This is a genomic window from Streptomyces sp. NPDC001157, assembly GCF_053598255.1.
In genome coordinates this window covers 56,051-112,141 of the sequence record NZ_JBSFJW010000015.1, presented here as the reverse complement: position 1 = coordinate 112,141, position 56,091 = coordinate 56,051, and the positions used below count along the sequence as shown (strand labels likewise).

The 56,091-nt window shown below is 71.4% G+C and carries 50 protein-coding genes and 1 riboswitch (2 of these 51 only partly in view); of the genes, 30 read left to right on the top strand and 20 right to left on the bottom strand.

All coding sequences use genetic code 11. From position 1 onward, the window contains the following. From ACWDAG_RS25500 to sucD, 3 genes are all read left to right on the top strand, one after another. Positions 1-1,978: the 3' portion of a hypothetical protein gene (locus ACWDAG_RS25500; RefSeq protein ID WP_450697878.1), read on the top strand. The gene continues 107 nt to the left of window position 1, outside the view; only the last 1,978 of its 2,085 coding nucleotides appear in the window; its start codon lies off the left edge, out of view; the stop codon is at positions 1,976-1,978. Positions 1,979-2,411: 433 nt separating this feature from the next. Then, entirely contained in the window at positions 2,412-3,590 is a 1,179-nt protein-coding gene (sucC, locus tag ACWDAG_RS25495; RefSeq protein ID WP_351462392.1) for an ADP-forming succinate--CoA ligase subunit beta, read from the top strand. Between the two features lie 21 nt (positions 3,591-3,611). Then, positions 3,612-4,496, top strand: a complete 885-nt coding sequence (gene sucD, locus ACWDAG_RS25490; protein ID WP_126273894.1) for a succinate--CoA ligase subunit alpha — start codon at positions 3,612-3,614, stop codon at positions 4,494-4,496. A 149-nt stretch (positions 4,497-4,645) separates the two neighbouring features. Here the strand turns inward: sucD and ACWDAG_RS25485 are convergent, their stop codons facing one another. Further along, on the bottom strand, positions 4,646-5,605 hold the full coding sequence (locus ACWDAG_RS25485) for an RNA polymerase sigma factor (RefSeq protein ID WP_450697877.1): 960 nt from the start codon (positions 5,603-5,605) through the stop codon (positions 4,646-4,648). Between ACWDAG_RS25485 and ACWDAG_RS25480 the strand changes: the two genes are divergently transcribed. Then, on the top strand, positions 5,573-7,372 hold the full coding sequence (locus tag ACWDAG_RS25480) for a cell division protein PerM (RefSeq protein WP_450697876.1): 1,800 nt from the start codon (positions 5,573-5,575) through the stop codon (positions 7,370-7,372). The two genes, ACWDAG_RS25485 and ACWDAG_RS25480, sit on opposite strands and share 33 nt — an antisense overlap. Before the next feature lie 30 nt (positions 7,373-7,402). Here ACWDAG_RS25480 and ACWDAG_RS25475 read toward each other — a convergent pair whose 3' ends face one another. Beyond that, complete coding sequence (locus ACWDAG_RS25475) at positions 7,403-8,167, bottom strand: hypothetical protein (protein ID WP_450697875.1); 765 nt, start codon at positions 8,165-8,167, stop codon at positions 7,403-7,405. Positions 8,168-8,484: 317 nt separating this feature from the next. Here ACWDAG_RS25475 and purN point away from each other — a divergent pair, with 317 nt between their 5' ends. From purN to ACWDAG_RS25455, 4 genes are all read left to right on the top strand, one after another. Beyond that, complete coding sequence (gene purN / locus ACWDAG_RS25470; protein ID WP_450697874.1) at positions 8,485-9,114, top strand: phosphoribosylglycinamide formyltransferase; 630 nt, start codon at positions 8,485-8,487, stop codon at positions 9,112-9,114. Next, positions 9,111-10,676, top strand: a complete 1,566-nt coding sequence (gene purH, locus ACWDAG_RS25465; RefSeq protein ID WP_450697873.1) for a bifunctional phosphoribosylaminoimidazolecarboxamide formyltransferase/IMP cyclohydrolase — start codon at positions 9,111-9,113, stop codon at positions 10,674-10,676. Before purN ends, purH begins: the two co-directional genes overlap by 4 nt. A gap of 98 nt (positions 10,677-10,774) precedes the next feature. Beyond that, a complete protein-coding gene (locus ACWDAG_RS25460) occupies positions 10,775-11,278 on the top strand; it encodes a hypothetical protein (RefSeq protein WP_450697872.1) in 504 nt (167 codons plus the stop codon). Positions 11,279-11,913: 635 nt separating this feature from the next. Continuing rightward, positions 11,914-12,639 (top strand): glycoside hydrolase family 16 protein, encoded by a 726-nt coding sequence (locus ACWDAG_RS25455; RefSeq protein WP_450697871.1) that lies wholly within the window; start codon positions 11,914-11,916, stop codon positions 12,637-12,639. A 20-nt stretch (positions 12,640-12,659) separates the two neighbouring features. On the opposite strand, the gene ACWDAG_RS25450 is transcribed toward ACWDAG_RS25455, so the two are convergent. The 6 genes from ACWDAG_RS25450 to ACWDAG_RS25425 form a co-directional block, all read right to left on the bottom strand. Then, positions 12,660-14,366 (bottom strand): protein kinase domain-containing protein, encoded by a 1,707-nt coding sequence (locus ACWDAG_RS25450; protein WP_450697870.1) that lies wholly within the window; start codon positions 14,364-14,366, stop codon positions 12,660-12,662. Positions 14,367-14,582: 216 nt separating this feature from the next. Next, the gene (locus tag ACWDAG_RS25445; protein WP_450697869.1) at positions 14,583-15,083 is read right to left on the bottom strand and encodes a hypothetical protein; all 501 of its coding nucleotides are present in this window, start codon (positions 15,081-15,083) and stop codon (positions 14,583-14,585) included. A gap of 98 nt (positions 15,084-15,181) precedes the next feature. Continuing rightward, positions 15,182-16,762 carry a protein kinase domain-containing protein gene (locus ACWDAG_RS25440; protein ID WP_450697868.1) on the bottom strand — a complete coding sequence of 527 codons (1,581 nt, stop codon included), beginning with the start codon at positions 16,760-16,762 and terminating at the stop codon, positions 15,182-15,184. Beyond that, positions 16,759-17,505 carry an FHA domain-containing protein gene (locus ACWDAG_RS25435; protein WP_450697867.1) on the bottom strand — a complete coding sequence of 249 codons (747 nt, stop codon included), beginning with the start codon at positions 17,503-17,505 and terminating at the stop codon, positions 16,759-16,761. The genes ACWDAG_RS25440 and ACWDAG_RS25435 overlap by 4 nt, the downstream gene beginning before the upstream one ends. 132 nt (positions 17,506-17,637) lie before the next feature. Next, complete coding sequence (locus tag ACWDAG_RS25430; protein ID WP_450697866.1) at positions 17,638-18,168, bottom strand: hypothetical protein; 531 nt, start codon at positions 18,166-18,168, stop codon at positions 17,638-17,640. A 37-nt stretch (positions 18,169-18,205) separates the two neighbouring features. Next, positions 18,206-18,817, bottom strand: a complete 612-nt coding sequence (locus tag ACWDAG_RS25425; protein WP_450697865.1) for an RDD family protein — start codon at positions 18,815-18,817, stop codon at positions 18,206-18,208. A 245-nt stretch (positions 18,818-19,062) separates the two neighbouring features. On the opposite strand from ACWDAG_RS25425, the gene ACWDAG_RS25420 reads away from it, so the two are divergent. From ACWDAG_RS25420 to ACWDAG_RS25395, 6 genes are all read left to right on the top strand, one after another. Continuing rightward, on the top strand, positions 19,063-19,917 hold the full coding sequence (locus ACWDAG_RS25420; RefSeq protein WP_450697864.1) for a bifunctional methylenetetrahydrofolate dehydrogenase/methenyltetrahydrofolate cyclohydrolase: 855 nt from the start codon (positions 19,063-19,065) through the stop codon (positions 19,915-19,917). Then, complete coding sequence (locus tag ACWDAG_RS25415) at positions 19,907-20,428, top strand: DUF3017 domain-containing protein (RefSeq protein ID WP_450697863.1); 522 nt, start codon at positions 19,907-19,909, stop codon at positions 20,426-20,428. Before ACWDAG_RS25420 ends, ACWDAG_RS25415 begins: the two co-directional genes overlap by 11 nt. A gap of 170 nt (positions 20,429-20,598) precedes the next feature. After that, the gene (locus tag ACWDAG_RS25410; protein ID WP_450697862.1) at positions 20,599-21,084 is read left to right on the top strand and encodes a helix-turn-helix domain-containing protein; all 486 of its coding nucleotides are present in this window, start codon (positions 20,599-20,601) and stop codon (positions 21,082-21,084) included. Positions 21,085-21,449: 365 nt separating this feature from the next. Beyond that, positions 21,450-22,691 carry a DUF2690 domain-containing protein gene (locus ACWDAG_RS25405; RefSeq protein WP_450697861.1) on the top strand — a complete coding sequence of 414 codons (1,242 nt, stop codon included), beginning with the start codon at positions 21,450-21,452 and terminating at the stop codon, positions 22,689-22,691. Positions 22,692-23,016: 325 nt separating this feature from the next. Further along, positions 23,017-24,006 carry a malate dehydrogenase gene (locus ACWDAG_RS25400; RefSeq protein ID WP_450697860.1) on the top strand — a complete coding sequence of 330 codons (990 nt, stop codon included), beginning with the start codon at positions 23,017-23,019 and terminating at the stop codon, positions 24,004-24,006. Between the two features lie 137 nt (positions 24,007-24,143). Beyond that, positions 24,144-25,040, top strand: coding sequence for a hypothetical protein (locus tag ACWDAG_RS25395; protein ID WP_450697859.1), 897 nt, complete (start codon positions 24,144-24,146; stop codon positions 25,038-25,040). 46 nt (positions 25,041-25,086) lie between these two features. On the opposite strand, the gene ACWDAG_RS25390 is transcribed toward ACWDAG_RS25395, so the two are convergent. Then, complete coding sequence (locus ACWDAG_RS25390) at positions 25,087-26,484, bottom strand: MFS transporter (RefSeq protein WP_450697858.1); 1,398 nt, start codon at positions 26,482-26,484, stop codon at positions 25,087-25,089. A 97-nt stretch (positions 26,485-26,581) separates the two neighbouring features. Here ACWDAG_RS25390 and ACWDAG_RS25385 point away from each other — a divergent pair, with 97 nt between their 5' ends. Beyond that, positions 26,582-27,511 carry a LysR family transcriptional regulator gene (locus tag ACWDAG_RS25385; protein WP_450697857.1) on the top strand — a complete coding sequence of 310 codons (930 nt, stop codon included), beginning with the start codon at positions 26,582-26,584 and terminating at the stop codon, positions 27,509-27,511. Here the strand turns inward: ACWDAG_RS25385 and ACWDAG_RS25380 are convergent. Beyond that, positions 27,491-28,411 (bottom strand): GNAT family N-acetyltransferase, encoded by a 921-nt coding sequence (locus ACWDAG_RS25380; RefSeq protein WP_450697856.1) that lies wholly within the window; start codon positions 28,409-28,411, stop codon positions 27,491-27,493. The two genes, ACWDAG_RS25385 and ACWDAG_RS25380, sit on opposite strands and share 21 nt — an antisense overlap. A 157-nt stretch (positions 28,412-28,568) precedes the next feature. On the opposite strand from ACWDAG_RS25380, the gene ACWDAG_RS25375 reads away from it, so the two are divergent. The 8 genes from ACWDAG_RS25375 to ACWDAG_RS25340 all read left to right on the top strand — a co-directional run bounded on the left by ACWDAG_RS25375 (position 28,569) and on the right by ACWDAG_RS25340 (position 39,351). Further along, positions 28,569-30,344 carry a hypothetical protein gene (locus ACWDAG_RS25375; RefSeq protein ID WP_450697855.1) on the top strand — a complete coding sequence of 592 codons (1,776 nt, stop codon included), beginning with the start codon at positions 28,569-28,571 and terminating at the stop codon, positions 30,342-30,344. Then, positions 30,334-30,696, top strand: coding sequence for a hypothetical protein (locus ACWDAG_RS25370; RefSeq protein ID WP_450697854.1), 363 nt, complete (start codon positions 30,334-30,336; stop codon positions 30,694-30,696). Before ACWDAG_RS25375 ends, ACWDAG_RS25370 begins: the two co-directional genes overlap by 11 nt. A gap of 10 nt (positions 30,697-30,706) precedes the next feature. Beyond that, positions 30,707-31,747, top strand: a complete 1,041-nt coding sequence (locus ACWDAG_RS25365) for a hypothetical protein (RefSeq protein WP_450697853.1) — start codon at positions 30,707-30,709, stop codon at positions 31,745-31,747. A gap of 181 nt (positions 31,748-31,928) precedes the next feature. Next, positions 31,929-33,458: an aldehyde dehydrogenase family protein gene (locus ACWDAG_RS25360; protein ID WP_450697852.1), complete on the top strand. Its 1,530-nt coding sequence runs from the start codon at positions 31,929-31,931 to the stop codon at positions 33,456-33,458. A gap of 128 nt (positions 33,459-33,586) precedes the next feature. After that, positions 33,587-35,116, top strand: coding sequence for a GMC family oxidoreductase (locus ACWDAG_RS25355; protein ID WP_450697851.1), 1,530 nt, complete (start codon positions 33,587-33,589; stop codon positions 35,114-35,116). Continuing rightward, entirely contained in the window at positions 35,116-36,435 is a 1,320-nt protein-coding gene (locus ACWDAG_RS25350) for a quaternary amine ABC transporter ATP-binding protein (RefSeq protein WP_450697850.1), read from the top strand. The genes ACWDAG_RS25355 and ACWDAG_RS25350 overlap by 1 nt, the downstream gene beginning before the upstream one ends. After that, entirely contained in the window at positions 36,435-38,378 is a 1,944-nt protein-coding gene (locus ACWDAG_RS25345; RefSeq protein WP_450697849.1) for an ABC transporter permease, read from the top strand. Before ACWDAG_RS25350 ends, ACWDAG_RS25345 begins: the two co-directional genes overlap by 1 nt. 19 nt (positions 38,379-38,397) lie before the next feature. Continuing rightward, entirely contained in the window at positions 38,398-39,351 is a 954-nt protein-coding gene (locus ACWDAG_RS25340; protein WP_450697848.1) for an ABC transporter substrate-binding protein, read from the top strand. Here ACWDAG_RS25340 and ACWDAG_RS25335 read toward each other — a convergent pair whose 3' ends face one another. After that, positions 39,352-40,080, bottom strand: coding sequence for an isocitrate lyase/PEP mutase family protein (locus ACWDAG_RS25335; RefSeq protein ID WP_450697847.1), 729 nt, complete (start codon positions 40,078-40,080; stop codon positions 39,352-39,354). Then, entirely contained in the window at positions 40,077-40,574 is a 498-nt protein-coding gene (locus ACWDAG_RS25330) for a carboxymuconolactone decarboxylase family protein (protein ID WP_450697846.1), read from the bottom strand. Before ACWDAG_RS25330 ends, ACWDAG_RS25335 begins: the two co-directional genes overlap by 4 nt. A 47-nt stretch (positions 40,575-40,621) precedes the next feature. On the opposite strand from ACWDAG_RS25330, the gene pdxR reads away from it, so the two are divergent. After that, on the top strand, positions 40,622-42,025 hold the full coding sequence (pdxR, locus tag ACWDAG_RS25325; RefSeq protein ID WP_450697845.1) for a MocR-like pyridoxine biosynthesis transcription factor PdxR: 1,404 nt from the start codon (positions 40,622-40,624) through the stop codon (positions 42,023-42,025). A 210-nt stretch (positions 42,026-42,235) separates the two neighbouring features. Here pdxR and ACWDAG_RS25320 read toward each other — a convergent pair whose 3' ends face one another. Continuing rightward, positions 42,236-43,114 (bottom strand): hypothetical protein, encoded by an 879-nt coding sequence (locus ACWDAG_RS25320; protein ID WP_450697936.1) that lies wholly within the window; start codon positions 43,112-43,114, stop codon positions 42,236-42,238. A 128-nt stretch (positions 43,115-43,242) separates the two neighbouring features. Between ACWDAG_RS25320 and ACWDAG_RS25315 the strand changes: the two genes are divergently transcribed. Together ACWDAG_RS25315 and ACWDAG_RS25310 are read left to right on the top strand one after the other, a co-directional pair. Beyond that, the gene (locus ACWDAG_RS25315) at positions 43,243-43,578 is read left to right on the top strand and encodes a hypothetical protein (protein WP_450697844.1); all 336 of its coding nucleotides are present in this window, start codon (positions 43,243-43,245) and stop codon (positions 43,576-43,578) included. Positions 43,579-43,583: 5 nt separating this feature from the next. Then, positions 43,584-44,768 carry a glutathionylspermidine synthase family protein gene (locus tag ACWDAG_RS25310; protein ID WP_450697843.1) on the top strand — a complete coding sequence of 395 codons (1,185 nt, stop codon included), beginning with the start codon at positions 43,584-43,586 and terminating at the stop codon, positions 44,766-44,768. Positions 44,769-44,781: 13 nt separating this feature from the next. Here ACWDAG_RS25310 and rocD read toward each other — a convergent pair whose 3' ends face one another. After that, positions 44,782-45,987 (bottom strand): ornithine--oxo-acid transaminase, encoded by a 1,206-nt coding sequence (rocD, locus tag ACWDAG_RS25305; protein WP_450697842.1) that lies wholly within the window; start codon positions 45,985-45,987, stop codon positions 44,782-44,784. 103 nt (positions 45,988-46,090) lie between these two features. Beyond that, positions 46,091-46,196, top strand: a riboswitch (ZMP/ZTP riboswitch). Between the two features lie 43 nt (positions 46,197-46,239). Between rocD and ACWDAG_RS25300 the strand changes: the two genes are divergently transcribed. After that, positions 46,240-47,691: a glycine hydroxymethyltransferase gene (locus ACWDAG_RS25300; RefSeq protein ID WP_450697841.1), complete on the top strand. Its 1,452-nt coding sequence runs from the start codon at positions 46,240-46,242 to the stop codon at positions 47,689-47,691. 88 nt (positions 47,692-47,779) lie between these two features. Here ACWDAG_RS25300 and ACWDAG_RS25295 read toward each other — a convergent pair whose 3' ends face one another. The 3 genes from ACWDAG_RS25295 to ACWDAG_RS25285 all read right to left on the bottom strand — a co-directional run bounded on the left by ACWDAG_RS25295 (position 47,780) and on the right by ACWDAG_RS25285 (position 50,168). Further along, a complete protein-coding gene (locus ACWDAG_RS25295; protein WP_450697840.1) occupies positions 47,780-48,523 on the bottom strand; it encodes a hypothetical protein in 744 nt (247 codons plus the stop codon). 96 nt (positions 48,524-48,619) lie between these two features. Then, positions 48,620-49,579, bottom strand: coding sequence for a hypothetical protein (locus ACWDAG_RS25290; RefSeq protein ID WP_450697839.1), 960 nt, complete (start codon positions 49,577-49,579; stop codon positions 48,620-48,622). Then, positions 49,566-50,168: an RNA polymerase sigma factor gene (locus ACWDAG_RS25285; protein WP_450697838.1), complete on the bottom strand. Its 603-nt coding sequence runs from the start codon at positions 50,166-50,168 to the stop codon at positions 49,566-49,568. Before ACWDAG_RS25285 ends, ACWDAG_RS25290 begins: the two co-directional genes overlap by 14 nt. An 89-nt stretch (positions 50,169-50,257) precedes the next feature. On the opposite strand from ACWDAG_RS25285, the gene trpS reads away from it, so the two are divergent. Both trpS and ACWDAG_RS25275 read left to right on the top strand, forming a co-directional pair. Beyond that, on the top strand, positions 50,258-51,271 hold the full coding sequence (gene trpS, locus ACWDAG_RS25280; RefSeq protein ID WP_450697837.1) for a tryptophan--tRNA ligase: 1,014 nt from the start codon (positions 50,258-50,260) through the stop codon (positions 51,269-51,271). Between the two features lie 137 nt (positions 51,272-51,408). Beyond that, complete coding sequence (locus ACWDAG_RS25275) at positions 51,409-51,987, top strand: 2'-5' RNA ligase family protein (protein ID WP_450697836.1); 579 nt, start codon at positions 51,409-51,411, stop codon at positions 51,985-51,987. Between the two features lie 173 nt (positions 51,988-52,160). Here ACWDAG_RS25275 and ACWDAG_RS25270 read toward each other — a convergent pair whose 3' ends face one another. Both ACWDAG_RS25270 and ACWDAG_RS25265 read right to left on the bottom strand, forming a co-directional pair. Next, positions 52,161-52,916 carry a decaprenylphospho-beta-D-erythro-pentofuranosid-2-ulose 2-reductase gene (locus ACWDAG_RS25270; RefSeq protein WP_450697835.1) on the bottom strand — a complete coding sequence of 252 codons (756 nt, stop codon included), beginning with the start codon at positions 52,914-52,916 and terminating at the stop codon, positions 52,161-52,163. Positions 52,917-53,197: 281 nt separating this feature from the next. After that, on the bottom strand, positions 53,198-54,553 hold the full coding sequence (locus ACWDAG_RS25265) for an FAD-binding protein (protein WP_450697834.1): 1,356 nt from the start codon (positions 54,551-54,553) through the stop codon (positions 53,198-53,200). Positions 54,554-54,752: 199 nt separating this feature from the next. Here ACWDAG_RS25265 and ACWDAG_RS25260 point away from each other — a divergent pair, with 199 nt between their 5' ends. Beyond that, the gene (locus tag ACWDAG_RS25260) at positions 54,753-55,709 is read left to right on the top strand and encodes a YihY/virulence factor BrkB family protein (protein WP_450697833.1); all 957 of its coding nucleotides are present in this window, start codon (positions 54,753-54,755) and stop codon (positions 55,707-55,709) included. Here ACWDAG_RS25260 and ACWDAG_RS25255 read toward each other — a convergent pair. Beyond that, positions 55,654-56,091: the final stretch of a D-alanyl-D-alanine carboxypeptidase family protein gene (locus ACWDAG_RS25255; protein WP_450697832.1), read on the bottom strand. The gene runs 843 nt beyond the window's last position; the window shows 438 of its 1,281 coding nt (coding positions 844-1,281); the start codon falls outside the window, past its right edge — the gene reads right to left on this strand; the stop codon is at positions 55,654-55,656. The genes ACWDAG_RS25260 and ACWDAG_RS25255 overlap by 56 nt on opposite strands.

Below are 56,091 nucleotides of genomic sequence, written 5' to 3'. Positions count from 1 at the left end.
GTCCGTGTCCGACACGACATCCGATCCGACCACCGATCCGACCACCGACGCGACGGTCGACTCCGGCAGCGCCCTCGGCGCGCTGACCGACACCGTCACCGGCACGGTCGACGGCGTCGTCACCGGCGTCCAGGGCACCGTCTCCGGCGTCACCGGGACGGCCGGCTCCACCGCGGCCAAGGCGACCTCCACGGTCACCGGTGTCGCGAAGACGACCCCCGGCGGCACCGCCGAGCAGGCCCGTAAGTACGTCGACGCCAAGGTGTCCGCCGCGCAGGCGGTCAAGAAGGCGTCCAAGGTCAAGGGTGCCGCCGCCATCCAGGGAGCCAAGGCCGCCCGCGCCGTGCAGGCCGAGGCGAAGGCCGCAGCCGGCCAGGGCGCCACCACCGTCACCGACACGACCTCCTCCCCGCAGGGCGAGGTCGACTACCTGTTCGGCCCCCTCGCCGCCTTCGCGCCGGAGCTGGAGCAGGCGCTGGCCGCCGCCCAGACGAAGCTCCAGGGCGTCCAGTCGGCGGCCCGCACCCGGGCGCAGGGCGTCGACGGTGTCGTACGGACGAAGGCGCAGCAGACCGTCGCGGGCGCGGGCCGCACCGCGGCGGGCGTCACGCAGACCGCGGCGACCGGTGCCCAGGGCCGGGCCGCCGCCGCGGCTGCCCTCGCGCAGACCGAGGCCGGCACCGTCGCCTCCGCCGCCCAGGCCTCCGTGGCGGCCGTCCCGAGCCATGTCACGGGCACGGTCGGCGGGGTCGCACAGCAGGTCGTCGGCACGGTCCGGAGCGTCCCCGGCACGGTCACCCCGATCGTCGAGGAGACGGCCGCGGCAGCGGTCCCGCCGGTCGCGACCTCGGCCGTGCACGGCGTGACGCCGGTCGCGGGCCAGGCGGTGGCGGGTGCCGTCCCGGTCGTCGGCCAGACGGTGGCCGGGGTCGCGCCCACCGCCACCCACGCCGTGGACGGAGTGGCGCCGGTGGCCACCGGCGCCGCGAGCGGCGTGCTGCCGGTCGCCACCGACACGGTGGAGGGGGTGGCACCGGTCGCCACCGGCGCGGTGCACGGCGTGCTGCCCGTCGCGGGCGGCGCCGTGACCGGGGTCGGGCAGATCGCCGGCCACACGGTCGGTGCCGCGACGGCGCTGGCGTACGGCGTGGTGGCCGACGTCCAGCCGGTCGTGGTCGGGGTCGTCGAGGGCGTGCAGCCGGTGGTCTCCCACACGGTGCGGGGCGTCAAGCCGGTCGCCGTGGGCGGCGCCGTGGACGGCGTGCAGCCGGTGGCGGGCGGCGTGGTCCAGGGCGTGACTCCCGTCGCCGGTGGCGCGGTGGCCGACGTGCGGTCGGCGGCCGGCGGTGCCGTGTACGGCGTGGCGCCGGTCGTCGGCGGTGCCGTCGCGGACGTGCCGTCGTACGCCACCGGCCTGGTCGGTCAGGTCACCGAGGACGCGACGGGCTCCGTGCTGCCACCGGTCGCGCACACCGCCGTGGACGGCGTGCTGCCGGTCGCCGGGCAGGCCGTGGCGGACGCGGACGGGCTGGCGTACGGCGTCGCGAGCGATGTCCGGCCGTTCGTGGGTGGGGTCGCCGATGACGTGGCGCCGCTGGCGTACGGCGTGGCCGGTCATGCGACGGGCTTCGCGTATGGGGTTGGCGGGCAGGTGCCGCAGTTTGCGCAGGGGGTCAGTGAGGCGGCCCGGCCTGTCGTCGATCTCGTGGAGCCGGTGGCTCAGGGTGTCGGTGGCAGCGCTGCGACGCTCGCGTACGGCGCCGCGGGTGATGTCACCCCCTTCGCGTACGGAGCCGTCGGTGATGTCGACCCCTTCGCCCACGGCGTCGTGGGTCAGGTCGCGCCCTTCGCCGGGGAGCTGACCGACACCGTCCGGTCCACCGGCGGACCGCTCGCCGGACATGCCGTCACCGGCGTCCAGGGCGTCACCGAGTCGATCACGCCGGGTTACGTGCAGCACGTGCAGTACGGCGTCTGACGCTCGACCGACTCCGCGGACCCAGGGACCCGGACGGCCGAAAGCCGTCGGACCGGCCGGCCCGAACCCCGCGGGTGGAGCGAGGTGATCGCCATTGGGGTGGGGATCACCGGCTCCGAGCCCCTCAAGAGGGGTTGTACAAAGGGCCTCACCGGGTCAACCCCAACCCGGTGAGGCCCTTCCCCATACCTTCCGCGCGCCTCACATCCGGCACGCCGTGCCAGTGAGCGCGGCATCATGTGACAGGTATCACCGCTCAGGTGTGACCCTCGATTTAGGGGCCCTCCGCAAGCAGCGATAACCTGCGAGACGGACATGCCGCGCGCTCGGACACCGTGTGCGCCTCCCCTGTGACTAGCGGACGTCACGTTGCCCTTCGCGGCACGCCCACGCATCCAACGAACCGCGAGATCACTGATAGGGACGGAAGCGCGTGGACCTGTTCGAGTACCAGGCGAGGGACCTCTTCGCCAAGCACGATGTACCGGTGCTGGCCGGTGAAGTCATCGACACGCCTGAGGCGGCCCGCGCAGCCACCGAGCGTCTCGGTGGCAAGTCTGTCGTCAAGGCCCAGGTGAAGGTCGGCGGCCGTGGCAAGGCCGGTGGCGTGAAGCTCGCCGCCACCCCGGACGAGGCGGTCGAGCACGCGACCAACATCCTCGGCATGGACATCAAGGGCCACACGGTCCACAAGGTGATGATCGCCGAGACGGCGCCCGAGATCGTGGAGGAGTACTACGTCTCCTTCCTCCTCGACCGTGCCAATCGCACCTTCCTCTCCATCGCCTCCGTCGAGGGCGGCATGGAGATCGAGGAGGTGGCGGCCACCCGCCCCGAGGCCGTCGCCAAGACGCCGATCGACGCCAACGAGGGTGTGACCGAGGAGAAGGCCCGCGAGATCGTCGCGGCCGCGAAGTTCCCGGCCGAGGTCGCCGACAAGGTCGTGAACGTCCTCGTCAAGCTGTGGGACACCTTCATCAAGGAGGACGCCCTCCTGGTCGAGGTCAACCCGCTGGCGAAGGTCGCCTCCGGTGACGTCATCGCCCTGGACGGCAAGGTCTCGCTGGACGAGAACGCCGAGTTCCGTCAGCCGGAGCACGAGGCACTCCAGGACAAGGACGCGGCCAACCCGCTGGAGGCCGCCGCCAAGGAGAAGAACCTCAACTACGTCAAGCTCGACGGCGAGGTCGGCATCATCGGCAACGGCGCGGGTCTCGTCATGAGCACCCTGGACGTCGTCGCGTACGCCGGTGAGAACCACGGCGGCGTCAAGCCCGCCAACTTCCTCGACATCGGCGGCGGCGCCTCCGCGGCCGTCATGGCGAACGGCCTGGAGATCATCCTCGGCGACCCGGACGTCAAGTCCGTCTTCGTCAACGTCTTCGGCGGCATCACCGCGTGCGACGAGGTCGCCAACGGCATCGTCCAGGCGCTGAAGCTCCTGGAGGACCGCGGCGAGGACGTCACCAAGCCGCTGGTCGTGCGTCTGGACGGCAACAACGCCGAGCTGGGTCGTCAGATCCTCTCCGACGCCAACCACCCGCTGGTGCAGCGCGTGGACACCATGGACGGCGCGGCCGACAAGGCCGCCGAGCTCGCGGCTGCGAAGTAAGGGACGAGGGACAGAACAGCCATGGCTATCTTCCTCAACAAGGACAGCAAGGTCATCGTCCAGGGCATGACCGGCTCCACGGGCATGAAGCACACCAAGCTCATGCTCGCCGACGGCACCAACATCGTCGGTGGCGTCAACCCGCGCAAGGCGGGCACGACCGTTGACGTCGACGGCACCGAGATCCCGGTCTTCGGCACCGTCGCCGAGGCGATCGAGAAGACGGGCGCGAACGTATCCGTCCTCTTCGTACCGCCGGCCTTCGCCAAGGCCGCCGTCGTCGAGGCCATCGACGCCGAGATCCCGCTCGCGGTCGTCATCACCGAGGGCATCGCCGTCCACGACTCCGCCGCCTTCTACGCCTACGCGGTCAGCAAGGGCAACAAGACGCGGATCATCGGCCCCAACTGCCCGGGTCTCATCACCCCCGGCCAGTCCAACGCCGGCATCATCCCGGGCGACATCACCAAGCCGGGCCGCATCGGTCTGGTCTCGAAGTCCGGCACGCTGACGTACCAGATGATGTACGAGCTGCGTGACATCGGCTTCTCCTCCGCCGTCGGCATCGGTGGCGACCCGATCATCGGTACGACGCACATCGACGCGCTCGCCGCGTTCGAGGCCGACCCCGACACCGACCTGATCGTGATGATCGGTGAGATCGGTGGCGACGCCGAGGAGCGCGCGGCTGCGTTCATCAAGGAGAACGTGACCAAGCCGGTCGTCGGCTATGTCGCGGGCTTCACCGCGCCCGAGGGCAAGACCATGGGCCACGCCGGTGCCATCGTCTCCGGGTCCTCCGGTACGGCTGCCGCCAAGAAGGAGGCCCTTGAGGCCGCCGGCGTCAAGGTCGGCAAGACGCCGACCGAGACGGCGAAGCTGGCGCGGGAGATCCTCGCCGGCTGAACGGCTTTTTAGCTGAGCGTTGGTGGGCCCGTTCCCTGGGTGGGGGTGGGCCCACCGGCGTTTTCGCTTGCCCGCGCCGGCGGGGTGCCGCCTCTCTTTGGGACGGGTGCCGCCCCAGCGGCACGACTGCCCGCAGGCTACGGGGCCGGCTATGACGTCAGCGGTACGAGTCTCTCCGGGCCGTGGGCCGTCCCCGAGCGTAGTTTCGCGCGGAGTTGGGCCTGGGGGGCCGACAGGGCTCCGCGGGCCACCCGGGGTGGGAGTCCTTGCACGGCTGCGCCCGGCGGCACCGGGGCCTCGTAGTGTGTGGGTGCCGTTTGCAGGGCGAGGGCTGTCGTGCCGATCAGAGCCGCGGTGAAGGCGATGGCCGCCCGCGTCCAGAAGCGGGCGCTGCGTTCGCCGCGTCTGCGTACCGCCGGTGGTTTCGGGGCGGGCTGCCGCTCCGTGGAGGCCAGCTCGACCAGGCGGCGGTTCAGTACGGACGGGTCCGCAAGCTCCGGCAGACGGGCGGCGATCGCCTCGCGTGCGTGCAGCAGACGGTGGGCCGCCGCCGGAGTGCTCGCCTCCGCCTCGGCCGCGGTCTCCGGCAGGTCGAGGCCGACACCGTCGTAGAGCAGCAGCGCCCGGCGGTACGACGGCGGGAGTTCCATGAGTACGTTCATCAGCTCGCGGTCGCGCCGGTCGACGAGCGGCGGCTCGGGGCGCCGCAGGGACGGGCGGAACCGGTGCCAGGGCGAGAGCGCGTACTCGTACGCCGTCGCCCGCACCCACCCCGCCGGATCCCGGTCGACGGCCACGTCGGGCCAGCGCTGCCAGGCGAGTTGGAAGGCCCGCTCGACCGACTCGCGCGCCAGCTCGCGCCGCCCGGTGAGCAGGAACGTCTGCCGTACGAGGGCGGGGGCGCAGAACGCGTACAGCGCGTCGAAGGCCTGAGCGGGCGTCAGCTCGGGCGCCAGCGGGCTCGCAGGGTTCGGCGTCACGGGGCGCCCTTTCGTACGAAAAAGTACATAAACGTATATTGGGCGACACTTCGGCGGTTTGCCTATTACGACGAGAAAGCGCGTGTCGTTGGGAGCATGGCGGTCGTGATCCAGACGACCGCTCGCCAAGCTCCGTTGCCGTACCTGCGTGCCCGGATCCGGGCCAGGCTGCGCGACCGATCGCCCGGCCTCGGCGCCGGTGTGGCGGGCGGTGCGGTGGCCGCCGGGCTGGGGCTCGGGGCGATCACCGTGCTGGTGATGGTGTTCTGGATCAGTTCGCCGTACCCCGACAGCGGGCCCGGCGGTGCGCTGCATGTCGCCGCCGCGCTGTGGCTGCTGGCGCACGGAACCGAACTGCTCCGCACCGACACGCTCTCCGGTGTCCCCGCCCCGGTGGGTGTCACGCCGCTGCTGCTGTTCGCGCTGCCGGTGCTGCTGGTGCACCGGGCGGCGCGGGACGTGGTGTACGGCGGCGAGGAGGACGGGCCGCTGCTGTCCGCCCGTACCGCCTGGGCGGGTGTGGTCCTCGGCTACCTCGGCGTAGGCGCCGCCGCGGCGCTGTATGCCTCGGGCGGAGAGCTGCGGCCCTCGTGGGGGCGGGCCATGCTGTGCCTGCCGTTGCTCGTCATGGTGATGGCGGGGGCGGGGGTGTGGACGGCCTACGGGCATCCGCGCCGGGCGTTCGACGGTGTGCTGAAGTTGCTGCCGTCCGGTCTGCGGAGCTTCGTCCGCGGTCCGGGCCCCCATGCCCGCCTGGGCATCGCGGCGCGGTCCGCGGGGGCCGGGGCGGCGGTGCTCGTCGGGGGCGGGGCGGCGCTGGTGGCGGTGTCACTGGTGTGGCACGGCGGGGTGGCGCGGGTCTCCTTCCTGCAGCTGACGGAGGGCTGGTCGGGCCGTTTCGCCGTGCTGTTCCTGTGCCTGGTGCTGGTGCCGAACGCTGCGGTATGGGGGGCGGCGTACGCCCTCGGGCCCGGGTTCGTGCTGGGCACGGGGCATGTGGTGGACCCGCTGTCCTCGGCGCCGGCCCCGCTGCTGCCGCCGTTTCCGCTGCTGGCCGCGGTGCCGGACGCGGGGGCCGGGGGGTGGCCGAACTGGGTCGCGGGAGCGGTGCCGCTGGCGGCCGGACTCGTGGTGGGCTGGTTCGTGGGCGGGGCGGAGGCGCGCGGTGCATCCCCCTCCGCCGACGCCGGAACATCCCGTGCCAGGCAGACCGCCGGCACCGCCCTGCTGGCGGCACTGCTGTGCGGGGCCGGGATGGCCGTACTCGCGACGATGGCGGGCGGGCGGCTCGGGGTCGCGCAGCTTGCCAGGTTCGGGCCGGTGTGGTGGGAGGCGGGGGGCGCGGCGTTCGTGTGGACGGCGGTTGCGGCGATTCCGACGGCGGTCGGCGTGCGGGCCTGGCGGTGCCGGGCCCGCCGGGGGCGTGGGGCGGGCGCAGACCCGGTGTCGAACACGCTCGCTCTTAGGCCGAAGATCGGAGAGCCGAACGCGAAGATCGTCGAGCCGAGGCCGGAGGCGGCGGACTCGAAGCAAGCGAAGGCGGAGCAGGCGGAGAAGGCGGGGAATCCGAAGCGGGAGGGGAAGGCGGAAAAGGCGAAGGGCAGGGGTCGGTTCAGGAGGAAGAAGTCGGGTGCGGGTGGGGCGCAGAGTCCGGTGGACGCCAGAACGCCCTCTGCCCCCTCCGCCCCTTACGACCAGGACGACGCGTACGGGGCGCTGCGCGGCCAGGAGGAGGCGGGGTTCGGGCCCTACGACTTCCTGCCCGCCGAACCGTCGCCCCAGCCGCCGGCCTCATGGCCCGGCGACGCCACCCGCGAGTCCCGCTGGGCAGCCCTCAAGGACGCCTCCGACCCGCCTCGGACGCCGGATGAACCGGACGCGCCGGACGGGCCGTGAGCGCCCTCGCGCCGCCGCATCGGCCGTTCGTCAGTCGTTCGTGCCCAGCAGCCCCCGCAGCTCCTTCGGCAGAAGGTGGGTGCAGGACTGCTTCGCCTGGTTCGTGAGGGCGTCGTCGGTGCAGGTGTAGTAGTCGCTGTACACCAGCTGCGCGGTGAAGGTCGCGGCCACCAGCGCGATCGCCAGGGAGGCCGTCACCAGGCCGGTCACCGCCGCCGTCGTCTGCGGCCGGCCGCCCGGGTCACCCGCGGGCTCGGCGGCGCCGGTCCGGGCGCGCAGGGCGCTGATTCCCCAGTACAGGGCAAGCGCGCCCAGCAGCAGGGCCACGTACGGCCAGCTGAAGAGGGCGAAGAAGAAGGCCCACATGCCGCACAGCAGGGCGTAGCGGGCGCGGCGCTGCGAGGGGTCCGTGGGGTCCCAGCGCATGCCCGAGCCCGGAGTGTTGCCGCCCTGGCCCTCGGGACCGGGGGGCGGACCGCCGGGGCGCTCGCCGAAACCGCCGGGGGAGCGGCCCGGCTGGCGGTCGCTCCACTGGCTGCCCCACGGGGAACCGGAGTCGCCGGACCCCTCGCCGTTCTCCCCGTCCGCCGGGCGGCGCGGCCGCCACGGGCGGTCCGGTGTGCCCTCCGGCGGCGGGGCGAAGGGGTTGTCGTCCTCGGGGGAGCCGCCGGTCTTCCGGTCCGAGGGCGCGTCGGGCGGAGAAGCGGGGCGCTCCCGCAGCAGCACGCCGCGGTGCTCCCCTCCCTCCACCGACTGCGGCGGGAGCGTGAGCAGTCGCAGGCTGCGGTCCGGCATCAAGTGAGCGTCTTCCCCTAGGCGATACGGCAGTGAGCAGGCGTCGATCAAGCGTTGATCGGGCGTTCGTACAGCTGTCTTTGCACGAGCTTCCACTTCGGAAACGCACAGCACCACGACCACGTTCCCGACCCGGGCTCTCCCAGACGCTACCTTCCGGCCGCGCCCCCGTCCCGTGGGGGCTGCCCGGAGTGCCGGTATCGTTGCTGACGGTCGGCCGCTTCGTAGACTTCCCCGTATCCCGGGGCGCGAAGCATTCGTACGAACGTACATACGGCCGACCGTACGGAAACGCTCCCCCGAGAAAGGGCCCCACCGTGGCCGCCAAGCCCGTGGCCAAGCGCCTCGTCGTGCTGGTCTCCGGATCCGGCACCAATCTGCAGGCGCTGCTGGACGCCATCGAGACGACCGGCGTCGAGGCCTACGGCGCCGAGATCGTGGCCGTCGGGGCCGACCGCGCCGGCATCGAGGGGCTCGCCCGGGCCGAGCGCGCCGGGCTGCCGACCTTCGTGACGAGGGTCAAGGACTACGAGAGCCGTGAGGAGTGGGACGCGGCGCTCGCCGAGGCCGTCGCCTCGTACGAGCCCGACCTGGTCGTCTCCGCCGGGTTCATGAAGATCGTGGGCAAGGAGTTCCTGGCCCGCTTCGGCGGCCGGTTCGTGAACACGCACCCGGCCCTCCTCCCCAGTTTTCCCGGAGCCCACGGTGTGCGCGACGCACTCGCGTACGGCGCCAGGGTCACCGGCTGCACCGTCCACTTCGTCGACGACGGCGTCGACACCGGACCGATCATCGCTCAGGGCGTGGTGGAGGTCCGGGACGAGGACGACGAGAGCGCGCTGCACGAGCGCATCAAGGAAGTCGAGCGAAGGCTGCTCGTCGATGTCGTGGGGCGGCTCGCCCGCAACGGCTATCGCATTGAGGGACGAAAGGTAGTTATCCAGTGACCGCCGACATCAACAAGCGGCCCCTTCGCCGGGCGCTCGTCAGCGTCTACGACAAGACCGGACTCGAGGAGCTCGCGCGCGGGCTGCACGAGGCCGGTGTCGAGCTCGTCTCCACCGGCTCCACCGCCGGCCGGATCGCCGCCGCGGGCGTCCCCGTCACCAAGGTCGAGGAGCTCACCGGCTTCCCCGAGTGCCTGGACGGCCGGGTCAAGACCCTGCACCCCAAGGTGCATGCGGGCATCCTCGCCGACCTGCGCCTGGAGAGCCACCGCGAGCAGCTGGCCGAGCTGGGCGTCGAGCCGTTCGACCTTGTGGTGGTCAACCTCTACCCGTTCCGCGAGACCGTCGCCTCGGGGGCGACGCCCGACGAGTGCGTCGAGCAGATCGACATCGGCGGCCCCTCGATGGTCCGCGCGGCCGCCAAGAACCACCCGTCGGTCGCCGTGGTCACCAGCCCGGCCCGCTATGCCGACGTCCTGAGCGCCGTACGGGACGGCGGCTTCGACCTCGCCACCCGCAAGCGGCTCGCCGCGGAGGCCTTCCAGCACACGGCGGCGTACGACGTCGCGGTGGCCTCCTGGTTCGCCTCCTCCTACGCGCCCCTGGACGAGTCGCAGTTCCCCGACTTCCTGGGCGCCACCTGGGAGCGCGCGCACACCCTGCGCTACGGCGAGAACCCGCACCAGCCCGCCGCCCTCTACGTCGACGGCAGTGGCGGCGGCCTCGCACAGGCCGAGCAGCTGCACGGCAAGGAGATGTCGTACAACAACTACACGGACACGGACGCCGCGCGCCGTGCCGCGTACGACCACGACGAGCCGGCCGTCGCGATCATCAAGCACGCCAACCCCTGCGGCATCGCGGTCGGTTCGGACGTCGCCGAGGCGCACCGCAAGGCGCACGCCTGTGACCCGCTGTCCGCGTTCGGCGGCGTCATCGCCGTCAACCGCCCGGTCTCGAAGGAGATGGCAGAGCAGGTCGCCGAGATCTTCACCGAGGTCATCGTCGCGCCGGACTACGAGGACGGCGCCCTCGAAGCCCTCGCCAAGAAGAAGAACATCCGCGTCCTGAAGGCCCCGGCGGCCCCCTCGCACCCCGCCGAGATCAAGCCCATCGACGGCGGCGCGCTCCTCCAGGTGACCGACCGTCTCCAGGCCGAGGGCGACGACCCGGCCAACTGGACGCTGGCCACGGGCGAGGCACTCTCCGCGGACGAACTCGCCGAGCTGTCCTTCGCCTGGAAGGCCTGCCGCGCCGTCAAGTCCAACGCGATCCTGCTCGCCAAGGACGGCGCCTCGGTCGGCGTCGGCATGGGCCAGGTCAACCGCGTCGACTCCGCGAAGCTCGCCGTCGAGCGGGCGGGCGCCGAGCGCGCCCAGGGCTCGTACGCCGCTTCGGACGCGTTCTTCCCCTTCCCGGACGGCCTGGAGATCCTCATCGAGGCCGGCGTGAAGGCGGTCGTCCAGCCGGGCGGTTCCGTCCGCGACGAGCTGGTGGTCGAGGCCGCGAAGAAGGCGGGCGTGACGATGTACTTCACGGGGACGCGGCACTTCTTCCACTGAGCCGTCTCCGCAGAGCGGCGCATTCGACGCTGACTCATCCGCCCGTACTCGGTTGGCGCCGGGTACGGGCGGTTGCCGTAGGCCCCTGGGGAGATCCCGTGAGGAACAGCAAGCCGGTGTGGTCCGAGCGCGAGCTGCCGGCGTTCTTCAGGCAGTGGCGCACCGAATGGAAGGACGAGGAGCTTTCCCCGGCCAACTACCTCGACTACGAGGGCGGCTTGCGCTTCGTCCTGGCCGCGGCCTGGCTGTTCTGCCCCGAGACGGTCGAGTACCGCGGTTGCGTGTTCCTCAAGGAGAACTTCAGCCAGGACACCGTCGACAACTGGTTCACGTCTTTGCGCCATGATCGGGAACGAATCGAAGCAGTCGTCAATCAGGTCAGACTGTGGGACGTCTTCATCAACGCTTCCCGGACGGACGACGATCAGCTCGGGGAGGAACTGCCCCAACTCGCGCTGGCTCTGGGGGAGTGCTGGCAGGGAGTCCTGTCCGCGCGCTACCCGGACCTGGCGGTCACCGTCGAGGTCGGCGACGAGGAGGACGGCTCCTACGGGCCGGCTGTGACCTTCTGGACATCCCCGGCCGTCCCGGACTTCGGCTAGCAGCCGGGTATTGAATTGTTTCTCGCGCTGCGCCACGTAAGCCGTCGCCTCCGACGCGCCGTCGGCCCGTGGTTTTCCGGCGGGCACCCAGGCCTCCAGTTTCTGCAGGACGCTGAACTCGTCCTCGTCGGAGCCTCCCTTCTCCTTCACGGCTTTGAGGGTCGTATCGACGAGGGTTGCCAGGTGCGGGAGGTTCTCTTTGCAGTGCGGTGCCAGTGCGGAGAGCACGTGTTGGTACTGGTCGGCGGGGCGGAGGTTGCCGTCGAGGTCGGCGAGCTTCTGTGCCGGACCGGCTGAGGGCGACGGGTGTGTGGCCGGCGTAGCTGCCGGGCGGTGTGGCCGACGGCGGGTTTCGCGGCCGCTGTCGAGCTGTCGTGCGGGTCAGCGTTGTCGGATCCGCAGGCCGTGCTCGCCATCAGCAACGGAGCCGCGATCAGTGCCCCCATCGCGACAGCGGCCTTGCTGCTTCTGCTCAGCGGCTTCTTCGCCCGCCAAGGCCTGGTGGCTTCAACTCCAGAAGCCAGGAAGCGATCCGCTCCGGGTATCTTGTCAAACCTTGAACGGACTCCTACAGTCCGGTTGACGGAAGTGGGACCGCTCCCACGCCCCCGTGTCATCCGAGCAATGGAGCCGCGATGTCATCTGCATTTGTCCGGCCGGGACGCCTGATGGGCGCCGTCCTGGCGGCGCTGTCACTGCTCCTCCTGGGGCAGCCGCAAGCCCATGCGGCGTCCTGGGGAGCCCCGCAGACGGTCAACTCCTGGAACGTCATCAACGCGCGGTGGACCGCCAACAACGAGCTGGAGACCTACACCCCCAACTGCGTCTGGTACGAGGGCAACACCCTCGTCATCAAGACCTACAAGTCGGGCAGCACGTACTACTCGGGCCGTGTGGAGTCCAAGGCGCTCTACGGCTACGGCACGTACAGCTTCACCGCGAACATGCCCAACGGCCAGGGCCTCCTGCCCGCGGTGTGGGCGGCCTATCTGAATCCGTGGCTGCCCGAGTTCGACGCCGCGGAAATCGTCGGCCAGAACGCCAACACCGTCTACCAGACCTCCCACGACACCAACAACGCCCAGACCCAGTTCTCGAAGACCAATGGTGCGGGCTGGACCAACGCGTACCACACGTACTCGTTCTCCTGGTACCCCGATCACATCGACTTCGCTGTGGACGGCACCATCACCGGCACCAAGTGGTACACCACTCCGTCGGGTGTGGGGATGCACTTCATAGTCAACACCGCCGTCGGCGGCGACTGGCCGGGCAACCCCAACGACTCGACCTGGGCCACGGGGGACGGTGCGAGGTATCTGAAGGTGTCCTCGATCACGTACACCCCGTACAACCCGTAAGGGCTCTGCTTCAGGACCTTTCAGGTCGAACTGCGCAGCGCCGCCCACGTGTTGGGGCCCACCTGGCCGTCGACCTCCAGCCCCTTGTCGCTCTGGAAGCTCCGCACCGCCGCGTCGGTGGCCTTGCCGAAGTCGCCGTCCACACCCGAACTGCCCACGCTGTAGCCGCGTTTGGTCAGCATGCACTGCACCTGCACGACGCGTTGGCCGCGGTCGCCGAGCTCGGTCTGTTCGGTGCCGGAGTAGTAGGTGCAGTCGGTGAGCCAGGGCGGTTTTGCGGGGGCGGGGGTCGACTTCGAGGGGGTGGGGGTCGGAGTGCCGGGTGTCTTGGAGGTGGGGTGGGGAGAGGGGGCGGCGCTCTGCGTGCCGTCGCCTGAGGGGGAAGGGCCGGCGGAGGCGCCCGTGTCGACCAGTTCCTGGCCCTGCCCCTGTCCCTGCCCCTCCCCCTGGCCCTTCGGCTTCTCCTCCCCCTTCTCCTGCGGCTTCTTGGAGGCCGAGGAGGGCCCGGCGCCGTCGTCGGACGCGGACGCGCCGGCGGCGGCGCCTGCGGTGGCGTCGGAGGACGACGGGCGAGTGAGCAGGAAGGCGGTTACGGCGACTGCGCACACCGCGAGTACGGCGGCGAGGGCGGCGTACGGCCTCCTGCGGCGCCGGGCCGGTGTGGCCGGCGTCGGCGTCGCAGCCGCAGGCGTCGAAGACCAGGGTGGTGGAGGACCGAACCCCGGCCCCGCCGTCGGGTACACCACCCGTTGGGTCGCCGTCCGCTGAGGGTGCTCGCTCGGCACGGAGCTGTTGCGGAGCACGTCGTACGCCTGTTGCCGGGCCAGCAGGCGGCTGCCCAGGTGCTCCTGCCAGGAGGTGGCCCGGGGGTGTGCGGCGGCGGCATCGATGAGGTCCTGCGGGCCTGGCCGCTGCGCGGGGTCCTTGCTCAGGCAAGCGGTCAGGAGGGCGGCCAGGGCGGGGTCGGCGGCCGCCACCTCGGCCATGACCTCGGCGTTCGGAGCCTCGGAGGCGATGCGGTGCAGGACGTCCATGCCGGTGCCGTCGCCGAACGGGGCGTGGCCGGTGAGCGCGTGGACGACGGTGCTCGCGCAGCAGAACACGTCGGACGCGGTGTCGCAGCGGCCGTCTTTCAGGTACTCCGGGGACATGAAGGCCGGGGTGCCGACCCGGCTGCCGGTGGTCGTGATCGCGCTGGCGTCCACGGCCTGCGCGATGCCGAAGTCGATGACGTGTGCGCCCTGTTGGGTGAGCAGCACGTTCGAGGGTTTGAAGTCCCGGTGCACGATCCCGACGGCGGCCAGCGCGCCCAGTGCCCGACCGAGATCCGCGACCAGCCGCCACGCTCCGGGCGGTGCGAGCACGCCGCACTCACGCACGGCGTCCGCGAGATTGAGGCCCGGCAGATACGCCGTCGCCATCCACAGCAGCTCGCTGTCGGCCTCGAATCCCGTACCGAACAGCTCCGGCGTGTACGGCGCCCCCACGCGCGCGTGCACGGTGGCCTCCCGCTCGAACCGCCGCCGGAAGCGCGGATCCTCGGCGAGCTCGGGCCGGACGACCTTGACCGCGGCCAGCCCGGGCGTTCCGTCGCCGTGCCGCGCCAGGTAGACCCGGCCCATGCCACCACTGCCGAGCAGGCCCAACGGCACGTACGGCCCGACGCGCACCGGATCGGACGGCCGCAGCGGCCTCGCGCAGGTCTGTGCGAGGGCGTCGTCTGCCATGGATCGATCCCCCGACGTGTTCTCTCTCGACCTCGGTCACCCCAACGTGCCCTGTGGCACCTTTGGTTGACGAGAGACTATCGGGTTGCCCGCGACCGCGGGGCGGGGGCTCCGCACCCGGCCGGCATCACGGCCGTCGGCCTCGGCGGCGTAAGAAGGCCGCGGCCTCCGGCCCTCCCCCGAGGGAGCCGGAGACCGCGGCTGTTCGGCGGCCTGTCAGCAGGGACGCAGGGACCAGATCGGGTCCCAACTGGCCGTGCCCGCCTCGTACGCCGTGGACGTCCAGCGGACGCTGCCGTCCTGGTTGTAGAACCTGGCGACCGTGCCGGGCGTCTGGTTGTTGGTGAACGGGCCGTCGCCGGTCCAGTTGCTGACGGTCCAGGTCTGGCACTTGTAGAAGTCGAACTTGGTGCCCCTGACGACCATGCACAGGTGGCCGTAGCCGCAGGCCAGGTCCTGGGCACCGAGCTTGCCCTTCGGAGCGCGGCTGAGGGTCAGGCCGTCGTACTTGACCTCGTTGGCCGTGGACTTGAGGGCCTTCGGGTGGCCGACGAGGACCTGGTCGGCGGTCTGCTGGAGGCTGTTGACGCGGATGCCGTCCGGCGTCGAGGTCACCCGGGTGCCGTCCGGGGTGTCGGCCGCGGTGGCCGCGACCGTGGAGCCGGCGAGCAGGGCGGTGGCCGCGAGGAGCAGTGCGGCGGGCTTGGCGATGTTCATGTTGCTTCCCCCATGAACTCTGGTGGTCGTTCCGCCGTGGCGGAGTGGTACCACCGTGCCGCCGGCACCCGCCGACCGGTACCTCGGAAGTCTCAGGGTCACCAACTACCGGGAGGCGTGTACTCCTTGAGGTACTGCGCGAGCCGCTTGCAGTAGTCGCGGTATTCGGAGGGAATGCCGCGTGCGGCGTTGACCCGCTTGTACGAGGTCCGGTACGCGGCGGCGATCAGTACCCGTTTGTCGCCGGGCAGGTTGGGTGTCAGGTTCGGCTCGATGTAGCAGAGGTAGTGGCCGAGGCCCGCGATCGAGTCGGGGACGGAGAGGGGTGGCTTGGGGATGGATTTCACCGGTCGGCCGTCCGCCCGGATCCACCAGCGCAGCAGCCTCGGGGTCCAGCGGGCGATGCCGTACTCGTCCTTGCCGGGGTCGGAGAGCTTCGGGTCGAAGTTGCTCTCCGCCTTGAGCATGGCCGCGATGAGCGCGGGCGTCACGTTCGCCTGGTCGCAGCCGTGAGCCGCGTCGACGATCATCGGTCGGTAGCCGGCCGGGATGCCCTGGTCCGTACGGAGTTCGGCGGAGCCGTAGGTGGCGGGGGTGATGCTCGCAGAGGGAGACGTGCTCCTGACGGTCGGCGGGGTGCCGCCGGAGTCCGCCCAGGTGCTGATGCCGTAGCCGAGCGCCGCGACGGCGACGGTGGCGGCCGTCGCGCTCGCGATCACCGTGGAGCGGCGTCTGCGGCGCGGGAGGTGCGGAAACAGACGGGACGGGCGGGCCGTGCCTGCCGCCTCCGCGACCCGGCGCAGCAGTGCGTCCGTGCCGACGCGGCCGGCGTGGGTGCGGGAGAGGCAGTCCCGGACGATCTGCCGCCAGGCGTCGGGGAGTTCCGGCGAGAGGCGCAGCTCGTCGGTGCCGCGGGCGTAGGCGGCGGCCGCGTCGCGGCGGGCGGTCGGGGTGCCGCCGGGGAGGGGGAAGGAGCCGGTCAGCACCAGATGCGCCAGGACGCCGAAGGCCCAGACGTCGGCGGAGGGGCGGATCTGGCGGCCGCGCGTGCCGATCTCCGACCACAGCAGTTCGGGCGGGGTGTAGTCGGGCGTGGAGAAGGCGGGGGTGTACGCGTGCGTGCCCTCCAGTTCCGCCGCCATGTTGAAGTCGGCGAGGCGGGCCGAACCGTCCTTCATCAGCAGGACGTTGGCCGGTTTCAGATCACCGTGCACCCAGCCCGCGCGGTGCAGTTGGGCCAGCCCCTCGCAGATCTGGGCGAGGAGTGCCGGTCCCGCCGGCGGGCGGGGGGTGTCGGACAGCAGGGCCGACAGGGAGCGTTCCGCCTTCTCCAGTACGAGGACGGTGGCGCCGTCCAAGGACGGATGACCGGGGTCGTCGACCGTGAGGGTGTCGTACATCCGGATCAGACGCGGCTGCTTCAGGCGGCGGTGCAGTTCGACCTCGCGGTCGATGAGTTCGCGCAGGTGGGTGAGTTGACGGGGGGTTCCGGTGCCGGTCGGCAGGAACTTCAGGGCCGCCGTGCGGGGCAGCTCCGCACCGATGCCTGCGCCGGTCGGGTCGCCGGTGCGCCGGCCCTCGTACACGCTCCCGAAGGCGCCCGTCGCGATCGGGTCCCGCACCTCCCAGATGCCCACCCGGTACCCCTTGGGCACCGGCACGGCGTACGGCTCGGTCACCGGACCGCCCGGCCGGACGGGGAGGCGGCCAGGACCACCAGGTCGTCCTCGCGGACGAGGTCGAAGCGGAGGGCGAGCGACACCAGCGATTCCTTCTTGCCGTTGAGGCGCGGGCCGCTGTCCGCCTCCTCCGGGCCCGGCTTCAGGCGCAGCTTCACCGCCAGGTAGTCGATGTTCCACTGCACCGAAGTGCGGGACGCAGCCGGCCAGTTGGGGCGCAGGCGGTCGACGACCTGGTCGACAGTGGGCAGGGGCGCGTGCGGTTCGCCGCGCAGGCGTGGTTCGCACAGCGCCGCGAGGACCGCGAAGTAGCGCTTGGTGCGGTCGACGGAGAAGGCGGGGGCGGTGGTGGCGCCGTCGAGGCCGCCCTCGGAGCGGAGGTAGTCGTGGCGTGGCGCCCACACCTCGACGGCCAGGAGGTCCCCGGCGGCCGGGAGCACGATCCGCGAGAACTCGAAGGGGACGGGGGCGTCGAGGCGGCCCGGGCCGACCTTCATGTGCTCGCCGGCGCCCTCCGGGTTCTCCACGACGTACGTCTGCTCCCGGCTGAGGTTGCTCAGTATCCAGAAGGCGCCCTGAGCGGTGATCTCACCGGCCCTGCGGGAGACGCCCTTGTGGGGGATCTCCACGTCGCAGTCGGCGCTGCGCCCGAACGTCAGCCGCTCGCCGGGCGCGAGCTTGAGCTGGGTGCGAGTGGACTGGTCCTCCGTGGTCGGCGGAGGTACCACGATGATGCTGTACAAGGTGCGTCTCCTGTGCCTGCCGGCTACCCCACGTCAGAGTAGGGCGACGCACCAGGGCCGTGTCCCCCTCGGACGGGGAGACACGGCCCTTGGCGATTTATTGGCGCGAACTGTTCAGTGGCAGCGGGCGGTTCACTGGCGTACGCGGTTGAACCAGGCGGTGCCGTTCGCGTTGCCGGCGAACACGGCTATCAGAATGCCCAGAACCGTGTGGAGGAGGCCCACGACGACGAACGGGTAGAGGCCCAGCATCGCGGTGATGACGCCGAAGACGATGGTCGTGATCCGGACACGGTTGCCGCCGTCGCTGAACTTCAACGCCAGCACGGCCGCGAACACCGCCCAGGCCAGCGCGAACACCACCAACGCCCAGAGCACGCCGCTCGAGTACTCCTTGATCTTCTCGAACGAGGCGTCGTCCTCGACGCCGGCGCTCGTCGTCCTCCGAACGACCCCGGCGACAAAGGCGAACAGGGCCACGCCGATGAGCTGCAGGGGAACGATCACCCACAGCAGCACACGGCCCGCGGCCACGGTGCCCGGCATCGTCGTCATCACGGGAGCGCCGCCGTAGGAGCTCACCGGGGGAGCCGTGGGGTAGCCGTAGCCCGGCTGCTGGCCCTGTTGCGGGCCGTACGGGTTGTTGGGGCCGCCGAAACTCATGGGGGGTGTTCCTCCGTGAAATGGGGTGGAGCAGCGCTCAGTTCGTGCGGATCACGATCGAGGAGCAGACCTTGTCGGCGAACGTCTGGCGCTTGGCGTCCCAGGCCGGCCACAGCCAGCCGAGGTAGCAGGCGAGGCTGTCCAGGAAGTGCGCGAGCCGGCGCACGAAGGCCATGCCGACGCCCAGGGGCTGTCCGTCGGCCTCCCGCACCAGGCGGATGCCGACCGCCTGCTTGCCGACCGTCTGACCGGTGCGGCCCTCCCTGATCAGCTGCCAGATCGCCAGGCCGATGATGGCGAGGTAGCCGATGATCGCCACGGCCCAGGTCCTGCTTGCTCCGCCGACGATGACGACGATGTAGGGGACCAGGAACACGAGCCCGTCGACCAGCGTGCCCAGGAAGCGCTGGCCCCAGTTCGCGTACGGCGGCTGCATGCCGTAACCCGCCTGCTGCGGGTAGCCGTAGCCGGCCGGGGCCTGCGGCGCCTGCGGGTAGCCGTAGCCCTGCTGCGGCGGCACGCCCTGCGGGGCCTGCTGCGGGTAGCCGTAGGGCTGCTGCTGACCGGGCTGCTGGGGGTAGCCGTAACCGGGCTGCTGCGGGGGCTGCTGGGGCTGGCCGTAGGGGTTGTTCGGGTCGCCGTAACTCATGGCGGGATTCCTCCGTTGCGCATATGGGGACATTGCGGATTGCGCGGAGGAATCACACGATGTGAGCGGTTTGCCCCCCGAACACGAACCGCGATACTGCGCCGTTCATCGTTCTTTACGGCCGCTCGCCTTGTCCAGTGGCATTTCGCATGTGTTGTGCAAGTGCAATCTTGCTGATCAAGACCGTCCCGCCGGTACGGCACCCGGATTGGAACCGGGGGGCGGTCATCCGCGAGGATGGGGGCATGACCGCCCAGATTCTCGATGGCAAGGCCACCGCAGCCGCGATCAAGTCCGATCTGACCGCCCGCGTGGCGGCGCTGAAGGAGAAGGGCGTCACGCCCGGCCTCGGCACGATCCTCGTCGGGAGCGACCCCGGCAGCCAGAAGTACGTCGCCGGAAAGCACCGCGACTGCGCGCAGGTCGGCATCGCCTCCATCCAGCGCGAACTGCCGGAGACGGCGACGCAGGAGGAGATCGAGGCGGTCGTACGGGAGCTGAACGAGGACCCGGCGTGCACCGGCTACATCGTCCAGCTGCCGCTGCCGAAGGGCATCGACGAGAACCGGATCCTGGAGCTGATGGACCCGGACAAGGACGCCGACGGCCTCCACCCGATGAACCTCGGGCGGCTCGTGCTCAACGAGCCGGCGCCGCTGCCCTGCACCCCGAACGGTGTCCTCACCCTCCTTCGTCAGTACGGCGTCGAGATCAAGGGCGCCGAGGTCGTGGTCGTCGGCCGCGGAGTCACCATCGGCCGCCCGATGCCGCTGCTGCTCACCCGCCGCAGCGAGAACGCGACCGTCACCCAGTGCCACACCGGCACCCGCGACCTGGCGTCGCACCTCAGGCGGGCGGACATCATCGTCGCCGCCGCCGGTTCGGCCCATCTGATCCGGCCCGAGGACGTGAAGCCGGGCGCCGCCGTCCTCGATGTCGGCGTCTCGCGCAGCGCCGAGGGCAAGATCGTGGGTGACGTCCACCCGGGCGTCGCCGAGGTGGCCGGCTGGATCTCGCCGAACCCCGGCGGTGTCGGCCCGATGACCCGTGCCCAGCTGCTCGTCAACGTGGTCGAGGCGGCGGAGCGCAGTGCCGGCTGAGGCGAAGCGCCCCGAGGGGGCGGCGAAGCAGCCCGAGCGCACGGTCGAGGACCCCGAGCGGCAGGCCGAGGAGACCGTGCGGGACGCGATCAGCGCGCCCGACGCCGAGGGCAGGCCGCGCCGCACGACGCGCCGCTTCCCGCTGTTCACGAAGGACACCGCACGCCCCGAGGGCGGCGGCCGGGCAGCCCCCGGCGACGCCCCCGCGCCCGCCCGGCAGTGGCCGATCCTCGCCGTCCTCGGCCTGGTCGGGCTCGGCCTGCTGCTGACCGCGCTGGACGTCTTCCGGGTCGGCACCCTGCTGATCGGCATCGCCCTGGTGGCCGGCGCCGCGCTGCGCTGGATCCTGCCCGACGTCGGCATGCTCGCCGTACGCTCCCGCTTCACGGACATCGTCACGTACGGCGTGCTGGGCCTGGCGATCGTGCTGCTGGCGCTGATGGTGCAGCCGCATCCGTTGCTGCAGATTCCGTTCCTGAAGGACACGCTGCATTTCACGGTGAGCAGTTAGATCGCGCCGTAAGCGTTCCCTGTGCCGAGATCGGCCGTCGATCGCCTGTGGGTTCGTCGTGGCTGGTCGCGCCGTTCCCCGCGCCCCTTTGGGGCGCGGGGAACCAACGGCGGGCCTGTGTCGTCACCTGGTCAGGACGGGGAATGTGAGAGATCTGGTGGAGGTGCGTGATGGGCGGCTGGCAGCCGCTGCCTGACGATCTGCCGCCGGAGGTGCGGCACTTCGTGGAGCAGTTGCGGCTCCTCAAGGACCGGACGGGGCTCAGCCTCGTCTCGCTCGGCGCCCGCACCGCCTACAGCAAGTCCTCCTGGCACCGCTATCTCAACGCCACCCAGCCCCCGCCCCGGCAGGCGGTCGCCGCCCTGTGCCGGATCGCGGGCCTCGCCGACACGGAGGCCGAGCGTTTCGGGGTGCGCTGGGAACTGGCGGTCCAGGCCTGGCCGCGCCAGGCCGCCCTCCCCGCGCAACCTGCCGACGGCTCCGGGGGGCCGGAAGGGCCGGGCGGTGAGGAGTACGAGGACGATCCCACCCTGCCGTGGTGGGACGCGCCCGAGGAGCCCCGTCGGCGGCCCGGCGGGCGGCTGCTGCTGTACGCCGTACTGCTGTTGCTCCTCATGCTGGTGATCGCGGTCGTGAGCGTTCTTGTGCTCGGGTGAGTTGCCCTTGAGCGGGATGAATACGTCCGTGACGGGCGAGGTTGTCCATGTGTGTCTACGGTGTCGATGTATTGGCAAGTTTGCGGATTTGACACGGGGTTGTTCGATGGGGGCCCTAGTGTGGGCGGGTCCGGCCGGGCGGCGGAGGGGGCCCTCGGTGGGACACTGGACCGCGGCCGGATCGGCGTGCAACGGTGCATGCCGAGCGGCTCCAACGCTCCCGTGCGCCCCCATCCCGGGAACTGAGATCCTTACTGGGCGCATCCCTGTGGGTAGCCAGAACGGGCACCACGCGCGGGGGAACGCGAGGAACACCAGCACCAACCGGGGGGAAGAGGGGGGAAGCAATGCCTCGTTGGAGGGCCTTGCCGGACGAACTCGATCCGCAGGTCAGGGAGTTCGCGAGCCAGTTGCGCCGGCTCGTGGACCGCAGTGGCCTGAGCATCGCGTCGGTGGCCGACCGCACGGGCTACAGCAAGACGTCCTGGGAGCGGTATCTGAACGGCCGGCTGCTCGCGCCCAAGGGCGCGATCGTGGCGCTGGCCGAGGTCACGGGTACCAACCCGATCCATCTGACGACCATGTGGGAGCTCGCCGAGCGTGCCTGGAGCCGTTCGGAGATGCGCCACGACATGACCATGGAGGCCATCCGTATCTCCCAGGCGCGCGCCGCGCTCGGTGAGTTCGGGGCGCCTCCCGCCAATGCCAAGGCAAGCGGCAAGGTGACCAGCAAGAGCAGCACGACGGCCTTCAGGTCCGGCAGCGCGACGGCGACGCCGGGCATCGCGGGACCGGCAGGTGTGGCACCGACGGTGCCGCCGCAGCCGGTGAGCCCTGATGTGCGGGACTCGGCGGGCGCGGTGCGGGAGAGCGGCGCATCGCCCTCCGCGGATGCGCCGGAGAGCTCCTCCGGCCCCAACTCCTGGGGGCTGGCCGGATACAAGGGTCCGTCTCCGTCCGGTGCGCGTGCTCCCGGGGCCGCGGCTCCGGCGCCGCAGCCGGCGGCGGGCGATCACGGCTGGACGCCACAGCCGCCGAGTCCGTTCGGCGAGCCGCCGCAGCAGGGCCCGCGGCCCGGTGGGGGCTCCTCCTCTTCCTCCTCCGGCGGTGGCAGGCGGAAGCTGACGATGTTCCTTGCCGGTCTCGTCGGCGTTCTGGTCGTGATAGCGGCCGTGTTCTACCTGACCGACAACGGCTCGGGCAAGAAGAACGAGGGCGGCGCCTCGCCGTCCCCGTCCGTCAGTGCCCGGACCGATCTGCCGGCCGGAGTGAAGTGCAGCGGTGCCTCCTGCACCGGCAAGGACGCGGAGGCCATGGGCTGCACCAAGGACGCCGCCTCGGTCACCACCGCCAAGACCGCCGTCGTCGGTACGACCACGGTCGAGGTGCGGTACAGCAAGACGTGCGGCGCCGCATGGGGCCGTATCACCGCGGCCGCGCAGGGCGACTCGGTTCAGGTGACCGCGGGCAAGGCCAAGGAGCAGAGCGACAGCATCAGCCAGACCGGTGACACCATCGCCTACACCCCGATGGTCGCGGTGAAGGACGCGGGTGAGGCGAAGGCCTGCGCGACGCTGGCGACGGGGCGCAAGGGCTGCACGCCGTAAGCGGTGTTGGAAGAAAGAAGGGGGCGGCCGCCCGTCGTCCGGGAGAGGGGGGACGTGGGCGGCCGCCATGGGGGGAACCGACCGTGCCGGACTCCCGTGGGGGTACGGTTCGCGTGCCCGGGATGCGGGCGACTATTCATGTCACTTCAATTTCTTTCCGCGCCGGATCATTCTGTGGGGTGGGCCACACGGACCCGGACGTCCGGGATCCCGGATGCGCGATAGCCTGAGCGGTGGATCTCTTGACGCCAAGAGATCGATCATTTGTACGCCCAGCACCCCAGGGCAAAGACGCCCCACCGCCAGCTGTCATACGGAGAACGCCATGACCCGCACTCCCGTGAACGTCACCGTCACCGGCGCGGCCGGCCAGATCGGTTACGCCCTGCTCTTCCGCATCGCCTCCGGCCAGCTGCTCGGCGCGGACGTGCCGGTCAAGCTGCGCCTGCTGGAGATCACGCCCGCGCTGAAGGCCGCCGAGGGCACGGCCATGGAGCTCGACGACTGCGCGTTCCCGCTCCTTCAGGGCATCGACATCACGGACGACCCGAACGTCGCCTTCGACGGCACCAACGTCGCCCTCCTCGTCGGCGCGCGCCCCCGCACCAAGGGCATGGAGCGCGGCGACCTGCTCTCCGCCAACGGCGGCATCTTCAAGCCGCAGGGCAAGGCCATCAACGACAACGCCGCGGACGACATCAAGGTCCTCGTCGTCGGCAACCCGGCCAACACCAACGCGCTCATCGCGCAGGCCGCCGCCCCGGACGTACCGGCCGAGCGTTTCACCGCGATGACCCGCCTCGACCACAACCGCGCGCTGACGCAGCTCGCGAAGAAGACGGGCTCGACGGTCGCCGACATCAAGCGTCTGACGATCTGGGGCAACCACTCCGCCACCCAGTACCCGGACATCTTCCACGCCACGGTCGCCGGCAAGAACGCCGCCGAGACCGTGAACGACGAGAAGTGGCTCGCCGAGGACTTCATCCCGACCGTCGCCAAGCGCGGCGCGGCGATCATCGAGGCCCGCGGCGCGTCCTCGGCCGCCTCGGCCGCCAACGCCGCCATCGACCACGTGTACACGTGGGTCAACGGCACCGCGGACGGCGACTGGACCTCCATGGGCATCCCGTCGGACGGCTCCTACGGCGTCCCGGAGGGCCTGATCTCCTCCTTCCCGGTCACCACCAAGGACGGCCAGTACGAGATCGTCCAGGGCCTGGACATCAACGAGTTCTCCCGCGCCCGCATCGACGCCTCCGTGAAGGAGCTCGAGGAGGAGCGCGAGGCGGTCCGCGGTCTCGGCCTCATCTGAACCGAGCCGTACGGCTTTACGGTTCTGTCACGACCCTGCACGGGCCCCGTTCCGGTTCCTTCCGGAACGGGGCCCGTGGCCGTTTTCGCCGCTACCGTCAGAAGCGGTACCCAATGGGGTGATTCGGGGGGCGTGTCATGAGCGGTTGGGACGGTTACGACGACGGCCGCTCCGGTTCCGGACCGGAGCGCGAACCGAGCGAGGAGAGAGGCCAGGCGGCCTGGGCCGCCCGGCAGCCGGCGACTCCACCGCCCTGGTCGTCGGCCGAGACGCAGACGGGCCAGGCGCCGCCGCCCTGGGCCTTGGCGCCGACCCACACGGGTGGCGTCCTGCCGCCGACCTGGCCGCCGCCACCGCCTCCCGCGAGTCCACGCCCCGGAGCCCGCCGCGTCCTGGCCGTTCTCACGGCCACGCTCGTCCTCGGCGCGGGCGCCGGAGCAGGCGCCTGGTACCTCACCCGCGACCATGCGCGCGGCACCGGGGCCACGCCCGCGACGAGCGTGAGTGTCACGGTCACGACGACCCCGCCACCCACTCCCACTCCCGTCGCGTCCGCTTCGCTCCTGGCGTCCCCGTCCCCCTCGGTCGGCTACCGCCGCGCCCAGGACCCCGTCGGCTACTCGGTCGACGTACCGAAGGGCTGGACCCGGCGTGAGGAGCAGGGGAAGCTCGCGCGGATCGTCTACTACGACGCCCCCGCCGACGGCCGTCAGCTGCAGATCTTCGAGGTCACCGAGTCCACCCCGTACGAGTCGCTCACCCTCGCCGAGACCGACCCCGGCTACGGCTTCGCCAAGCAGCCCGGCTACCGGGTCGTCGAGCGCGACCACGGCGACACCTGGGCGGAGCTGTCGTACCGCTACGACGACGAGCACAAGGGCGCCCGCCAGGTCATCGACCACCGCTTCCGGGCGGCCGACGGCACGCTCTACGCGATCCGCTCCAGTGGACCCGTGGACCTCGCCCCCGAGCGGGTCCGGGCGCCGCTGAGGATGGCGGTCGGCTCCTTCTGCCCGGCCGGGGCGCAGTGCTGAGCGCTGCGAGGGTCGCGCCGAGTCGCGCCCCGACAGACCTCGACGGTCATGCGACGGGCTCCTTGGCGCCGGTGGACGAGGCCGCTGTGGGGGAGGGGGCGGCGGGTCCGCGGTAGCCGGCCACGACGGTTGCGGTTGCTGCGAGGACCAGTACGCCTACTGTTCGCAGGGCTGGGCCCATGCCGTCGGTGAAGTCGGGGTGGGAGGCCAGGACCGTGCCGGTGACGGCGACGCCGAGGGCCGCGCCGATCTCGCGGGCCGAGGTGCCGAGGCCCGAACCGAGGCCCGCCTGGTGGGCGGGGAGGGACGTGACGACGCCGAGGGTGAGGGCCGGCATGGACAGGCCCGCGCCGGCCGAGATGACGAGAAGCCAGCAGGCGTACAGGGCGTAGGGCGTGGTCGCGTTCGCGGTGGATGCGCCGAGCAGGCCGAGGCCGATCAGTGCGAGACCGGCGCCGACGACCGGGCGCGGGCGGGACGCCCAGCGCGCCGCCAGCTTCGGGACGGATGCCATGCCGACGATCAGCGGCACGATCGCGACCCCGGTGACGGCGGGGCCGTAGCCCTTCACGCCTTGCAGGTACTGGGAGTTGACGTAGAAGAGGGCGAAGAGGCCGAAGAAGCCGGTGGTCATGCCGAGGGTCGTGGCGCGCAGGCGGGGGGAGCGGAGTACCCGGGGGTCGAAGAGGGGGGTGCGCGAGCGCAGGGCGTGGAGCGTGAAGGCGGCCGTGAGGAGGGCGCCTGCCGCGAAGACGGCAAGGATGCGCGCGGAACTCCAGCCGTACACCGGTCCCTCGATGATGCCGAAGAGGAGCGCGACCAGGGCTGCGGTGAGCAGCAGGGTGCCCAGGGGGTCGAGATGGTTGCCGGCGGCTCGTTCCGTGCGCGGGGTGGTGAGCGCGACGGTGACGGCGAGCAGCGCGGCCAGAGGGACCATCGCGCCGAACAGGGCCCGCCACGTGAGGAATTGGCCGACCAGGCCGCCGCCGAGATTGCCGAACATGCCGCCGAGGCCGATGGCCAGCGTCCAGGAGGCCATCGCCTGTGCACGGCGTTCCGGGCCGGCGAGGCGCATCAGGATCGACATCGTGGCCGGGGTGATCAGCGAGGCCCCCGCGCCCGAGATGCCGCGCCCGGCGATGAGGAGGGCGGGGCTCGGTGCGAGCGCGCTGGTGGCCGCGCCCGCCGCGAACAGACCGAGGCCTGCGAGCAGGGCGCCCTTGCGGCCGTACCGGTCGCCGAGCGCTCCGGCCGGGATCAGGAGGGACGCGAAGACGATGACGTAGGCGTCGACCGTCCACAGGATGTCGGCGTGCGAGGGACGCAGGGACGACGAACCGAGCTGCGGGATCAGGAGGTTGATGGCGGCGACCATGCTCTGGGCGACCAGGACGCAGGCGCACAGCGCCAGCAGGGTGGACCGTTTCAGGGCGTGCGGGGGCATGGCTCCTCCCAGGGAGCTCGACGGGTGGTGAGGGATGGCCCTGTCACCGTAGGCTCGGTCGTGTCCTGCACTCCAGTGCAAGCTTTGCAAGGGATCGATGCGTGTGACGCAATCAAGCAGTCTGGATCTGAACCTGCTGGTCGCCCTGGATGTGCTGCTGGAGGAGCAGAGCGTGGGCGGGGCCGCCCGCCGGCTGCACCTCTCCGAACCGGCGATGTCCCGCACCCTCGGTCGGATCCGCAAGGCGCTCGGCGACCCGGTGCTCGTGCGGGCCGGGCGTCGGATGGTGCCGACACCGCATGCGCTGGCCGTACGGGCCGAGGTGAGTGCGGTGGTGGAGCGGGCCCGGGCCTTGTTCGCGCCCGGCCGCGACGCGGACCTCAGGACCGTGCAGCGCACGCTCACGATCATCGGCCACGACGCCGTTGCCGCCGCCTTGGGTGCGGACCTGTTCGCCCGCGCCGCCGAGGAGGCGCCCGGCATCCGTGTCCGGTTCCTGGCGGAGAGCCATGTGGACGCACCGGTCCTGCGCGAGGGGACCGCCGATCTCGAGATCGGGGTCGTGGACACGACGGCACCCGAGGTGCATGTGGAGACCCTGCACCAGGACCGGATGGTGGGCGTCGTACGGGCCGGACACCCGCTGCTGGAGGGCGAGTTGACGGCGGAGCGGTTCGCCTCGGAGGCCGATCACCTGACCGTGTCGCGGCGAGGCAGACTGCACGGGCCCGTGGACACGGCCCTCGCCGAACTCGGCCTGAGACGGCGGGTGGTGGGGGCGGTCGCCACCTTCCCGGCCTCGCTGTTCATCGTCCGGGACACCGATCTCGTCGGGCTGATCAACTCGTGGGCCCTGCCGTCCGCGGCAGCCCTGGACCTGGTCACCTTCGACGTGCCGCTCCAGCTCCCGCCGTTGCATCTCGGGCTGGCGTGGCACCCGCGGCACGATGCCGACCCCGCGCACGCCTGGCTGCGGCGGACGGTGCGGGAGCTGCTGGCCCAGTGGTCAGCCCGCCGGGGCGGATAGCCGTTTCTCGAACCAGTGGTCCCCGTAGACGTGGTCGACGTACGCGGGGATCTCCGTGTATCCGGACGCCCGGTACATCGCCTGCGCCTCGGTGAGGCTCGCGTGGGTGTCGAGGCGTACGACGGTGCAGCCGCGCGCGGCGGCCGCCTCCTCCAGTGCGCCGAGGATCCGGCGGGCGAGGCCGAGGCGGCGGGCCTCCGGGTGCACCCACACATGCCGGATCTCGCCGACGCCGGGTTCCAGGCGGCGCAGCGCCCCGCAGCCCACCGGGCGGCCCTCCTCGTAGGCGACGAAGAACGCGCCCGCCTCACCGGACACCTCCTGAGGCCCCACCAGGTCGGACTTGTCGAAGCCCTCGGGGAAGCGTGCGTCGATGTCGGCGGCGTACGCGTCCAGGCAGGCGCGGGCGTCCGGGGCGGCGCCGTCGACGAGTTCGACGGTGATGGCGGCCAGGCGCAGCAGGCGCTGCGAGGTGGCCATCGCCTCGATCAGCTGCGCACGCTGACCGGGGTCGAGGGTGTCCAGCAGGCCTGCCGCGAGCGCGTTGGCCCGGCGGTTCTGCTCCTTGATCTCGACGCGCCCGGCGGGCGTCGGCCGGGCCATGCGCAGCCGGTTGTCGTCCGGGTGGACACTGAGCCGGACCAGGCCCTGTGCCTCCAGAGCCTTGGCCATGCGGCTGAGGTAGCCGGCGTCGAGACCGAGGCGGCTCCTGAGTTCCCGGAGCGAGACCCCGCCCGGTTGCCCCGCGATCTCGAACAGCAGACGGGCCTCGCCGAGCGGGCGGTCCTGGCCGAGGTAGTGGTCGTCCAGGGCCCCGATACGGCGTGTGAAGTAGCGGTTGAACCGGCGGAGCGCCGCCACCTGCTCCGACGACACGGGTTCCGTATGTCCTCGCTGCATTCTTTGACTCTAGTCAAAGAATATGGGGGCGTCCATCCCTGCCCTTCCTGTCCGTCCCTTGGCATTCCGCTTTCGCCGGTCCCAGCAGCCCCTCTATGCTGATGGTTTGTCAACTGAACGTCTGACAACGGTCTTTCCACGCATCGGGGGAGTTCGCGTGAGCACCGCATATGTGCCTCAGCAACCGCAGCCGACGACGCCCGCAGGGGCGCCACCCACACCACCGCCCACTCCGCCGCACGCCAGCGAGGCGACCCGGCTGCTGTGCGCGGGCACCTATCTGGACTCCGGTTACCGCGACCGCGTGATCGAGGAACTCCACCTCAACGAGCAGCGGATCGTGGCGCCCTCGCTCGGCTTCGACGCCGCCCGCGTTCTCGCACACGCCCTGCGCGCCCGCCGCCAGGAGCTGCTGTGGGCCGGGGCGATCATCGGGCTGTGGGTGGTCGGCGGGGCCGTCAGCGGAGGGCCGCTGCTCCTCTTCCTCTGGCCGAGCGTGCTGCTCGCCCTCGCGCCGTGGGTCAGGGGGCGCGGCGAACAGCCGCCGTGGTACCGCCGGGTCGCCGCGTTCCTCGTCCGCTGGTGGGGCCGTGCGTTCTTCGCGACGATACTGGTCCTGATCGTCCTCGCCGCGTTCGGCGGCGGCTCGGACGACAGCTCCTCCCACGGCTCGTACGGCTCGTACGGATCCGACTACGGCTACGGCTACTCGGACTCGCCGAGCGTCAGCGATGCGTTCTCGCCGGGCAGCATCTCCGACGCGATCAAGCCGTGGCAGGCCTGGCTCACGCTCGCCGTGTTCGCGCTCATCGCCTGGTGCGTGCACTCCCAGCGCCACCAGTTCAGCCGCGCGCTGGCCGCCGAGCTCTCCCCGCAGCGCTTCCCGGACGCCGCCGGCGACCCCGCCGAGCAGGCCGAGAACCCGCGCTTCCAGCGGCTGAAGCAGCGCATCCGGGTCGAGCAGCACGCGCCGCTGGTCATGTACCACGAGGCGCGTCCGTTCTGCGGGGCCGGAGCGGCGTACAACACCTGGGTGCTCGCCGTCGAACTGCGGCGGGACGAGCTGAAGAAGCAGCAGCCGCTCAGCAACCGCGCGATCCTGGAGCGGATCCGCCCGCTGCTCGAACAGCTCCGCGTCCCGGCCGAGTACGCGGGCCCCGGCGTCCGCGACCGGCTGCGCTGGCTGGAGATCGACGAGTGCGTGTTCCTGCCGGTCGAGGGGCTGCTCACCCGGGACCAGGCGCCGTACACCCCGCAGGCCTTCGAGGAGCACCGGGCGCGGGCGGTCGAGGAGGGCGCCGAGAAGCGGCGGCACTTCCTGCGCATCCGCGTCGGCGGCTGGGAGGAGGAGCTGGTCGTCACGGTCTTCGTGCGCATCCACACCCAGGGCCGGATGCTGATGCTGGAGGTGGCGCCGCATGTGCTGACGCCGGTGCGGGCGGACTTCAAGGACGCCGACCGTACGGCCCACCGGTTCCGCAACAACAACGTGCTCGGCAAGGCGGCCGGCGCCGTCGTCCTGGTGCCCGCGTCGGCGGGGCGCTCGCTCGCCCAGCTCGGTCGCGGCCTGGTCTACGTGTGGCGGCTGCTGACCGGCGGATATGCGGGCGCACTGCCCGACGGCCCGGCACTGTCGGTGCGCGAACTGGGTTCGGTGCAGGCCGGTTCGCTCTTCCAGGAGATGGACGTGGCGCGCTATCTGAAGAGCGTGCAGGACCGGGTCGCCAACGGGGTGCGCGCGGCGCTCGCCGAAGCCGGTTACGAGACCGGTGAGTTCATGCAGAAGGTCGTGAACATCAGCAACGGCGACGTCAACATCGGCAACATCTCCGGCAACAACACGATCGCGGTCGGCATGCAGAACTCCGCCTCCTCCTCCAACGCCTCGGGCGGCGCCGCGCCGCAGAAGGGAGCCGACAGCAATGGCCAGTGAAGACCAGGGCATCACCATCGGTGACATCTCCGGCAACAACGTGGTCGCCGTCGGCCGCGGCGCGAGCGCCGAGAGCCATGTACACCAGGGCACGGGAGCGCAACCGGACGAGGCGACCCGGCAACTCCTCGCAGCGATACGGAAGTTGCGGGAGGACCTCGCGTTGGTGAACAGCACCGAGCAGACGGTCGCGCTGGGCGAGGCGCTCGCCGACACGGAGACCGAGATCACCAGCACCGGCCAGGCGGGACCCACGCGCCGCCAGCGTCTGCGTGAACTGCTCACCGACTCCCAGGCGCTGGTCACCTTCCTCTCCTCCGCCGGCGCCCTGGCCGGCCTTCTGGGGCGGTGAGAGGGACACGATGAGCGGGGGACAGCGGTACTGGAACGAGGACACCCAGCGCTGGGAGGACGGCACGGGCGGCAGCCCGGCGACCGAACCGACGCTGCCGAAGCCGACGCCGACGGACGAGGGGGCTCCACCCACCGGCCCGGCCTACCCGGCGCCCCCGGCCTCGACTCCCACCGTGGGGACGCAGACCCCCACCGTGAGGGCGCAGGGCTGGCCCGGTGCCGGTGCGGACAGCGCCTGGCACGGTCCGGGAGTCGAGGGCACCGTGCCGGAGTGGTCCAGCGGTGCCTCCTGGCCGCCCCCCGAGCCGCTCCCCGCACCCGCCCCCGCCGCAGGCCTCAACCGGCGGCTCGTCTGGTCCGTGGTCGTCGGTGCCGCCGTCGTCGGGGTCGCCGTGAGTCTCGTACTGACCCTGGTGGTCGGGAAGGACGACGGGGCGGGGAAGAAACCCGTGGCGGCGAGCGCCGCCCCGTCCTCGACGGCCTCCGCGTCGCCGGAGGTCTCGCAGTCGCCGTTCGCCGACGACACGGGATCGCCGTCCCCGTCGGCCTCCGCGCCGCCCCCGGGATACGAGCTGCGTGACGACACGGAGGGGTTCCGGATCGCGATACCCGAGGGGTGGTCGCGCAGCAGCGTCGAATCGCAGTACGGGATGGCAGTGGTGAACTACCGCAGCTCCGACCGGGAACACCGGCTGCAGGTGTACCAGGTCGCGGAGGCGTCGCCCGAAGCCTCCTTCGAGCTGTACCTCTCCGATCAGACCAAGAAGCCCGCCGGTTTCAAGAAGCTCGATCTGCAGAAGCTCGACGACGGCGAGTTCACCGGCTCACGGCTGGAGTACCAGGCCGACACGATCAAGGGCGAGCCCGACATCGGCACCTGGCACGTCTACGACGAGCGTTTCGTCGCGGCGGACGGCAACATCTACGCCATCGCCTCCTACGGCCCCGACTCCGACAGCCACGATGATCAACTCGCCGAGCTCGCCACGGCGTTGGACTGGTTCTGCCCGCCCTACACGACCTGCGACGCGGATCCGGGTACCGACTGACCGCTCTGCGTGCTACTCCGTTCCTTTTTCGCCCCATTCACCCCCATTTTCAGTGACGCAGCGCACTTTCCGCCATGGATTGCGCATGCAACCGGGGGCGGGGGGCAGGCGCTCACGGTCCTCGTGAGGGACACATGTGTCACTCAGGGGCACCGAACAGGAACGGAAGGCAGTACGGATCATGGCGGAGAGAGCGGAAACCCAGGGGCTGGACGCGCAGGCGACCATCCACGTGGCAGGGGAGTGGCGAGAAGCCTTCTCCGGTGCCACGCGCGAGATCATCGACCCCGCGGACGGCCAGGGCTTCGCTCTGGTTGCGGAGGGTGACGAGAAGGACACGGACCTGGCGGTCGCGGCCGCCCGGCGCGCCTTCGACCACGGCGACTGGCCCCGCACCCCCGTGGCCGAGCGCGCCGCGCTGCTGCGCCGCGTCGCCGACCTGCTCGTGCGCGACCGCGAGCGGCTCGGGCTGCTGGAGAGCCGGGACGCCGGCAAGACCGCCGAAGAGGGCCGGGTCGACATCGACTGCGTCGCCGACGCCTTCCGCTACTTCGCCGACCTGGTGGCCAGCGAGGCCCCGGGCCGGGTCGTCGACGCGGGCTCGCCCGACATCCACAGCGTCGTCGTACACGAACCGGTCGGCGTCTGCGCGCTGATCACGCCCTGGAACTACCCCCTTCTCCAGGCCAGCTGGAAGATCGCCCCGGCTCTCGCGGCGGGCAACACCTTTGTGATCAAGCCGAGCGAGATCACCCCGCTCACCACCATCGCGCTCATCGACCTGCTCTCCGAGGCCGGGCTCCCCACCGGCGTCGCGGGCATCGTCACCGGCCCCGGCCACACGGTCGGCGCCCGGCTCGCCGAGCACCCCGACGTCGACCTGGTCTCCTTCACCGGTGGCCTGGTCAGCGGCACCAAGGTGGCGCAGGCCGCCGCTCCGAGCGTCAAGAAGGTCGCCCTGGAACTCGGCGGCAAGAACCCCAACGTCGTCTTCGCCGACGCCTGCGCGACGGACGAAGGGTTCGACACCGCCGTCGACCAGGCCCTGAACGCGGCCTTCATCCACAGCGGCCAGGTCTGCTCGGCCGGCTCCCGCCTCATCGTCGAGGAGTCCGTACGCGAGCGCTTCGTCGCCGAGCTCGCCCGCCGCGCCGCCCGGATCCGCCTGGGCCGCGGCACCGAGGACGGCGTCGAGTGCGGTCCGCTGGTCTCCGAGCAACAGCGTGCCAAGGTCGAGGGGTACGTCGCCTCCGCGCTCGCGGAGGGTGCGGTGCTGCGGTCCGGCGGCAGGCGTCCCGAGCCGTCGCCGGAACGCCCCGAGGGCGGTTACTTCTACGAGCCGACCGTTCTCGACCAGTGCCACCGCGAGATGCGTGTCGTGCGCGAGGAGGTCTTCGGGCCTGTCCTCACGGTGGAGACGTTCCGTACCGAGGACGAGGCCGTTGCCCTCGCCAATGACACGGAGTACGGCCTTGCGGGGGCCGTGTGGACCGCCGATGCGGGGCGGGCCCGGCGGGTGGCCGGCCGTCTGCGGCACGGCACCGTGTGGATCAACGACTTCCATCCCTATCTTCCGCAGGCGGAGTGGGGTGGGTTCGGCAAGAGCGGGGTGGGGCGTGAGCTCGGCCCTGCGGGGCTGGCGGAGTACCGCGAGACCAAGCACGTGTACCAGAACCTGGCGCCCACGGCTGTGCGCTGGTTCCGCGGCTGAGACTGCGCTGCGCGCTGCCGGGTGCCGTTTGTAGGCCGTCGGTCGTCTGCAGGCTCGTTGTGGCTGGTCGCGCAGTTCCCCGCGCCCCTATCGGGGCGCGTTCGATCCCCCTTGGAGTTAGACCCCCCATGTCCGAGAACACCCAGATCTACGACTACGTCGTCATCGGCGGCGGGACGGCCGGGTCCGTCATCGCCTCCCGCCTCAGCGAGAACCCGGACGTCACCGTGGCCGTCATCGAGGGCGGGCCCAGCGACGTCGGGCGTGAGGACGTGCTGACGTTGCGCCGCTGGATGGGCCTCCTCGGCGGCGAGCTGGACTACGACTACCCCACCACCGAGCAGCCACGCGGCAACTCGCACATCCGGCACAGCCGGGCCCGGGTGCTCGGCGGCTGCTCCTCGCACAACACGCTGATCGCCTTCAAGCCGCTGCCGTCCGACTGGGACGAGTGGGAGGAGGCCGGCGCCAAGGGCTGGGGCGCCGTGCCGATGGAGGCGTACTACGCCCGGCTGAAGAACAACATCGTCCCGGTCGACGAGAAGGACCGGAACGACATCGCCCACGACTTCGTCGACGCCGCGCAGCACACGCTCGGCGTCCCCCGGATCGAGGGCTTCAACCGCTCGCCGTTCACCGAGGGTGTGGGCTTCTTCGACCTTGCCTACCACCCCGAGAACAACAAGCGGTCCTCGGCTTCGGTGGCGTATCTGCACCCGGTGATGGACGAGCGCGAGAACCTGACGATCCTCCTGGAGACCTGGGCGTACAAGCTGGAGCTGAACGGCACCCGGGCGGAGGGCGTGCACGTCCGCACCAAGGACGGCGAGGAGATCCTCGTACGGGCCCGCAACGAGGTGCTGCTCTGCGCCGGTGCCGTCGACTCCCCGCGGCTGCTGCTGCACTCGGGCATCGGCCCCCGCCAGGACCTGGAGGCGCTCGGCATACCCGTGGCGCTCGACCTGCCGGGCGTCGGCGAGAACCTGCTCGACCACCCCGAGTCGGTGATCGTCTGGGAGACCCACGGGCCCCTCCCGGAGAACTCCGCGATGGACAGCGACGCCGGTCTGTTCGTGCGCCGCGACCCCGAACACCAGGGCCCTGACCTGATGTTCCACTTCTACCAGGTGCCGTTCACGGACAACCCGGAGCGGCTGGGCTACGAACGCCCGAAGTACGGCGTCTCGATGACGCCCAACATCCCGAAGCCGAAGAGCCGCGGCCGGCTGTACCTCACCAGCGCCGACCCGTCGGCCAAGCCCGCCCTCGACTTCCGCTACTTCACGGACGAGGACGACTACGACGGCCGCACCCTGGTCGACGGCATCCGCATCGCCCGCGAGATCGCGCAGACCGAGCCGCTGGCGAGCTGGCTCAAGCGCGAGGTGGCCCCCGGCCCACACATCACCGGTGACGAGGAACTGAGCGAGTACGCGCGCAAGGTCGCGCACACCGTGTACCACCCGGCCGGGACCTGCCGTATGGGGGCGAGCGACGACGAACTGGCCGTCGTGGACCCGCAGTTGAGGATCCGCGGTCTGGACGGCATCCGTATCGCGGATGCCTCAGTGTTCCCGACCATGACCGCTGTGAACCCGATGATCGGAGTGCTGATGGTCGGGGAGAAAGCCGTAGACCTGATCGGAAGTGGTGCGTGATGAACGCGACGAACGTGATGAGCAAGCCGGTCTTCTCCGTCGAGGGGCTGTGGAAGGTGTTCGGCCCGAAGGCCGACCGCGTCCCCGCCGACCCCGGACTGACCTCGCTGGAGCCCGCCGAACTCCGCGCCCGCACGGGCTGCACCGCCGCCGTGCGTGACGTCTCCTTCGACGTACGCAAGGGCGAGGTGTTCGTGGTGATGGGCCTGTCCGGCTCCGGCAAGTCCACGCTCGTGCGCTGTCTGACCCGGCTGATCGAGCCGACGGCCGGCACGATCGCCATCGACGGCGAGGATGTCCGCGCCATGGACAAGTCCCGGCTGCGCGAACTGCGCCGCCACCGCGCCGCCATGGTCTTCCAGCACTTCGGTCTGCTGCCGCACCGCACGGTCCTCGACAACGTGGCGTACGGCCTGGAGATCCAGGGCGTGAGCAGGTCCGAGCGGCGCTCCCGCGCCCAGGAGGTCGTTGCCAAGGTCGGCCTGGAGGGCATGGAGCAGCGGCGTCCGAGCCAGCTGTCCGGCGGTCAGCGCCAGCGCGTGGGCCTCGCCCGCGCCCTCGCCGTCGACCCGGAGGTCCTGCTCTTCGACGAGCCGTTCAGCGCCCTCGACCCGCTGATCCGGCGGGACATGCAGGAGGAGGTGGTCCGCCTGCACCGAGAGGAGGGCCGCACGATGGTCTTCATCACCCACGACCTGAACGAGGCCCTCAAGCTCGGCGACCGCATCGCCCTGATGCGCGACGGCCGGGTCGTCCAGCTGGGCACCCCGGAGGAGATCGTGGGCAGCCCGGCCGACGACTACGTCCGAGAGTTCGTCCGGGACGTGCCGCGCGAGCAGGTGATGACGGTGCGTACGGCGATGCGGGCCGCACCCACGGGGGAGCCGGGCAACGGCCCGGCGCTCGCCCCGGACGCGACGGTCTCGGAGGCCATCGAGGCCGTCGCCCGCGCAGGCGCCCCGGCCCGCGTGATGGACGAGGGCCGCTGCGTCGGAACGGTGGACGCGGACACGCTACTGGGAGTTGTGGCCGGCACGGCCGCCACAACTGGCACGGCCGCCACAACTGGCACGGCCGCCACAACTGGCACGGCCGCCACAACTGGCACGGCCGCCACAACTGGCACGGCCGCCACAACTGGCGCGGCCGCCGGTGGCGATGATGCCGCCGCAGCCGGCACCGGCACCGGCGCCGCTGCCGTCGATGCCGCCCTAGCTGCGGGCAGTCGTGCCGCTGGGGCGGCACGGGTGGGCGCAGCGGCACCCGCCAAGCGCGGCCCAGCGACCCCACCCCCCGCCACAGATACGGAGGGCGTCTAATGGCAACGGTCACTGCATCCGCCCCGCGCGCACTGCCCGGCGGTCTGCTGAGGCACCGCGCGGTCCAGAAACTCCTGTTCCTCGCCCTCGCCGCCGCCATCCTCGTCCCCCTGGCCAACGCCCACTGGGCAAGCGGCAGTTGGCCCGCAACCCTCACAGTCGACCTCTCCAAACCGCTGACCACCGCCAGCAACTGGGTCATCGACAACCGCGACAGCAACCCGCTGTTCCTCTACTTCTTCGGCTACATCAGCAACGCCGTCGTGATCTCCGTACGCGCCGTCTATCTGGTGCTCCTCGCCGCGGGCTGGGCCGGCGTCACGGCCCTCGGGGCCCTCGTCGCCTGGCGCGTCGCCGGCGTCCGGCTCGCCCTCGGCACGGGCGCCGCCTTCCTCGCCTGCGGCCTGCTCGGCATGTGGGTGCCGACCATGCAGACGCTCGCGCTGATGGTGGTCGCCGTACTCGTGTCGGTCGTCGTCGGAGTGGTCCTCGGACTCGCCGCCGGACTCTCCGACCGCCTCGACCGCGGCCTGCGCCCGGTCCTCGACACCATGCAGGTGCTGCCCGCCTACGCGTATCTGCTGCCCGTCGTCCTGGTCTTCGGCATGGGTGTGCCCGCCGCCGTCCTCGCCACCGTCGTCTACGCCGCCCCGCCCATGGCCCGGCTCACCGCCCTCGGTCTGCAGGGCGCCGACAAGGAGGTCCTGGAGGCCGTCGACTCGCTCGGTGCCACCGCGCCCCAGCGCCTGCTGACCGCCCGGATCCCGCTGGCCCGCAAGGAACTCCTCCTCGGCCTCAACCAGACGATCATGATGGCGCTGTCGATGGCCGTCATCGCCTCCGTCATCGGCGCGGGCGGCCTCGGTGACCGCGTCTACCAGGCGCTGGCCTCGGTCGACGTGGGCGCGGCGCTCGCGGCCGGCATCCCGATCGTGCTGCTCGCCGTCGTACTGGACCGGGTGACCGGCGCCGCGGGCGAGCGGGCCGGCGAGGAGCCCGGAAGCCTCCGCCCGTGGCTCTACGCCGCTGCCACCGCCGTGGCCGTCGCGCTCGCCGGACGGCTGGCGGGCCGCCTCGACTGGCCCGACGCCTGGACGTTCGACATCGCCGAGCCGGTCAACCGTGCCGTCGACTGGATGACCGCGCACCTGTACTCGGGCGTGCCCGTGGTGGGCGGCACCGCCGACTGGGCGGGCCACTTCACCACCTGGGTGCTGAACCCGGTCCGCAGCGGACTGCAGGGGCTGCCCTGGTGGTCGGTCCTGCTCGTCGTCGCCGCTCTCGCGTGGCTGATCGGCACCTGGCGCACCGCGCTCACCGCGGTCCTCGCCATGGCCGCGATCGGCGTGCTCGGTGTGTGGCAGCCCTCGCTCGACACGCTCTCCCAGGTGCTGGCGGCCGTCGCCGTCACCCTGGTCCTGGGCTTCGCGATCGGTATCGCGGCGGCCCGCAGCGACCGGTTCGAGCGCCTGCTCCGCCCCGTCCTGGACGTCTTCCAGACGATGCCGCAGTTCGTGTACCTGATCCCGGTGGTCGCGCTGTTCGGTGTGGGCCGCGCGCCCGCCGCGGCGGCCGCCGTCGTCTACGCGCTGCCCGCCGTCGTCCGCATCACCACACAGGGCCTGCGCCAGGTCGACCCGGCCGCGCTGGAGGCGGCCCGCTCGCTGGGTGCGAGCCCCGCCCAGCAGCTGCGCCAGGTGCAACTCCCGCTCGCCCGCCGGGCGTTGCTGCTCGCCGTCAACCAGGGCGTGGTCCTCGTCCTCGCCGTCGTCGTCATCGGCGGCCTGGTCGGCGGTGGCGCGCTCGGCTACGACACCGTCTTCGGCCTGGCCCAGGGCGACCTGGCGACCGGCCTGGTTGCGGGCGCCGCGATCGTCTGCCTCGGCCTGATGCTCGACCGGGTGACCCAGCCGACCGAACGCCGCACGAAGAAGGGAGCGTGACATGCGACTTCGTACGAGCATGAGTACGACTCTGGGGACGACCGCCGTGGTGGGCTCCCTGGTGCTGCTCACCGGCTGCGGCGCGGCCGACATGACCAAGCAGGCGTCCCCGTTCGCCAACGCGCAGGGCGCCAAGTCCGTGACCCTGTCGGTCCAGTCCTGGGTGGGTGCGCAGTCCAACGTGGCCGTCGCCCAGTACCTCCTGGAGCACAAGCTGGGCTACCGGGTCGACACCGTCCAGGTGGACGAGGTCCCCGCCTGGGACGCGCTCAGCCAGGGCCGCGTCGACGCCATCCTGGAAGACTGGGGCCACCCCGACCAGGAGAAGCGCTACGTCGACGACAAGAAGACCATCGCGCGCGGCGGCGGCCTCGGGGTGACCGGCCACATCGGCTGGTACGTGCCGACGTATCTCGCCAAGCAGCACCCCGACATCACCGACTGGAAGAACCTCAACAAGTACTCGTCGCTGTTCCGCACCGCGGAGAGCGGCGGCAAGGGCCAGCTGATGGACGGCTCGCCGTCCTACGTCACCAACGACAAGGCGCTGGTGAAGAACCTGAAGCTGGACTACCAGGTGGTATTCGCCGGTTCCGAGGCCGCGCAGATCACGCAGATGAAACAGTTCGCCAAGGAGAAGAAGCCCTTCCTGACGTACTGGTACGCGCCGCAGTGGCTGTTCAAGAAGGTCCCGATGACCGAGGTGAAGCTGCCGCCGTACAAGGAGGGCTGCGACACGGACCCGGCGAAGGTCGCCTGCGCGTACCCGCACACCCCGCTGCAGAAGTACCTCAACGCGGACTTCGCGAAGAGGGGCGGCAAGGCGGCGTCCTTCCTGAAGAAGTTCAGGTGGACCACCGAGGACCAGAACGAGGTCTCCCTGATGATCGCCGACCAGAAGCTGACTCCCGAGCAGGCGGCGAAGAAGTGGGCGGACAGCCACGCGGCGACGTGGAAGGCGTGGCTGTCCTGATCACTTCTGCTTCTTCAGCTGCTCGGCCATCCCCTGCAGCGCCAGCGCCGCCCAGCGCTGGAGTCCCGGCCCGAACGTGATGCGGGTGGCCCCGAGTTCACCGAGTCCGGTGGGCGAGGGGCCCTTGCCGTCGAGCGTGCCGTGCACGTTGATCGGACCCTGGATCCCGGACCGCAGCAGCGGCAGTACGTTCGCCGGGGCGCCGATCGGATAGACGCAGTCGGCGCCCGCGGCGACGTACAACGCGGCCCGCTCGATGGCCCGTTCGGGGTTGCCATCCCCGTACTCGAACGTGTCGACACGGGCGTTGACGAAGAGGGAGTCCCCGGCCGCGTACCGCACTTCGGCCAGCCACTCGGCGTGCTCGTGCGGGTCCTTGAGGACGCCCCCGCTGGAGTCCTCAAGGTTGCAGCCGACGGCGCCCGCTTCCAGGAGCCGCTCCACCAGCTCCTTCGGTGCCAGCCCGTACCCGTCCTCGACGTCCGCCGACACCGGCACGTCCACGGCCCAGGCGATGCGCGCCACCGCTGCGAACATCTCGTCGGCCGGCGTCGACCCGTCCTCGTGGCCGAGGGAGGCCGCGATCCCCGCGCTGGGCGTCGCGAGCGCCGGAAACCCGGCCTCGACGAACACCCGGGCACTGACCACGTCCCAGGGGCCGGGGAGGACGAGCGGGTCACCGGGCGCGCGCCTTCGGTGCAGGGCGCGGAAGTCGTCCACCCCGCTCACCGGTGCTGCCCCGCCTCGTAGTGGCCGGGAGCCATGCGGCACGTCACACCGAACCGGTTCCACGCGTTGATCACCGTGATCGCGGCGATCAGCTGCGCCAGCTCGGGCTCCTCGAAGTGCTTGGCGGCGTGGTCGTACACCTCGTCCGTGACGAAGCCGTCGGTCAGCACGGTGACCGCCTCGGTCAGCTCCAGGGCGGCGAGCTCCTTCTCCGTGTAGAAGTGCCTCGACTCCTCCCATGCGCCCAGCTGCACGATCCGCTCGACGCCCTCACCGGCCGCGAGCGCGTCCTTGGTGTGCATGTCCAGGCAGAACGCGCAGTGGTTGAGCTGCGAGGCACGGATCTTCACCAGCTCAAGGAGCTTCGGGTCCAGGCCCCGCCGGGCGGCCGCGTCGAGGCGGACCATCGCCTTGTAGACCTCGGGGACGTGCTGGGCCCAGCGCAGCCGGGCGGGCTGCTCGGGCGCGTATCCGGTGGCTTCTTCTGTCGTCATGCTCTCGACCCTAGAAGTGAGGCAGCCCAGGGGTATGGTCCATTTCCATGGCGAAATCCTGGGCCACTTTGGGCGTCGACCTGCACCTTGAGCCGACGGGTCCCGGGCTCCGCAGGGGCCTGACCGACGCCCTGCGCGAGGCCGTCCGCACCGGTCGGCTGGCCCCGGGCACCCGGCTGCCCTCCTCCCGCACCCTCGCCGCCGACCTGGGCATCGCCCGCAACACGGTCGCCGACGCATACGCCGACCTGGTCGCCGAGGGCTGGCTGACGGCGCGGCAGGGCTCCGGCACCCGCGTGGCCGACCGGGCGGTGAGCCGGCCCGCCGCGCCCGCCCCTCAGCCCCGCACCATCGACCGCCCTGCATACGACCTGATCCCCGGCAGCCCCGACCTGGCCTCCTTCCCCCGCACTCAGTGGCTGAAGGCCGCCCGCCGTGCGCTCACCGCGGCCCCGTACCAGGCCCTCGACTACGGCGACCCGCGCGGCCGCATCGAACTGCGCACCGCCCTCGCCGGCTACCTCGCCCGCGCCCGGGGCGTACGCACCGACCCCGAACGCATCCTGATCTGCGCCGGCATCTCGCAGGGCCTGCGCATCCTCTGCGCGGTGCTGAGGGCACGCGGTGCGAGCACGATCGCCGTGGAGTCGTACGGCCTGTACGTGCACTGGGACCTGCTGGCGGCGGCCGGCCTGCGGACGGTGCCGCTGCCGTTCGACGAACGGGGCACCAACCCCGGGGAGTTGACGGCCGAGGACGCCGTCCTGCTCACCCCCGCCCACCAGTTCCCGATGGGCGGCACCCTGCACCGCGACCGGCGGGTGGCCGCCGTCGACTGGGCCCGCCGCACCGGCAGCCTGCTTGTCGAGGACGACTACGACGGCGAGTTCCGCTACGACCGCCAGCCCGTCGGCGCCCTCCAGGGCCTGGACCCGGATCACGTCGTCTACGCAGGCACGGCCAGCAAGTCCCTCGCCCCCGGCCTCAGACTGGCCTGGCTGGTCCTGCCCCCGGACCTCGTCCAGGAGGCGGCCAAGGCCAAGGGGCACATCGACTCCTGCGGGGCCCTGGACCAGCTGACGCTCGCCGAGTTCCTCACCTCCGGCGCCTACGACCGGCATGTACGCGCCGCCCGGCTGCACTACCGCCGCCGCCGGGACGCACTCGTCGCGGAACTCGCGCGGCGGGCCCCGCAGGTCGGCGCCACCGGCATCGCGGCGGGCCTGCACGTGGTGCTGCGGCTGCCGCCGGGCACCGAGCAGGCGACACTGCGGGCGGCGGCCTGGCAGGGCCTCGCGGTGCACGGACTGCACCGCTACCGGCACCCCGAAGCGACCGTCGAGCCGCACGACGCGCTGGTGGTGGGGTACGGGACACCGCCGGACCATCGGTGGGCCGGAGCGCTGGAGGCGCTGTGCAGGGTGATGTCGCGCACGGCGAGCGTCACGTGATACGCCCCCTCCAGCCCGTGCAGGGTTCGGCCGGCCGCGGCCTCCGGGACGATCTCGCCGTCCTTCTGCGGATTCAGCGTGACGTCGGCGATGGTCCCACCCGGCTCCCGGCTGAACACCCGCACGATCTGCGCGTCGTTCGGTCCCATGACGTGATACCCCCTGTCCCGGCCTGCCCATCCGGCCGTACAGCGGAAGCTCCGGAGCCGGTCAGGTCCCCGGCCTCCGGGACGGACCCAGGGAAACCCCGGGGTCGGCGGCCGCGCCCGGTGAGGCTTCCGTCGGCGCCTCCCCGAACCGTGCCAGCGCCAACGCTCCCGCGACGGCGACCAGGAACCCCAGCACCGCAAGCCAGGCGAGCCCCTCCCGCGTACGGTCCCCGAGCCACACCACCCCCACCGCCGCCGGCCCGATCGTCTCGCCGATCACCATCCCGGCGGTGGCGGTGGTCACGGAGCCGCGCTGCAACGCCGACGTCAGCAGCAGGAAGGCCGCGCCCCCGCCGATGACGAGGGCGTATGTCGCCGGGTTGGTGAGCAGCTCCGACGGAGCGAGCGAGTCGATCAGCCGCACCGACACCTCCACCACCCCGAAGCCGAACCCGGCCCCCAGCCCGAGCACCAGCGCCCGACCCCGCCCGGACCACCGCCCTCCGAACAGCCCGAGCAGCAGCACCACGACGGCGATCGCGAGCATCGCGTACTTCAGCGCCGTCGACCCCTGGCGGTCCCCCTCGGTCCCGGACGCCAGCCCCAGCATGGCGAGCCCGGCGCACACCACCCCGACGGCACCCCACTCCGTCCCGCTCAGCCGCACCTGCAGCAGTCGCGCCGCGACCACCCCGGTCACCGCCAGGCTGGATGCGAGCGCCGCGGCGACCGCGTAGATCGGGATCGACCGCAGGGCGGCGATCTGGAACAGAAACCCCAGCCCGTCCAGAGCCAGCCCGGCCAGATACCGCCACTGCCGCAAGGCCCGCAGCAGCAGCGCCGCCTCCCCGCCCCCGCCCGTACCGGCCGACCGCGCGGCGACCGCCTGCAAGACCGTCGCGGTACCGAAGCAGACCGCCGCGCCCAGCGCGCACACCATCCCAAAGATCACAAAGCGACTGTAGGGGAGAGCCCCACAGGAGGGGTGCCTGGGGCTGCGCTCTTACCTCTCTTTAGGCTGTGGCCCGGACAACGCAGGACAGCCGCATCGAACGGGGAGACACAAACGTGGCCGACACACGCAGGCAACTACGCTCGGGCGCCGTCGTGCTCGGCGGCATGGGCTTCCTCGCCGCGGCCCTCACCGCCTGCTCCTCCGACCCCGACAAGCGCTGTGTGGACCGCGACAGCTACAACCTGGCCAAGGGCTACAAGGTCGTCGCCGACAAGAACTGCAAGTCCACCAACACCTCCGTCCACGGCACCTGGCACTACGGGGGCGAGAAGGAGGACGGCTGGGTCGACGGCGGGTCGTTCACCAAGCCCCGCAGCTCCTCCGGCGGTTCCGGCCACGGAGTGTCCCGGGGCGGCTTCGGCGGCGGCGAGGGCAGCTCCGGCGGCTGAAACCCATGCAGCGACACACCCTCACCCCCCGCCCCGACTGGCAGCGGACCGTCGAGGAGCAGGGTCTCGTCTACCCCGTCACCCGCCACCCCGACGGCTCCCTGCGCCCCTACTGGGACGAGAGCGCCTACTACTCCTTCACCCTCGACGAGGTCGAGGCCCTGGAGGAGGTCGTCGAGGAACTCCACCGCATGTGCCTGGCCGCCGCCGAGCACATCGTGACGCGGGGCCGCTTCCCCGACCTGGGCATCACCGACCCGCGCGTGGCCCAGGCGGTCGCCGAGGCCTGGCACCGCCGCGCCGAACTCCCCTCCGTCTACGGCCGTTTCGACCTCCGCCACGACGGCACGGGCCCGGCGAAGCTCCTGGAGTACAACGCCGACACCCCCACCTCCCTGGTCGAGGCCGCCTCCCCCCAGTGGTTCTGGATGGAGGACCGCTTCCCGGGCGCCGACCAGTGGAACTCCCTCCACGAGCGCCTCGTCGCCGCCTGGAAGAAGCAGGCCGCCCTCCTCCCGCCCGGCAGCCCCCTCTACTTCGCACACTCCTCGGCCGACGAACTCGGCGAGGACCTGATGACTGTCGCCTATCTGAAGGAGACCGCCGAGCAGGCGGGCCTGGACACCGACTGGATCTCCATGGAGGAGATCGGCTGGGATCCACTCTCCGGCCGCTTCGTCGACAACCAACTCCGCTTCATCCGCAGCTGCTTCAAGCTCTACCCGTGGGAGTGGCTCACCACCGACCGCTTCGCCGGCCATGTCCTCGACACCCTCGACAACGGCGGCGGCACGGGCACCACCCTGTGGATCGAGCCCGCCTGGAAGATGCTGCTCAGCAACAAGGCGCTGCTCGCCGTCCTCTGGGAGCTGTACCCCGGCCACCCGAACCTCCTTCCGGCGTATCTGGACGGCTCCCGAGAGCTTGCCTCGACCACCGGTTACGTCGCCAAGCCCCTGCTGGGCCGCGAGGGAGCCGGCGTCACCATCCACCAGCCCGGCACCGAACCGGTCTTGCACGAAGAGGCCTGCTGCTACCAGGAGTTGGCCCCACTGCCCGACTTCGACGGCAACCATGTCGTGCTCGGCGCCTGGGTGGTCGACAACGAGTCGGCGGGCCTGGGCATCCGGGAGTCCTCCGGCCTGATCACGGACGCGTACGCCCGCTTCCTGCCGCATGTGATCCTGTGACGCGCAGGGGTCACTAAAGGCCCAGCACGCCCCGCAGTTGGGCCAACCCCCAGTTCAGATCCTCCTTCTCGACGACGAGGGGCGGTGCGATCCGCACCGTCGGCCCGTGGGTGTCCTTCACCAGCACCCCCCGCTCCATCAGCTTCTCGGACACCTCCCGTCCCGTGCCGTACCGCGGCGCGATGTCGACGCCCGCCCACAGCCCCCGCCCGCGGACCGCCTTCACCCGCCCCGTGCCGGTCAACGCCCCCAGTTCCCGGTGCAGATGACCGCCCAGCTCCGCGGACCGCGCCTGGAACTCGCCGGTCCGCAGCATCGCGATCACCTCCAGCGCCACCGCACACGCCAGCGGATTCCCACCGAACGTCGAACCGTGCTCACCGGGCCGGAACACCCCGAGCACATCGGCCGACGACACCACCGCCGAGACCGGCACGATCCCACCTCCGAGCGCCTTCCCGAGCACATACACATCCGGCACGACGCCCTCGTGCTCGCACGCGAAGGTGGTGCCGGTCCGCCCGAGCCCCGACTGGATCTCGTCGGCGACGAACAACACGTTCCGCTCCCGCGTCAGCTCCCGCACCGCCGGCAGATATCCGGCCGGCGGCACCAGCACCCCCGCCTCGCCCTGGATCGGCTCCAGCAGCACGGCCACCGTGTTCTCCGTGACCGCCGACCGCATCGCCGTCATGTCCCCGTACGGCACGATCTCGAAGCCCGGCGTGTACGGACCAAAGTCCGCCCGCGCCTCCGGGTCGGTGGAGAAGCTGACAAGGGTCGTCGTCCGGCCGTGGAAGTTGTTGCCCGCGACCACGATCTTCGCCATCTCCGCAGGCACGCCCTTGACCCGGTAGCCCCACTTCCGGGCCGTCTTCACCGCCGTCTCCACCGCTTCCGCGCCGGTGTTCATGGGCAGCACCAGCTCCATCCCGCACAGCTCGGCCAGCTCGGAGCAGAACGCCGCGAACCGGTCGTGGTGAAACGCCCGCGACGTCAGCGTCACCCGCTCCAGCTGCGCCTTCGCCGCCTCCACCAGGCGTCGGTTGCGATGGCCGAAGTTGAGCGCCGAATAGCCGGCCAACAGGTCCAGATACCGCCTCCCCTCCACATCCGTCATCCACGCCCCGTCCGCGGAGGCGATGACCACGGGCAGCGGGTGGTAGTTGTGCGCGCTGTGCGCGTCGGCGGCGGCGATGAGTGTCTCCGTAGCGGTCACGGGATCTCCCGAAGGTGCCAGGTGCTGTGAGGGTGCCCCTTTCTTATCCTCGCCCGCATGGTGGACGCGGGACCTCTGCGTTCCGGCGCGCCCGGTAGGCTGATCCGCGGGCCGTGACTGGCGCGCTGGGATGGGACCGACCATCGGGGAGCGGCCCCGGCTCGGGGCAGATCCCGAGTGACCGAGTGCCGTGCGCCTGGGCCGACCGTGAACCGTGAACGCTTCTAGCCACGCCACCCGGAGGCCGACGACATGTCAGAGCAGCAGCCCCTCTCCACCGAGTCCACCGCCTTCCGTGCCGCCCTCGACGTGATCCGCGCCGTCGAGCCGCGCGTCGCCGACGCCATCGGGCAGGAGGTCGCCGACCAGCGCGAGATGCTCAAGCTGATCGCCTCCGAGAACTACGCCTCGCCGGCGACCCTCCTCGCGATGGGCAACTGGTTCAGCGACAAGTACGCCGAGGGCACCATCGGCCGCCGCTTCTACGCCGGCTGTCGCAACGTCGACACCGTCGAGTCCCTCGCCGCCGAACACGCCAAGGAACTCTTCGGCGCCCGCCACGCCTATGTCCAGCCGCACTCCGGCATCGACGCCAACCTCGTCGCCTTCTGGTCCGTCCTCGCCGACCGCGTCGAGGCCCCGTTCCTGGAGAAGACCGGCGCCCGCCAGGTCAACGACCTGACCGACGCCGACTGGGCCGAACTCCGCCAGGCCTTCGGCAACCAGCGCATGCTCGGCATGTCCCTGGACGCGGGCGGCCACCTCACCCACGGCTTCCGCCCGAACATCTCCGGCAAGATGTTCGACCAGCGCTCCTACGGCACCGATCCCGCCACGGGCCTCATCGACTACGAGGCCCTGCGCGTCTCCGCCCGGGAGTTCAAGCCGCTGATCATCGTCGCCGGCTACTCCGCCTACCCCCGTCTGGTGAACTTCCGCATCATGCGGGAGATCGCCGACGAGGTCGGTGCGACCCTGATGGTGGACATGGCACACTTCGCCGGTCTGGTCGCGGGCAAGGTGCTGACCGGCGACTTCGACCCGGTCCCGCACGCCCAGATCGTCACCACCACCACCCACAAGTCACTGCGCGGCCCGCGGGGCGGCATGGTCCTGTGCGACGACTCGCTCAAGGACCAGGTCGACCGTGGCTGCCCGATGGTCCTCGGTGGCCCGCTCCCGCACGTCATGGCCGCCAAGGCCGTCGCCCTCGCCGAGGCGCGTCAGCCCTCCTTCCAGGACTACGCCCAGCGGATCGTCGACAACTCCCGGGCGCTCGCAGAGGGTCTGATGCGCCGCGGCGCCACCCTCGTCACCGGTGGCACCGACAACCACCTCAACCTCATCGACGTCGCCACTTCCTACGGCCTCACCGGCCGTCAGGCCGAGGCGGCTCTGCTCGACTCGGGCATCGTCACCAACCGCAACGCCATCCCCTCGGACCCCAACGGCGCCTGGTACACCTCCGGCATCCGCATCGGCACCCCCGCCCTGACCACGCGTGGCCTGGGCACCGCCGAGATGGACGAGGTCGCGGGCCTCATCGACCGCGTCCTCACCACCACCGAGCCGGGCACCACCAAGTCGGGCGCCCCGTCCAAGGCGCAGCACGTCCTCGACCCGAAGATCGCGGACGAGATCTCCCGCCGCGCCACCGACCTCGTGGCCGGCTTCCCGCTGTACCCGGAGATCGACCTGGGCTGACCAACGCCCTCTCTTGAGTTTTCAAAGATCGACGTCGTGCGGAGATCGGTGACGTTCGGAGATCGTGATGCTCAGAGATCGGTGATGCTCAGAGATCGATGAGCTCCTGTCGTGGCTCCTCCCGCGGCGGTCCGGCACTCTGCCGGGCCGCCGCGCGGCGTATCAGCAGCGCCCCGCCGGCCCCCACCGCGAGCCCCAGGGCCGCCCCGGGCACCGCCCACCAGACACCGCTCCTGCCCACCCGCTGCTCGGTGGCCCGCTGCCGTGCGGCGCCGCCCCCGGCCTCCCCGTCGCCCAGCCCGCTCAGCACTTTCGCCTGCTCCAGCTGCACAAACACCGAGCGCGGTGCCCGATGCCAGCGGATGTCGTCGTCCTGGACGGCCGGCGCGGGATCGCTGCGTATCCAGGGCGTGCCGTCCGCCGTCACGAACAGCTGGTCCTGCCGCTCGACGGCGACGTCACCGCCCGGCGGACGCATCGTCTGCGGCCAGCCTCCGACCCCGGTCAGCGCCCAGATCACCGTGAAGTCCACCGCCGGACGGCGACCCTCGACCCAGTCGTCCGGCACCCGCTCCGTCCCCGCGTAAGTCGGCCGCAGCAGCTGTCGCAGGCGAGCGAAGGCGGGCTCACCGGACCGCAACACCGTGGTCTGCCCGGTGCCGCCCGCGATGATCATCGCCAGGTCGGGGACGTCCCGGCCCTGTGCCTGCGCCGCCGCGTCAGTCCCGCCGGATGCCGCGGTCGCCGGCATTCCGCACAGCGCCACAGCCACCACCGCCGTGAAGAGAGCGGCGCCCCGCGCCCCCGCCCGACTGCCCCTCCACCCACGCATCCCGTCCCCCAACCGGTCGGTCCGGCGGCCCTTCCGCGAGCCGTCTGTCACTTCTGGTACACCGCCCGAGCCGTCGGGGTTCCCACCCCGGCCGCCCTAATCCGAGGGCTTCTCCAGCGACTTCGCGATCTCCACGGCCCGGTGCTCGGACACGACACCCTCCAACCGCAGCGTCATGGCCCCCGCACCCGTCCGGTGGGTCCACAGCAGCGTCGGCCCCGCGGTCCGCTTCCTGCGGGTGAAGCGGTTCCCGTCGGTGTCGACCAGCCAGAAGCTCAGCAGGTGTGGGCGCGGAAACCACAGGGCGTAGTCCTGCGCGCCGTCCGCAGAGGGCTCCTTGCTCAGCTCGATCCACTCCGGCGCCTCGCGCAGCACCTTGGTGAAGCCGACGTCCAGCCGCTCCGGGAACTCGTCCAGACGGACCGTGTGCCCGCCCTCCCGCCAGCACAGGCTCACCAGAAGACGACCGCGCGGCTCGCTCGTCACCGCCACCGTGTCCGGCACGCCGAGCGCGTCCGGCACCAGCGGCTCGAAACCGGCCCGATGCCCGGCCTGCCCGAGCGACACCGATGTGCCGCAGCCCGGCACCGAGGCGCCCGGCGAGGGCACCGCCGACGGGTCGTACCGCACCTCCACCCCGCCGAAGCCGAACCAGTCGAAGACCGCGGCCCGCACCGGGGGCGTGAGCACGAGAACCGTCAGCAGACCGCACAGGACCGTGGCCAGCGAGCGCCACCGCAGCCGGGTCCAGCGCCGGGCCGCGCGCAGTCGCTCACGGGCGCCCCGGGGCTCGGCCACCGGGACCGGCACCTGCTCGGCCAGTATCTGCCCCAGCACCCGCTCGACCATCGTCTCGGCGCCGGAAGAACCGTCGGCACCCTCGCTCCCGGGCGCGTCCAGCGACCGGCCGAGCGCTCGCAACTCCTCCGGCAGCCGGGAAGGCCGCACCTCGCGCTCCCTCCCGTGGTCACGCCCACGCGGCCCCCGGCCACCGGCGCGCCCCGGACCACGGCCGCCCTCACCGTCGTACGCACCCCGTCCCTCACTCACGCTCATCACCCCCTTCCCGAGGTCTGAAATCCGGCAGCAGTCGGCCCAGCTTGCGCAGAGCGCGGTTCAGTCGGGACTTGACCGTCCCGCGAGGCCAGCCCAGGGCCTGGGCCGTCTCGGACTCGTCCATCTCCAGGAGATAGCGGTAGGTGACGACCAGGCGGTGCTCCTCGCTCAGCTGCTCCAGGGCGGACAGCAGCGCCGCACGGCGCTCCGTCTCCAGCGTCGCCACCGCCGGGTCCGCCGACTCCGGTATCAGCGGTTCCGCCTCCACGAAGGCCGCCTCCCGGCCGGCGAGCGTGCGCTGCCGCGCCGCCGTACGCACTGTGTTCCTCGTCTCATTGGCGACGATCGACAGCAGCCACGGCTTGAAGGCGGCGCCGTCCCGGAATCTGCCCAGCGCGCAGTACGCCTTGACGAAGGCCTGCTGCACCACGTCCTCCGCGTCCGCACCCGCCCCGAGCGCCGCGGCCGCTCTGAGCGCGATGCCCGTATGGGCCCGCACCAGCTCCGCATACGCCTCCGGCTCCCCGGCGCGTACGCGTGCGATCACCGCGGCCTCATCGACGATGCGGCCCCCCTCCCGCGTTCTCACACTCTTGTTACACCGCAGCAGACGGATCGGTTCCCACCTGTTTCCGACCAGTTCCGGATCGGCTCGACAGACCTGAGAGAATGGTGAGCATGGCCTCTGATCGTCCCCGTGTGCTTTCTGGAATCCAGCCCACCGCAGGCTCGTTCCACCTCGGCAACTACCTCGGCGCCGTGCGCCAGTGGGTGGCCCTGCAGGAGTCCCACGACGCGTTCTACATGGTCGTCGACCTGCACGCGATCACGGTTCCGCAGGACCCGGCCGAGCTGCGCGCCAACACCCGGCTCGCCGCCGCCCAGCTGCTCGCGGCCGGTCTCGACCCCGAGCGCTGCACGCTCTTCGTCCAGAGCCATGTCCCCGAGCACGCCCAGCTGGCCTGGGTCATGAACTGCCTCACCGGCTTCGGTGAGGCCTCCCGCATGACCCAGTTCAAGGACAAGTCCGCCAAGCAGGGCGCGGACCGGGCGAGCGTCGGCCTTTTCACGTACCCGATCCTCCAGGTCGCCGACATCCTGCTCTACCAGGCCAACGAGGTCCCGGTCGGCGAGGACCAGCGCCAGCACGTCGAGCTCACCCGCGACCTCGCCACGCGCTTCAACGGCCGCTTCGGCGAGACCTTCACCATCCCGAAGCCGTACATCCTCAAGGAGACGGCGAAGATCTACGACCTCCAGGACCCGTCGATCAAGATGAGCAAGTCGGCGTCCACGCCGAAGGGCCTCATCAACCTCCTCGACGACCCCAAGGCCACCGCCAAGAAGGTCAAGAGCGCCGTCACCGACACCGACACCGTCATCCGCTTCGACGCCGAGAACAAGCCCGGCATCAGCAACCTGCTCACCATCTACTCCACCCTCACCGGCAAGTCGATCGCCGAGCTGGAGCAGGAGTACGAGGGCAAGATGTACGGCGCCCTCAAGACGGACCTCGCCGAGGTCATGGTCGAGTTCGTGACGCCCTTCAAGGAGCGCACCCAGCAGTACCTGGACGACTCGGAGACCCTGGACTCGATCCTGGCCAAGGGCGCGGAGAAGGCCCGCGCGGTCGCCGCGGAGACCCTCTCCCAGGCGTACGACAAGGTGGGCTTCCTGCCCGCCAAGCACTGACGTACACCAGCGCACGCACGTACCACTCGGCAGAGCGCTGCACATCACTACGGTTGCGCCTGCCCGCGACCCAGCCGTGGCCGTACAGTCGATAGCCGACGGCCCAGAACAAATCCGTCACGACGACAGGAGACGACGTGGGGACCGTAACGATCGGCGTGTCGATCGCGGTCCCGGAGCCTTACGGCAGCCTGCTCCAACAGCTGCGCGCGGGCTTCGGCGACGCCGCTGCTCACGGCATCCCCACGCATGTCACCCTGCTGCCGCCGACCGAGGTCGACAGCAGCGATCTGTCGGCGGTCGAGGCGCACCTGGCCGAGGTCGCCGCGACCGGCCGGCCGTTCCCGATGCGGCTGTCCGGCACCGGTACGTTCCGGCCCCTGTCACCCGTCGTCTACGTGCGGATCGCCGAGGGCGTGGAGGCCTGCACCCAGCTGCAGAAGCAGCTCCGCGATCCCTCCGGCCCGGTCCCGCGCGAACTGCAGTTCCCGTACCACCCACATGTCACGGTGGCGCACGGCATCGACGACGAGGCGATGGACCGCGCCTTCGAGGAGCTCGCCGACTACGAGGCCGACTGGCCGTGCACCGGCTTCGCCCTCTACGAGCAGGGCGCGGACGGCGTCTGGCGCAAGCTGCGGGAGTACGCCTTCGGCGGCCTGGTGGTGCCGCCGCAGGCCGGGCACGTGCAGCGCGGTTCGCTGCCGACCCGGTAGCCGCGGGGCCTGTGATTACAGGGGCAGTCGGCGGATCACCGCGCGTGGCACGTGCCGCAGGGTTGCCATCACCATGTGCAGCGTGCCGGGTACCACACCGTTTCCGGGCGCTGCCGCAGGCCGGGCACGTGCAGTGCGGTTCGCTGCCGACCCGGTAGCCGCGGGGCCTGTGACTACAGGGGCAGTCGGCGGAACACCCCGCGCGGCACGTGCCGCAGGGCCGCCATCACCACGCGCAGCGTGCCGGGCACCCACACCGTTTCCGAGCGCCGCCGCAGCCCCAGTTCGACGGCCGTCGCCACCGCCTCCGGGGTCGTCGCGAGCGGTGTTTCCTCCAGGTCGGCGGTCATCTTCGACCGTACGAACCCGGGGCGCACGACCATGACGTGCACGCCCGTGCCGTACAGCGCGTCGCCCAGGCCCTGTGTGAAGACGTCCAGGCCGGCCTTGCTGGAGCCGTAGATGAAGTCGCTGCGGCGGGCCCGCTCGCCGGCGACCGAGGAGAGCACCACCAGCGAGCCGTGGCCCTGCGTCTGCAGCGCGCGTGCGCTCACCAGGGCCGCCGACACAGCGCCGGTGTAGTTGGTCTGTGCGACGCGCACCGCCCAGGCCGGTTCGCGCTCGTCGCGCGCCTGGTCGCCGAGGATCCCGAAGGCGAGCAGCACCATGTCGACGTCGCTCTCCGCGAAGACCTTGCCGAGGGCGGTCTCGTGGGAGTCGGTGTCGAGCGCGTCGAAGGCGACGGTGTGCACGTCGGCACCGTGACCGCGCAGTTGCTCCGCGGCCTGCTCCAGGGCGGGCGAGGGGCGTCCCGCGAGCCACACCGTGCGGGTGCGGCGCGCGATGAGACGGCGGGCCGTGGCGAGCGCGATCTCGGACGTACCGCCGAGGACGAGCAGGGACTGGGGGAGGCCGAGGGCGTCCTTCACGACAGCAGCTCCTAGGGGGTGTTGTTGGGATCAGGTCGGCTGTGAGGAACGGGTGCGTCCTGTCCGACCCGAGCGGGGTCTGATGCGGACCGTCGGCGAGTCACGACAACGCCGCGGGGTGTCCCGCGCCCTCAAGGCAGCGGGGGAGTGCGTTCCATGGCCCGCGACGCCGAGCCCGCCCGAACGGCACCTCCTGAGTGCCCGGAGGGCGAGACGGCGGGACGCATCGGATGTGCCTCTTCCGGGGGCCGGCCCCGGACCCCGGCCGACGCAGCGCATCGTCAGAGGGCGAGACGGCGGGAGAGATCGGACGTGAACACCGCGCGCGGGTCGAGTTCCGTGCGCAGGGTCCGGAAGTCGTCGAGGCGCGGGTACATCGCGGCGAGGAGGTCGGGGCGCAGGCGGGAGTCCTTGGCGAGGCAGACGCGGCCGCCGGCGGTGGCGACCTCCTCGTCGAGTTCGTCGAGGAAGGCGGCGAGGCCGGGCAGACCCGCGGGGAGGTCCAGGGCGAGCGTCCAGCCGGGCACGGGGAACGAGAGCCATCCCGGAGCGGCCTCCCCGAAGCGCTTGAGGACGGCCGGGAGGGACGGGCAGCGCTGCAAGGAGATGCGTCGCACGATCCGGCGCAGGGCGTCCTCCTGGCCCCGTCCGACGACGAACTGGTACCGCACGAAGCCGCCGCGGCCGTAGAGGCGGTTCCAGTGCGGCACGCCGTCCAGGGGGTGGAAGAAGGTGGAGATCCGCTGCAGTCGGCCGGTACGCGCGCGTGGCGCCGTCCGGTATCGGAGCTCGTTGAAGAGGCCCACGGTGGTGCGGCCGAGCACGTTCTGAGGGAGGTGGGCGGGGACCGGCGGGAACTGCGCGGTGCGGAACGCCAGTGGCGCTCTGCGCGCGCGTGCGGGCAGCGCGTCGAGCGGGGCGTGGTCGGCGTGGGTGAGGACCGCGCGTCCCGTCGCCGCGCCGCGGGCCAGCAGGTCGATCCACGCCACCGAGTAGCGGTGCCGGTGGTCGGTGGCCGTCAGGCGCGCCAGCAGGTCGTCGAGGTCCTTGGCGCGCTGCGTGTCCACCGACATCAGGGAGGTCTCGACCGGCAGGAGCCGGATGGTGGCCGTGAGGATCACGCCGGTCAGGCCCATGCCGCCGGTGGTGGCGTCGAACAGGGGCGTGCCGCGGCTCACGGTGCGGATCCCGCCGTCGGCGGTGAGGAGTTCCAGCGACAGGACGTGCCGGGAGAAGGAGCCGGAGACGTGGTGGTTCCCGCCGTGGATGTCCGCGCCGATCGCGCCGCCGACCGTCACATGGCGCGTGCCGGGCGTCACCGGCACGAACCAGCCCAGCGGCAGCAGCACCTCCATCAGCCGGTGCAGGGAGACGCCCGCGTCGCACAGCACGGTGCCGCCGCCGGCGTCGATCGCATGGATGCGGTCCACGCCCGTCATGTCGAGCACCGCACCGCCGGCGTTCTGCGCCGCGTCCCCGTACGCCCGTCCCAGGCCCCTGGGGATGCCTCCGCGGACCCCGCAGCCCCGGACGGCGGCCACGGCCTCCTCGTACGACCGTGGGCGGATCAGACGGGCCGCGGTGGGAGCGGTGCGGCCCCAGCCGGTGAGGGTGACCGGAGCGGTGTCGGCAGGCATATCGGTGACCGTATCGCCCATATCTGACCGGTCAGCATTGAAACGTGACGCTCCTACCCGAAATGGGTGATTAATGGGATGTCGCTCGATATGGAAATGAGGCACCCTCACAGTGCTCGTACCGGCCGCCGCGCGGCACTGTGCCGCGTTTCAGGGGTACTCGCACATTGGTCTTCCACACCTGGGGGAGAGTCTGATCATGGACTGGCTGAAGAAGCTCCCCGTTGTCGGGCCGCTGCTGGCGCGCCTCATGCTCACGCACGCCTGGCGGTCGTTCGAACGCCTGGACAGGGTGAAGTGGACCAGGCTGGCCGCCGCGATGACCTTCACCAGCTTTGTCGCGCTGTTCCCGCTGCTCACCGTGGCCGCCGCGATCGCCGCGGCCACGCTCAGCGAGAAACAGCAGAACGACCTGCAGAACAAGCTCGCCGAGCAGGTGCCCGGCATCTCCGACCAGCTCGACATCCAGAACCTGGTCCAGAACGCCGGCACCATCGGCCTCATCGCGGGCGCCGCCCTGCTGTTCACCGGCATCGGCTGGGCCGGCTCGATGCGCGAGTGCCTGCGCGCGGTGTGGGAGCTGCCCGACGAGGAGGAGAACCCCTTCCTGCGCAAGGCCAAGGACCTGGGCATCCTCGTCGGTCTCGGCGGCGCCGTCCTCGTCACGCTCGCCGCCTCCGCCGTCGCCTCCGCGATGGTCGGCTGGATCACCCGGCAGATGGGCATCGACAACGGCGGCTGGGGCGGGGTCCTGCTGCACATCGCCGCGTTCGCCGTCGCCGTGTTCGCCGACTTCCTGCTGCTCCTGTACGTCCTCACGCTGCTGCCCGGCGTCGAACCGCGGCGGCGCCGCCTGATCGTCGCCGCGCTGACCGGCGCCGTCGGCTTCGAGCTGCTGAAGACGCTGCTGAGCGGTTATATGCAGGGCGTGGCCGCGAAGAGCATGTACGGCGCGTTCGGCGTGCCCGTGGCCCTGCTGCTGTGGATCAACTTCACGGCGAAGCTGGTCCTGTTCTGCGCCGCGTGGACGGCGACGCCGAGCGAGCAGGACGGACAGGCTCAGGGCGACGAGCAGGCCCAGCAGGACGCCGGGGAGGACCTCACGGACGGGACGACCGGCGACGTACCAGATCGGGCAGCGGCCAGCGGCGGTTGACCAGGAACGCGGCCGCCGCGAGCAGCACCAGCACCCCACCGCTTATGGCGAAGGCGACCCCCATGCCGCCGGAGCGGCCCGCGGCCGAGGCGCTCGCCACCGGCGAACCGGACGCCTTTCCGGCGGCCCCGCCCGCCTGGCCGGCCGACGCGTTTCCACCTGACTGGCCGCCCGACTGCGCGGCGCTCCTCGGCGCCACCAGCTCGCCCACCGGCCGTGCCTTCCCGGCCGCCGCGAAACCCCAGTCGAAGAGCTTGGCGGTCTCCTTGTAGACCTCGTTGTGCTCGTGCTTCTCCGGGTTCATGGCGGTGACGAGCAGCACCCTGCCGTTGCGCTCGGCGACACCGGTGAAGGTCGCGCCCGCGTTCGTCGTGTTGCCGTT

Excerpts from the sequence above, each read along its gene's own strand:
- sucD (WP_126273894.1), top strand. The coding sequence starts at position 3,612 with ATGGCTATCTTCCTCAACAAGGACAGCAAGGTCATCGTCCAGGGCATG.
- ACWDAG_RS25480 (WP_450697876.1), top strand. The coding sequence starts at position 5,573 with ATGGCGGTCGTGATCCAGACGACCGCTCGCCAAGCTCCGTTGCCGTAC.
- ACWDAG_RS25420 (WP_450697864.1), top strand. The coding sequence starts at position 19,063 with ATGACCGCCCAGATTCTCGATGGCAAGGCCACCGCAGCCGCGATCAAG.
- ACWDAG_RS25455 (WP_450697871.1), top strand. The coding sequence starts at position 11,914 with ATGTCATCTGCATTTGTCCGGCCGGGACGCCTGATGGGCGCCGTCCTG.
- ACWDAG_RS25445 (WP_450697869.1), bottom strand. The coding sequence starts at position 15,083 with ATGAACATCGCCAAGCCCGCCGCACTGCTCCTCGCGGCCACCGCCCTG.
- ACWDAG_RS25475 (WP_450697875.1), bottom strand. The coding sequence starts at position 8,167 with ATGCCGGACCGCAGCCTGCGACTGCTCACGCTCCCGCCGCAGTCGGTG.
- ACWDAG_RS25400 (WP_450697860.1), top strand. The coding sequence starts at position 23,017 with ATGACCCGCACTCCCGTGAACGTCACCGTCACCGGCGCGGCCGGCCAG.
- ACWDAG_RS25365 (WP_450697853.1), top strand. The coding sequence starts at position 30,707 with ATGAGCGGGGGACAGCGGTACTGGAACGAGGACACCCAGCGCTGGGAG.
- ACWDAG_RS25345 (WP_450697849.1), top strand. The coding sequence starts at position 36,435 with ATGGCAACGGTCACTGCATCCGCCCCGCGCGCACTGCCCGGCGGTCTG.
- ACWDAG_RS25430 (WP_450697866.1), bottom strand. The coding sequence starts at position 18,168 with ATGAGTTTCGGCGGCCCCAACAACCCGTACGGCCCGCAACAGGGCCAG.
- ACWDAG_RS25410 (WP_450697862.1), top strand. The coding sequence starts at position 20,599 with ATGGGCGGCTGGCAGCCGCTGCCTGACGATCTGCCGCCGGAGGTGCGG.
- ACWDAG_RS25290 (WP_450697839.1), bottom strand. The coding sequence starts at position 49,579 with ATGAGCGTGAGTGAGGGACGGGGTGCGTACGACGGTGAGGGCGGCCGT.
- ACWDAG_RS25260 (WP_450697833.1), top strand. The coding sequence starts at position 54,753 with ATGGACTGGCTGAAGAAGCTCCCCGTTGTCGGGCCGCTGCTGGCGCGC.
- ACWDAG_RS25340 (WP_450697848.1), top strand. The coding sequence starts at position 38,398 with ATGAGTACGACTCTGGGGACGACCGCCGTGGTGGGCTCCCTGGTGCTG.
- ACWDAG_RS25310 (WP_450697843.1), top strand. The coding sequence starts at position 43,584 with ATGCAGCGACACACCCTCACCCCCCGCCCCGACTGGCAGCGGACCGTC.
- ACWDAG_RS25425 (WP_450697865.1), bottom strand. The coding sequence starts at position 18,817 with ATGAGTTACGGCGACCCGAACAACCCCTACGGCCAGCCCCAGCAGCCC.
- ACWDAG_RS25355 (WP_450697851.1), top strand. The coding sequence starts at position 33,587 with ATGTCCGAGAACACCCAGATCTACGACTACGTCGTCATCGGCGGCGGG.
- ACWDAG_RS25295 (WP_450697840.1), bottom strand. The coding sequence starts at position 48,523 with ATGCGTGGGTGGAGGGGCAGTCGGGCGGGGGCGCGGGGCGCCGCTCTC.
- ACWDAG_RS25360 (WP_450697852.1), top strand. The coding sequence starts at position 31,929 with ATGGCGGAGAGAGCGGAAACCCAGGGGCTGGACGCGCAGGCGACCATC.
- ACWDAG_RS25330 (WP_450697846.1), bottom strand. The coding sequence starts at position 40,574 with ATGACGACAGAAGAAGCCACCGGATACGCGCCCGAGCAGCCCGCCCGG.
- ACWDAG_RS25450 (WP_450697870.1), bottom strand. The coding sequence starts at position 14,366 with ATGGCAGACGACGCCCTCGCACAGACCTGCGCGAGGCCGCTGCGGCCG.
- ACWDAG_RS25385 (WP_450697857.1), top strand. The coding sequence starts at position 26,582 with ATGCGTGTGACGCAATCAAGCAGTCTGGATCTGAACCTGCTGGTCGCC.
- ACWDAG_RS25390 (WP_450697858.1), bottom strand. The coding sequence starts at position 26,484 with ATGCCCCCGCACGCCCTGAAACGGTCCACCCTGCTGGCGCTGTGCGCC.
- ACWDAG_RS25370 (WP_450697854.1), top strand. The coding sequence starts at position 30,334 with ATGGCCAGTGAAGACCAGGGCATCACCATCGGTGACATCTCCGGCAAC.
- ACWDAG_RS25320 (WP_450697936.1), bottom strand. The coding sequence starts at position 43,114 with ATGGTGTGCGCGCTGGGCGCGGCGGTCTGCTTCGGTACCGCGACGGTC.
- ACWDAG_RS25300 (WP_450697841.1), top strand. The coding sequence starts at position 46,240 with ATGTCAGAGCAGCAGCCCCTCTCCACCGAGTCCACCGCCTTCCGTGCC.
- pdxR (WP_450697845.1), top strand. The coding sequence starts at position 40,622 with ATGGCGAAATCCTGGGCCACTTTGGGCGTCGACCTGCACCTTGAGCCG.
- ACWDAG_RS25395 (WP_450697859.1), top strand. The coding sequence starts at position 24,144 with ATGAGCGGTTGGGACGGTTACGACGACGGCCGCTCCGGTTCCGGACCG.
- ACWDAG_RS25380 (WP_450697856.1), bottom strand. The coding sequence starts at position 28,411 with ATGCAGCGAGGACATACGGAACCCGTGTCGTCGGAGCAGGTGGCGGCG.
- ACWDAG_RS25350 (WP_450697850.1), top strand. The coding sequence starts at position 35,116 with ATGAACGCGACGAACGTGATGAGCAAGCCGGTCTTCTCCGTCGAGGGG.
- ACWDAG_RS25265 (WP_450697834.1), bottom strand. The coding sequence starts at position 54,553 with ATGCCTGCCGACACCGCTCCGGTCACCCTCACCGGCTGGGGCCGCACC.
- trpS (WP_450697837.1), top strand. The coding sequence starts at position 50,258 with ATGGCCTCTGATCGTCCCCGTGTGCTTTCTGGAATCCAGCCCACCGCA.